Annotated in this window: 55 protein-coding genes, 2 tRNA genes and 1 pseudogene (1 of these 58 only partly in view); 19 read left to right on the plus strand and 39 right to left on the minus strand. The window is 71.6% G+C overall.

Annotation, left to right across the window (positions count from 1 at the left end; genetic code table 11):
• Positions 1–275: 275 nt before the first annotated feature.
• Positions 276–1,562, minus strand: a complete 1,287-nt coding sequence (gene tyrS / locus KSO98_RS13310) for a tyrosine--tRNA ligase (protein ID WP_225286114.1) — start codon at positions 1,560–1,562, stop codon at positions 276–278.
• Positions 1,563–1,658: 96 nt separating this feature from the next.
• On the opposite strand from tyrS, the gene KSO98_RS13315 reads away from it, so the two are divergent.
• A complete protein-coding gene (locus KSO98_RS13315; RefSeq protein WP_225286115.1) occupies positions 1,659–3,017 on the plus strand; it encodes a serine/threonine-protein kinase in 1,359 nt (452 codons plus the stop codon).
• A 4-nt stretch (positions 3,018–3,021) separates the two neighbouring features.
• Here KSO98_RS13315 and KSO98_RS13320 read toward each other — a convergent pair.
• Positions 3,022–3,095: transfer RNA gene (locus KSO98_RS13320), tRNA-Ile, on the minus strand.
• Between the two features lie 303 nt (positions 3,096–3,398).
• Between KSO98_RS13320 and KSO98_RS19070 the strand changes: the two are divergent.
• Positions 3,399–3,599: pseudogene (locus KSO98_RS19070) on the plus strand (FtsX-like permease family protein); the annotation flags it as partial.
• A 185-nt stretch (positions 3,600–3,784) separates the two neighbouring features.
• Here KSO98_RS19070 and KSO98_RS13330 read toward each other — a convergent pair.
• A tRNA-Asn gene (locus tag KSO98_RS13330) sits at positions 3,785–3,857 on the minus strand.
• Positions 3,858–3,947: 90 nt separating this feature from the next.
• Complete coding sequence (locus KSO98_RS13335) at positions 3,948–4,100, minus strand: hypothetical protein (RefSeq protein ID WP_225286117.1); 153 nt, start codon at positions 4,098–4,100, stop codon at positions 3,948–3,950.
• Between KSO98_RS13335 and KSO98_RS13340 the strand changes: the two genes are divergently transcribed.
• The gene (locus KSO98_RS13340) at positions 4,087–4,257 is read left to right on the plus strand and encodes an Ig-like domain-containing protein (protein WP_225286119.1); all 171 of its coding nucleotides are present in this window, start codon (positions 4,087–4,089) and stop codon (positions 4,255–4,257) included. The genes KSO98_RS13335 and KSO98_RS13340 overlap by 14 nt on opposite strands.
• 75 nt (positions 4,258–4,332) lie before the next feature.
• Here KSO98_RS13340 and KSO98_RS13345 read toward each other — a convergent pair whose 3' ends face one another.
• The 6 genes from KSO98_RS13345 to KSO98_RS13370 form a co-directional block, all read right to left on the minus strand.
• Positions 4,333–5,223, minus strand: coding sequence for a collagen-like protein (locus KSO98_RS13345; protein WP_225286120.1), 891 nt, complete (start codon positions 5,221–5,223; stop codon positions 4,333–4,335).
• A gap of 49 nt (positions 5,224–5,272) precedes the next feature.
• Positions 5,273–7,168 carry a DNA primase gene (dnaG, locus tag KSO98_RS13350; protein WP_225286121.1) on the minus strand — a complete coding sequence of 632 codons (1,896 nt, stop codon included), beginning with the start codon at positions 7,166–7,168 and terminating at the stop codon, positions 5,273–5,275.
• Positions 7,169–7,259: 91 nt separating this feature from the next.
• Positions 7,260–8,063, minus strand: a complete 804-nt coding sequence (locus KSO98_RS13355; protein WP_225286122.1) for a carbon-nitrogen hydrolase family protein — start codon at positions 8,061–8,063, stop codon at positions 7,260–7,262.
• Entirely contained in the window at positions 8,063–8,983 is a 921-nt protein-coding gene (locus KSO98_RS13360) for a 2-hydroxyacid dehydrogenase (protein WP_225286123.1), read from the minus strand. The genes KSO98_RS13355 and KSO98_RS13360 overlap by 1 nt, the downstream gene beginning before the upstream one ends.
• Positions 8,980–10,233 carry a deoxyguanosinetriphosphate triphosphohydrolase gene (locus KSO98_RS13365; protein WP_225286124.1) on the minus strand — a complete coding sequence of 418 codons (1,254 nt, stop codon included), beginning with the start codon at positions 10,231–10,233 and terminating at the stop codon, positions 8,980–8,982. The genes KSO98_RS13360 and KSO98_RS13365 overlap by 4 nt, the downstream gene beginning before the upstream one ends.
• Before the next feature lie 183 nt (positions 10,234–10,416).
• Positions 10,417–11,037: a phosphatase PAP2 family protein gene (locus tag KSO98_RS13370; protein WP_225286125.1), complete on the minus strand. Its 621-nt coding sequence runs from the start codon at positions 11,035–11,037 to the stop codon at positions 10,417–10,419.
• 66 nt (positions 11,038–11,103) lie between these two features.
• Here KSO98_RS13370 and KSO98_RS13375 point away from each other — a divergent pair, with 66 nt between their 5' ends.
• On the plus strand, positions 11,104–11,601 hold the full coding sequence (locus KSO98_RS13375; protein ID WP_225286126.1) for a hypothetical protein: 498 nt from the start codon (positions 11,104–11,106) through the stop codon (positions 11,599–11,601).
• A 122-nt stretch (positions 11,602–11,723) separates the two neighbouring features.
• On the opposite strand, the gene KSO98_RS13380 is transcribed toward KSO98_RS13375, so the two are convergent.
• From KSO98_RS13380 to KSO98_RS13395, 4 genes are all read right to left on the minus strand, one after another.
• Complete coding sequence (locus tag KSO98_RS13380) at positions 11,724–12,617, minus strand: VldE C-terminal domain-containing protein (protein WP_225286127.1); 894 nt, start codon at positions 12,615–12,617, stop codon at positions 11,724–11,726.
• 92 nt (positions 12,618–12,709) lie between these two features.
• A complete protein-coding gene (gene dusB, locus KSO98_RS13385) occupies positions 12,710–13,849 on the minus strand; it encodes a tRNA dihydrouridine synthase DusB (protein ID WP_225286128.1) in 1,140 nt (379 codons plus the stop codon).
• Positions 13,827–14,576, minus strand: coding sequence for a hypothetical protein (locus KSO98_RS13390; RefSeq protein WP_225286130.1), 750 nt, complete (start codon positions 14,574–14,576; stop codon positions 13,827–13,829). Before KSO98_RS13390 ends, dusB begins: the two co-directional genes overlap by 23 nt.
• A gap of 2 nt (positions 14,577–14,578) precedes the next feature.
• The gene (locus tag KSO98_RS13395; RefSeq protein ID WP_225286131.1) at positions 14,579–15,985 is read right to left on the minus strand and encodes a glycine--tRNA ligase; all 1,407 of its coding nucleotides are present in this window, start codon (positions 15,983–15,985) and stop codon (positions 14,579–14,581) included.
• Positions 15,986–16,130: 145 nt separating this feature from the next.
• Here KSO98_RS13395 and KSO98_RS13400 point away from each other — a divergent pair, with 145 nt between their 5' ends.
• Genes KSO98_RS13400 through KSO98_RS13415 form a run of 4 tightly spaced genes read left to right on the plus strand, consistent with a single transcriptional unit; the run spans position 16,131 to position 19,279 of the window.
• A complete protein-coding gene (locus tag KSO98_RS13400) occupies positions 16,131–17,069 on the plus strand; it encodes a metal ABC transporter substrate-binding protein (protein ID WP_225286132.1) in 939 nt (312 codons plus the stop codon).
• Entirely contained in the window at positions 17,060–17,866 is an 807-nt protein-coding gene (locus KSO98_RS13405) for a metal ABC transporter ATP-binding protein (RefSeq protein ID WP_225286133.1), read from the plus strand. Before KSO98_RS13400 ends, KSO98_RS13405 begins: the two co-directional genes overlap by 10 nt.
• Complete coding sequence (locus KSO98_RS13410) at positions 17,863–18,891, plus strand: metal ABC transporter permease (RefSeq protein WP_225286134.1); 1,029 nt, start codon at positions 17,863–17,865, stop codon at positions 18,889–18,891. Before KSO98_RS13405 ends, KSO98_RS13410 begins: the two co-directional genes overlap by 4 nt.
• Positions 18,878–19,279 (plus strand): Fur family transcriptional regulator, encoded by a 402-nt coding sequence (locus KSO98_RS13415; RefSeq protein WP_225286135.1) that lies wholly within the window; start codon positions 18,878–18,880, stop codon positions 19,277–19,279. The genes KSO98_RS13410 and KSO98_RS13415 overlap by 14 nt, the downstream gene beginning before the upstream one ends.
• 13 nt (positions 19,280–19,292) lie before the next feature.
• Here KSO98_RS13415 and KSO98_RS13420 read toward each other — a convergent pair whose 3' ends face one another.
• The 5 genes from KSO98_RS13420 to recO are packed head-to-tail and all read right to left on the minus strand — an operon-like array spanning position 19,293 to position 23,117.
• Positions 19,293–19,937 carry an SAM-dependent methyltransferase gene (locus KSO98_RS13420; protein ID WP_225286136.1) on the minus strand — a complete coding sequence of 215 codons (645 nt, stop codon included), beginning with the start codon at positions 19,935–19,937 and terminating at the stop codon, positions 19,293–19,295.
• Positions 19,823–20,302 (minus strand): hypothetical protein, encoded by a 480-nt coding sequence (locus KSO98_RS13425; protein ID WP_225286137.1) that lies wholly within the window; start codon positions 20,300–20,302, stop codon positions 19,823–19,825. Before KSO98_RS13425 ends, KSO98_RS13420 begins: the two co-directional genes overlap by 115 nt.
• A gap of 60 nt (positions 20,303–20,362) precedes the next feature.
• Entirely contained in the window at positions 20,363–21,139 is a 777-nt protein-coding gene (locus KSO98_RS13430; protein ID WP_225286138.1) for an isoprenyl transferase, read from the minus strand.
• Between the two features lie 11 nt (positions 21,140–21,150).
• A complete protein-coding gene (locus KSO98_RS13435; protein WP_225286139.1) occupies positions 21,151–22,389 on the minus strand; it encodes a YibE/F family protein in 1,239 nt (412 codons plus the stop codon).
• A complete protein-coding gene (gene recO / locus KSO98_RS13440; protein WP_225286141.1) occupies positions 22,386–23,117 on the minus strand; it encodes a DNA repair protein RecO in 732 nt (243 codons plus the stop codon). Before recO ends, KSO98_RS13435 begins: the two co-directional genes overlap by 4 nt.
• Positions 23,118–23,134: 17 nt before the next feature.
• On the opposite strand from recO, the gene KSO98_RS13445 reads away from it, so the two are divergent.
• Together KSO98_RS13445 and KSO98_RS13450 are read left to right on the plus strand one after the other, a co-directional pair.
• A complete protein-coding gene (locus tag KSO98_RS13445) occupies positions 23,135–24,046 on the plus strand; it encodes an ion transporter (RefSeq protein ID WP_225286142.1) in 912 nt (303 codons plus the stop codon).
• A gap of 58 nt (positions 24,047–24,104) precedes the next feature.
• A complete protein-coding gene (locus KSO98_RS13450) occupies positions 24,105–24,947 on the plus strand; it encodes an endonuclease/exonuclease/phosphatase family protein (RefSeq protein WP_225286144.1) in 843 nt (280 codons plus the stop codon).
• Positions 24,948–24,992: 45 nt separating this feature from the next.
• On the opposite strand, the gene leuA is transcribed toward KSO98_RS13450, so the two are convergent.
• Complete coding sequence (leuA, locus tag KSO98_RS13455; protein ID WP_225286145.1) at positions 24,993–26,729, minus strand: 2-isopropylmalate synthase; 1,737 nt, start codon at positions 26,727–26,729, stop codon at positions 24,993–24,995.
• A gap of 244 nt (positions 26,730–26,973) precedes the next feature.
• On the opposite strand from leuA, the gene KSO98_RS13460 reads away from it, so the two are divergent.
• From KSO98_RS13460 to KSO98_RS13485, 6 genes are all read left to right on the plus strand, one after another.
• Positions 26,974–28,014, plus strand: a complete 1,041-nt coding sequence (locus tag KSO98_RS13460) for a GNAT family N-acetyltransferase (RefSeq protein ID WP_225286146.1) — start codon at positions 26,974–26,976, stop codon at positions 28,012–28,014.
• Positions 28,015–28,031: 17 nt separating this feature from the next.
• Positions 28,032–28,427: a pyridoxamine 5'-phosphate oxidase family protein gene (locus KSO98_RS13465; RefSeq protein ID WP_225286147.1), complete on the plus strand. Its 396-nt coding sequence runs from the start codon at positions 28,032–28,034 to the stop codon at positions 28,425–28,427.
• A gap of 16 nt (positions 28,428–28,443) precedes the next feature.
• Positions 28,444–28,929 carry a flavodoxin family protein gene (locus KSO98_RS13470; protein WP_225286148.1) on the plus strand — a complete coding sequence of 162 codons (486 nt, stop codon included), beginning with the start codon at positions 28,444–28,446 and terminating at the stop codon, positions 28,927–28,929.
• A 62-nt stretch (positions 28,930–28,991) separates the two neighbouring features.
• On the plus strand, positions 28,992–29,849 hold the full coding sequence (locus tag KSO98_RS13475) for a sigma-70 family RNA polymerase sigma factor (protein WP_225286149.1): 858 nt from the start codon (positions 28,992–28,994) through the stop codon (positions 29,847–29,849).
• Between the two features lie 55 nt (positions 29,850–29,904).
• Positions 29,905–30,681, plus strand: coding sequence for a septum formation family protein (locus tag KSO98_RS13480; RefSeq protein WP_225286150.1), 777 nt, complete (start codon positions 29,905–29,907; stop codon positions 30,679–30,681).
• Positions 30,678–31,496, plus strand: a complete 819-nt coding sequence (locus KSO98_RS13485; protein WP_225286151.1) for a septum formation family protein — start codon at positions 30,678–30,680, stop codon at positions 31,494–31,496. The genes KSO98_RS13480 and KSO98_RS13485 overlap by 4 nt, the downstream gene beginning before the upstream one ends.
• 119 nt (positions 31,497–31,615) lie before the next feature.
• On the opposite strand, the gene era is transcribed toward KSO98_RS13485, so the two are convergent.
• From era to KSO98_RS13525, 8 genes are read right to left on the minus strand one after another with little or no spacing between them, the layout of a single operon-like run.
• Positions 31,616–32,620: a GTPase Era gene (gene era, locus KSO98_RS13490; protein ID WP_225286152.1), complete on the minus strand. Its 1,005-nt coding sequence runs from the start codon at positions 32,618–32,620 to the stop codon at positions 31,616–31,618.
• Positions 32,617–33,447, minus strand: coding sequence for a siderophore-interacting protein (locus KSO98_RS13495; protein WP_225286153.1), 831 nt, complete (start codon positions 33,445–33,447; stop codon positions 32,617–32,619). Before KSO98_RS13495 ends, era begins: the two co-directional genes overlap by 4 nt.
• Before the next feature lie 13 nt (positions 33,448–33,460).
• Entirely contained in the window at positions 33,461–34,765 is a 1,305-nt protein-coding gene (locus KSO98_RS13500; RefSeq protein ID WP_225286155.1) for a class I SAM-dependent methyltransferase, read from the minus strand.
• Complete coding sequence (locus KSO98_RS13505; protein WP_225286156.1) at positions 34,762–36,117, minus strand: FAD-binding oxidoreductase; 1,356 nt, start codon at positions 36,115–36,117, stop codon at positions 34,762–34,764. Before KSO98_RS13505 ends, KSO98_RS13500 begins: the two co-directional genes overlap by 4 nt.
• Positions 36,118–36,176: 59 nt before the next feature.
• Positions 36,177–36,536 (minus strand): cytidine deaminase-like protein, encoded by a 360-nt coding sequence (locus KSO98_RS13510; RefSeq protein WP_225286157.1) that lies wholly within the window; start codon positions 36,534–36,536, stop codon positions 36,177–36,179.
• Positions 36,533–37,804: a hemolysin family protein gene (locus KSO98_RS13515; protein ID WP_225286158.1), complete on the minus strand. Its 1,272-nt coding sequence runs from the start codon at positions 37,802–37,804 to the stop codon at positions 36,533–36,535. The genes KSO98_RS13510 and KSO98_RS13515 overlap by 4 nt, the downstream gene beginning before the upstream one ends.
• Positions 37,805–37,818: 14 nt before the next feature.
• The gene (gene ybeY, locus KSO98_RS13520) at positions 37,819–38,313 is read right to left on the minus strand and encodes an rRNA maturation RNase YbeY (RefSeq protein ID WP_225286159.1); all 495 of its coding nucleotides are present in this window, start codon (positions 38,311–38,313) and stop codon (positions 37,819–37,821) included.
• Positions 38,310–39,365, minus strand: a complete 1,056-nt coding sequence (locus KSO98_RS13525) for a PhoH family protein (RefSeq protein WP_225286160.1) — start codon at positions 39,363–39,365, stop codon at positions 38,310–38,312. Before KSO98_RS13525 ends, ybeY begins: the two co-directional genes overlap by 4 nt.
• A gap of 129 nt (positions 39,366–39,494) precedes the next feature.
• Between KSO98_RS13525 and KSO98_RS13530 the strand changes: the two genes are divergently transcribed.
• On the plus strand, positions 39,495–40,034 hold the full coding sequence (locus tag KSO98_RS13530; RefSeq protein ID WP_225286161.1) for a Gmad2 immunoglobulin-like domain-containing protein: 540 nt from the start codon (positions 39,495–39,497) through the stop codon (positions 40,032–40,034).
• Here the strand turns inward: KSO98_RS13530 and KSO98_RS13535 are convergent.
• The 6 genes from KSO98_RS13535 to hrcA all read right to left on the minus strand — a co-directional run bounded on the left by KSO98_RS13535 (position 40,024) and on the right by hrcA (position 45,744).
• Positions 40,024–41,430, minus strand: a complete 1,407-nt coding sequence (locus KSO98_RS13535; protein ID WP_225286162.1) for an MFS transporter — start codon at positions 41,428–41,430, stop codon at positions 40,024–40,026. The genes KSO98_RS13530 and KSO98_RS13535 overlap by 11 nt on opposite strands.
• Entirely contained in the window at positions 41,427–41,855 is a 429-nt protein-coding gene (locus KSO98_RS13540; RefSeq protein WP_225286163.1) for a MarR family winged helix-turn-helix transcriptional regulator, read from the minus strand. Before KSO98_RS13540 ends, KSO98_RS13535 begins: the two co-directional genes overlap by 4 nt.
• A 36-nt stretch (positions 41,856–41,891) precedes the next feature.
• Entirely contained in the window at positions 41,892–42,527 is a 636-nt protein-coding gene (locus tag KSO98_RS13545; protein ID WP_225286164.1) for a LysE family translocator, read from the minus strand.
• Between the two features lie 155 nt (positions 42,528–42,682).
• Positions 42,683–43,432, minus strand: a complete 750-nt coding sequence (locus tag KSO98_RS13550) for a 16S rRNA (uracil(1498)-N(3))-methyltransferase (protein WP_225286165.1) — start codon at positions 43,430–43,432, stop codon at positions 42,683–42,685.
• A gap of 117 nt (positions 43,433–43,549) precedes the next feature.
• Complete coding sequence (gene dnaJ, locus KSO98_RS13555) at positions 43,550–44,725, minus strand: molecular chaperone DnaJ (protein WP_225286166.1); 1,176 nt, start codon at positions 44,723–44,725, stop codon at positions 43,550–43,552.
• A complete protein-coding gene (hrcA, locus tag KSO98_RS13560) occupies positions 44,722–45,744 on the minus strand; it encodes a heat-inducible transcriptional repressor HrcA (protein WP_225286167.1) in 1,023 nt (340 codons plus the stop codon). Before hrcA ends, dnaJ begins: the two co-directional genes overlap by 4 nt.
• A gap of 192 nt (positions 45,745–45,936) precedes the next feature.
• Here hrcA and KSO98_RS13565 point away from each other — a divergent pair, with 192 nt between their 5' ends.
• Complete coding sequence (locus KSO98_RS13565; RefSeq protein ID WP_225286168.1) at positions 45,937–47,472, plus strand: metallophosphoesterase family protein; 1,536 nt, start codon at positions 45,937–45,939, stop codon at positions 47,470–47,472.
• Between the two features lie 68 nt (positions 47,473–47,540).
• Complete coding sequence (locus KSO98_RS13570) at positions 47,541–48,389, plus strand: DUF3097 domain-containing protein (RefSeq protein ID WP_225286169.1); 849 nt, start codon at positions 47,541–47,543, stop codon at positions 48,387–48,389.
• Positions 48,390–48,417: 28 nt separating this feature from the next.
• On the opposite strand, the gene hemW is transcribed toward KSO98_RS13570, so the two are convergent.
• The 5 genes from hemW to imuA' form a co-directional block, all read right to left on the minus strand.
• The gene (hemW, locus tag KSO98_RS13575; RefSeq protein ID WP_225286170.1) at positions 48,418–49,644 is read right to left on the minus strand and encodes a radical SAM family heme chaperone HemW; all 1,227 of its coding nucleotides are present in this window, start codon (positions 49,642–49,644) and stop codon (positions 48,418–48,420) included.
• Between the two features lie 33 nt (positions 49,645–49,677).
• The gene (locus tag KSO98_RS13580) at positions 49,678–49,866 is read right to left on the minus strand and encodes a PspC domain-containing protein (protein ID WP_225286171.1); all 189 of its coding nucleotides are present in this window, start codon (positions 49,864–49,866) and stop codon (positions 49,678–49,680) included.
• Between the two features lie 140 nt (positions 49,867–50,006).
• On the minus strand, positions 50,007–53,393 hold the full coding sequence (locus tag KSO98_RS13585; protein WP_225286172.1) for an error-prone DNA polymerase: 3,387 nt from the start codon (positions 53,391–53,393) through the stop codon (positions 50,007–50,009).
• Between the two features lie 18 nt (positions 53,394–53,411).
• Positions 53,412–54,938, minus strand: a complete 1,527-nt coding sequence (locus tag KSO98_RS13590; RefSeq protein ID WP_225286173.1) for a DNA polymerase Y family protein — start codon at positions 54,936–54,938, stop codon at positions 53,412–53,414.
• Positions 54,938–55,524, minus strand: the 3' portion of a protein-coding gene (gene imuA', locus KSO98_RS13595; RefSeq protein ID WP_225286174.1) for a DnaE2-dependent mutagenesis accessory factor ImuA'. Its footprint extends 115 nt past the window's final position; the window shows 587 of its 702 coding nt (coding positions 116–702); the start codon falls outside the window, past its right edge; its stop codon occupies positions 54,938–54,940. The genes KSO98_RS13590 and imuA' overlap by 1 nt, the downstream gene beginning before the upstream one ends.

Consider the following 55,524-nt stretch of genomic DNA (forward strand, 5'->3'; position numbering starts at 1 on the left):
CAAAATTAATTCGTCGACTATTTGACACACTGTTGAGTTCTCAAGAATCACACGCGCACCGTGGCTCGAACCGCTATTTGCTGCTCTCCCCTGCGGGGCTTTTCCGTACTTTATCGGAGACTTTCGCTTTCCACCAACTCGGCGGATTCGCTTCAGTTTCCTCATCACACACGACTGCCGGTCGGCGCCTTGCGGCTCCGTCCCCCGTTCGTGGCGACCCGGAGAACACTACGCCTCCGGGCCGGTTGCGCCAAATCGGGCGCGATGCGCCTGGCTCAGCGGACCTCGACGCCGGCGAAGCGCTTCTTTCCGCGCCGCAGCACCAGCCAGCTGCCGCCGATGAGGTCGGCCTCGGGCACGATCGCGTCCGGGTCCTCGACGCGCTCGTTGTTCACGTACGCGCCACCCTCGGAGATGGTCCGGCGCGCGTCTCCGTTGCTGGTCGCGAGACCCGCCGCGACCAGGAGGCTCACCACGCCGAGGCCGTCGGCGCGGTCCACGGTGACGGTGCCGGCCTCGCGCAGCGCCGCGGCCAGCGTCGAGGGGTCGAGCACCGTCAGGTCGCCACCGCCGAACAGCGCGGCCGCAGCCGCCTTCGCCTGCTCGGTCTCGCGGGCGCCGTGCACCAGGGTCGTCATGTGGTCGGCGAGGGCCTTCTGGCCGGCGCGGAGGAAGGGCTTCTCGGCCATCTCCGCATCCAGGGCCTCGATCTCCTCACGGGTGAGGAAGGTGAAGAACCGCAGCATCTCCCCCACCTTGACGTCCTCGACGTTGAGCCAGAACTGGTGGAACGCGTACGGAGACATCATCTCGGGGTCGAGCCACAGGGCGCCGCCTTCGGTCTTGCCGTACTTGGTGCCGTCCGCCTTGGTGACCAGCGGCGTGGTGAAGGCGTGCGCGTGGCCACCCTCGGCGCGGCGGATCAGCTCGACGCCGCCGGTGATGTTGCCCCACTGGTCGGAGCCACCGTGCTGCAGCGTGACGCCGAAGTCGCGGTAGAGGTTGAGGAAGTCCATCGACTGGAGCAGGACGTAGGAGAACTCCGTGTAGGAGATGCCGCTCTCGAGGCGGTTGCGCACGGTGTCGCGGGCGAGCATCCGGTTGACCGGGAAGTGCTTGCCGACCTCACGCAGGAAGTCGATCGTGGAGAGCGAGGCGGTCCAGTCGTAGTTGTTGACCAGGGTGGCGCCGTTCGTGCCGGTGAAGCCCTCGTCGCCCTCGAAGTCGAAGAACGGCGCGAGCTGACGGCGTAGGTTCTCCACCCACTCCTTGACGGTGTCGAGGGAGTTGAGGGTGCGCTCGCCGGAGTCCTTCGGGTCACCGATCATGCCGGTGGCGCCGCCGACCAGGGCGAACGGCGTGTGGCCGGCGCGCTGCAGGCGCATCGCGGTCACGATCTGCAGCAGGTTGCCCATGTGCAGGCTGGGCGCGCTCGGGTCGAAGCCGATGTAGAACCGTACGCTCCCGCCGGCCAGCGCGTCGCGGAGCGCGTCGCGGTCCGTCGAGTCGGCGATGAGACCGCGCCACTCGAGGTCGTCGAGGAGGGTGGGATCGATGGTCACGATGGGCCTTTCTGCACACGGAACGTCGCCCCAAGGGTGCCGTATCGGAGGCACTCACCGCGATTCGGTTCTCGCGCCGCGGATACTGTCAAGAGGGTGATCGCAGGGAGATACGCGCTCGGGCGTGAGCTCGGACGGGGAGGGATGGGCGCCGTCTGGCTGGGGACCGACGAGGTCCTGGGCCGGCCCGTGGCCCTGAAGAAGATTGCGCTGGTGCACGACCCGGCCCATGCCCGGGCCGAGCGGGAGGCACGGCTCGCGGCGCGCGTCAGCCACCCCCACGTGGTGGGCGTCTACGACCTGGTCACCGACGGCGCGGATCAGTGGCTGGTGATGGAGTACGTCGCCGGCACCACCCTGAGTGCGCGGATCGCCGCCCAGGGGCCGCTCTCCCCCGATGAGCTGGCACCGATCCTGAAGCAGATCGCCGACGCGCTCGCGGCGGCCCACGACGCCGGCGTCGTGCACCGCGACGTGAAGCCCTCCAACATCCTCATCGACGAGATCGGCACCGCGAAGCTGTCCGACTTCGGCATCGCGCGCAGCGACGACGCGGACGCCACCATGACCCAGTCGGGCTTCCTGACCGGATCGCCGTCGTACATCGCGCCGGAGGTGGCCCACGGCAAGCCGACCACGCCGGCCAGCGACGTCTGGTCGCTCGGGGCGACCGCCTACAGCGCGCTCGCCGGCCGCCCTCCCTACGAGGTCGGGGAGAACGTGGTGAGCACCCTCTTCCAGATCGTGCACGAGGACCCGCCGCGTACGGAGCGCGCCGGTCGGCTGGCGCCGCTGATCGCCGGGATGATGACCAAGGATCCCGAGCAGCGCTGGACGCTCGATCAGGTGCGGCGGTTCCTCGACGGACGGCCGGTCATCGCCTGGGAGCAGACGCGCACCATGCCGCGCATCGTGGCGCCGGCGCCCGCCCGTCCGCCAGAACGGCGCCCGCGCTGGCTCTGGGCCGCCGGAGCGCTGGCCGCCGCCGCCGCGGTGCTGGGCGGGATCCTGCTGCACGGCGGTGGCGATGACGGTGATGCGAACGCCGCGAGCGGTCGGGCCAGCACCTCGACGGGCGCCTCCACCGGCGCAACTCCCGCCGGCGCCACGACGCCGTCGCCGACCGCCTCCGCCTCCGCGAGCGACGCCGCGATGCAGGAGCGCATCCGCGCGTTCGTCACGACGTACCTCCAGACGGCGAGCAGCGACCCGCCCCGAGGGTTCGCGATGCTCACCCCGGACTACCAGCGGCGCAGCGGTGGGCTCGCCGGCTACCTGCGGTTCTGGGGGAAGGTGCGCAAGATCCACGACGTCACCGACGTGCAGCCCTCGCTCGATCCGTTGGGCGTCTCGTACCGCTATTCGTACACGCTGCGCGGAGACGGGAAGCGGACCGAGAACGTCCAGCTGCGGCTCGTGGACGACGGCGGGCGGCTGAGGATCGCCGCGAGCTGATGAGTAGGCCGTGCGGGGCTCGAACCCGCGACCCAAGGATTATGAGTCCTCTGCTCTAACCGACTGAGCTAACGGCCCGCCGGGACCCTATCGGTCCGTGGAGACACCGGGGTGCACCAGGTCGCTCTCGTAGGCGAGCACGACCGTCTGGGCGCGGCTGGCCAGCCCCTGGCCCAAGCGGACACCGCCCTGGGGCGCAGCACGCCGGGAGCCGCGGGCCAGGTGCGGAGGGCCTTGGACGCCAGCGGGCTGGTCTCGCTCGACAGGGCCCGGTACGTCGCCCCGGCGACGACATCGGCCGCCGGCGAGCAGCGCCTCTCGCTCGTCCTGCTGCTCGCCCTGCTGGCGTTCATCGCGCTCGGCGCGGCCAACACACTCGCCATGACGACGGCCTCGCGCCGCACCGAGATCGCGCTGCTCCGCCGCACCGGGGCGACCCGGCGCCAGCTGCTCGCGATGGGGACCTGGGAGGCCGGGATCGCCGCCGTGACGGCGTGGGTGATCGCCACGCTGGCCAGCATCCCCGCCGTCATCGGCGTCGACCTCGGCCTGCTCGGTCCGCGCCTGCCGTTCGTCGACCTCCGGACCTACGCAGCGCTCAGTGTCGTGGTCGGTGCCATCGCGGTCCTGGCCACGGTCCGCCGCTGGCATGGCAGCTCCGCCGGCCGGTCGCCCGACCCGGGTCCTGAGCGGCTCGCGACCCCGCTCCCGCACGACAAAAAAGGCCTGTGGCCTGCGATGTCCGCAGGCCACAGGCCTCTTGCTCGCTCCCCGAGTTGGACTCGAACCAACAACCGTCCGATTAACAGTCGGAAGCTCTGCCAATTGAGCTATCGGGGATCAGCCACTCGTTGCCGAGCGACGGGCGAAACCATAGCAACGCCACGCCCGACACCTCCAAATCGGGGTGCGCTCGAGCCGTCGCCTGCCTCAGCCGATGAGGCGCTCGCGCAACGAGCGGCGCTGCTGCTCGAGCGTGGCCGGCTCACCGAAGCGCGCCTGGTAGCCCGCCGGGTCCTTTGCCGGCACGGAGGCACCGGTCACCGGCACCACCCAGCCCAGGACCACCGTGCACGTCGCCATCACCGGCGACAGCGGAGCGATCGTCGCCCAGGGCAACGCCACCGTCGCGACCACCGGCGACTGGTCCTTCGGCCCGAGCACACTCTCGGACGGCGCGTACACGCTCTCGGCCGCCGGTACCGACCCGGTCGGGGCATCGCGGGCGCGCTGGCCCTGATCGCCGGACCGGCCCTGGCCCGACGGCCGGTGCGACGCCGGTACGAGTGGCTGGCCCCAGCGCTCCCGATCGGCGTCAGTGCCTCTTCAGGAGGCGCCGCACCGAGGCCATCTGTGCGGACAGCTTCTTCACCGAGGCGCTCAGCTTGACGTTCTGCGACGTGAGGCTGGCGACCTGAGCCTCCAGCGCAGCAACGTCCGCGGAGGAGCCTGCCGCTCCGGCGGGGCCCTGCTCACCCGCCGGACCCTGCGCACCCGCCGGACCCTGCGCACCGGTGGCACCGGTGGCACCCTGGGGTCCGCTGCCCGGGGCCGGGAGCGCGTCGACCTTGTCGTTCAGCGCCTTCACCGCGGCGAGGGCGACACCTGCGACGTCCTGCGGCGCGAGGAACTTGTCGTCCGAGCCGATCCCGAACGCGGCGTAGAACGCCGGCGGGTTCGGCGCGATGTGCGTTGCTCCGGCGTAGGTGTAGGTGTTGATCGCCACTGAGGAGAGCGTGTCGAGGAGGGATGCCCCGTCGGCCTCGGTCGCCGAGGCCATGTTGTCGCCGTTCTGCTCCACGAGGCCCCCATTGAGGACGTTGCCGTCGGCGCGGATGTCCACCGAGCTCGTCGGCGCGCCCGGGCGGATCCGGAACGGCAGCCGGCTGCCTCCGGTGACATCGCGGACGAAGAAGTTGGCCTCGTTGCCCGCGACGTCCCAGGTCTGCGGCGTGAACCCCCCTGCGTTCGTCTGGGCCAGGCGCAGGCCGGGGGTGTCGGATCCCTTGATCAGCAGGTACAGGTTGGTGCCGGTCAGCGCGTCGCCGTCGACGCACGCGCCGAGGCACTGGGAGCCCTGGATGTCCTGGTTGCCGGGGACGACGGTGTCCGCCGCCGCGGGGGCGCTGAAGGCGGCGGCGAGCGCGGCAGCGGGAAGGACGACGGACAGGGTACGGAGGCGCCGGCGCCGGCGCGACGAGATCATGGTGCCGAAGATAGTGGCGCATCGCGCCCCCTGTGGGAGAACTGTGAGATCAGCCGATGAGGCGCTCGCGCAACGAGCGGCGCTGCTGCTCGAGCGTGGCCAGCTCGCCGAAGAGCGCCTGGTAGCCCGCCGGGTCCTCCGCCGGACTGGTGCGCTGCAGGCGGCTGTGGACGTCGGAGATCCGGCGCTGCAGTGAGGCCTCCCGCAGCCGGATCACGTGCTCGGTGACGTAGCCGGCGTCGGGCTCGCGGTGGGAGGTCAACGGCTCGACGGCGAGCGCGCTGACGAGTGAGGTGAGCTGCGGCGTGGTGGCCGCACCGGCGAGCTTGGTCGCCCAGGCCTTGTCGCCGGCCCCTGCGCCCGGCCCGCCCGCGGCGGCGATGAGGCCCCAGACCGCCTGGTAGGCGGGGTGCTGGAAGTCTGCCGCGGTGATGTCGGCGGTGAGGCGACCGACCGCCACCGGGTGCTGGATCAGGACGCGCAGCGTGGCGCGCTCGATCGCGAAACGCGGGTCGCGCAGATCCGGTACGGGCGGGCGCGGCGGGGCGGCCTGCTCGGCGACGGCCACCGGGGCGTCACGGCGCTGACCCGCCGGGGCGGTGCTCGCGACGACGCGGTTGTCGCGGGCGCCGGCGCGGCGTACCTCCGCTCGGGCCTGGTCCGGCTCCACGCCGACCATCGCCGCGAGCTCGTGCGCGAACGCGTCGACCTTGGACTTGTCGCGGACGCTGGAGACCAGCCGGGCGCCCTCACGCAGGGCGTCGACACGTCCGTCGGCGCGGTCGAGGTCGTGCTTGGCGAGCACGTTGCCCAGGACGAACCGGTACAGCGGCTGGCGGCCGGCGATGAGCTCGCGTACGGCCTCGTCGCCCTGCTGCATCCGCAGGTCGCACGGGTCGAGGCCGTCGGGCGCGACCGCGACGTAGGTCTGCGAGGTGAACTCGGAGTCGCCGTTGAAGACCTTCATCGCCGCCGCCTGGCCGGCCGCGTCGCCGTCGAAGGTGAAGATCACCTCGCCCGAGGACTGGGTGTGGTCGGCCATGAAGCGGCGGACCACCTTGGCGTGATCGGGGGTGAACGCGGTGCCGCAGGTGGCGACGGCGGTGGTGATGCCGGCCAGGTGGCAGGCCATCACGTCGGTGTAGCCCTCGACGACGACGGCCTGGCCGGTCTTGCGCATGCCCTCGCGGGCCAGGTCGATGCCGTACAGGACGGTGTTCTTCTTGTAGATCGGCGTCTCTGAGGTGTTGATGTACTTGCCGTTGATCCGGTCATCGTCGAAGAGCTTGCGCGCGCCGAAGCCGATCACGTCACCGCTCGACTCCCGGATGGGCCAGAGCACTCGGCCCTGGAAGACATCCCAGCCGTTCTGCCGGGTGAGACCGCCGACGACCAGCTCCTCGTCCGAGAACCCGCGGCCTCGCAGGTGCTGGTGGAGCGAGCGCCCGTCGGTGGGCGCGAAGCCGATGCCGAACTGCAGGGCGGCGGCCTGGTCGAAGCTGCGCTCGGCGAGGAACTGGCGGCCCTTGACCGCGCCGGGCGTCATCAGCTGCTCGGCGAAGAACTCCTGGGCGATCTTGTGCGCCTCGATCAGCTTGCCGCGCTGCGGACCCCGGGGACGATCCTGCTGGCCGTCGCCCTCCTCGCGCTCGAGGGGCACCCCGTACTTCTCCGCGAGCCGCTCGACGGTCTCGCCGAACCCCAGCCCGTCGATCTTCATCACGAAGCTGATCACGTCGCCGCCGGTCTGGCAGCCGAAGCAGTAGAACATCTGGCGGGCGGGCGTGACCTGGAAGCTGGGCGACTTCTCGTCGTGGAACGGGCACAGGCCCTTCATCGAGCCGCCGCCGGCGTTGCGCAGCGTGACGTACTGGCTGATGACGTCGTCGATCCGGGCCCGCTCGCGCACCTCCTGGATGCTCTTGTCGAGAATGCGGCCGGCCACGGGCAGATACTAGGCGACCAAGCGAGCGACAGCGCGAGCGAGGAACGAGCTCGGGTGCTGGCCGCGAGCGCGGGAGCCAGGCGCGCAGCGCCTACGGTCGCGCCGGGGAGATCCGCCGTCGCTCCCCCAAGCTCGGGCGCCGGTCGGCCCACATCCGCTGGGCGGCGCGTACCTCCGCGACCCGCCAGGGATCGATGTCAGCGACGGCGAGGCCCTCGACGCCCGGCTCCACCTGGTCGAGGATGCGGCCCTCGGGGTCGACGATCGCGGAGCCGCCGATGAAGTCGTACGGCCTCCCGATCAGCCCGGCGAAGACGACATAGACGCCGTTGTCGAGAGCCCGTGCCCGGTAGTGCAGGTCCCGGCGGTGCCCACCGCCGGGGAAGTACGCGCCGCTGTTGGCATAGATGTCGATGCCCGCCGCGGCCGCATCGGCGGCGTGCTCGGGGAAGTTGGCGTCGTAGCAGACCGAGAGGGCGACATCGTGGCCCTCGACCGCGATCGTCGTGCCGTGCTCCCCGGCGGTGAAGTGCGTGCGCTCGGCGTCGTACAGGTGCTGCTTGGCATAGGCCGCGGTCGGCGCGCTGCCCGGCCGCAGGACGACGGTGCTCAGCGTGCGCCGGGTCCCATGGTCGAGCGGTGTGTTCAGCAGGACGGTCGCTCCGGCGGCGTCGACGGCGGCTTGGACCGGGGCGCACCAGACGAGGTCGGAGCTCGGCAGCGGCCCGTCGAAGACCGCCTCGTCGTACCCGGTGGTGAAGGCCTCGGGGAAGACGACGAGGCGCGCTCCGTGCGCGGCGGCGCGCTCGGTCCAGTGCACGGCGACGGCGAGGTTGCCGGCGACGTCGCCGGGGACGGCCTCGGCCTGGACGGCGGCGACGCGGAGCAGGCTCATCAATAGTCGCCGCTCATCACGTTGGCGAGCGGCTCGCCGGTCGCGTAGCGCTCGAGCTGGGCTCGGACGAGGCGGTACGCGCGCGGCCACATCGCGCTGCTCGCTCCCCCGGTGTGCGGGCTGATCAGCAGGCCGGGCGCACTCCACAGCGGGTGGCCGGCGGGCGGCGGCTCGGGATCGGTGACGTCGACGGCGGCGGTGATGCGGCCCGCATGCAGCGCCTCGACGAGCGCCTCGGTCTCGACCACCTGGCCGCGGGCCATATTGACCAGGAGCGCGCCCGGCCTCATCCGGGCCAGGAAGTCGGCGTCGACCAGGCCGCGGGTCTCGGTGGTCAGCGGCACGATCAGCACGACGACGTCGGCCTCCGGCAGCAGGGTCGGCAGCTCACCGATGGCCTGAACGCCTGCGCGCGCCGTACGGGCCACCCGGACGACCTCACACTCGAACGGAAGCAGCCGTGCCTCGATCGCGGCACCGATCGCGCCGTACCCGACGATCAGCACGCGCTTGTCGGCCAGCGACTGCGTGAAGCCATCACGGATCCACTCGCCGCGTTCCTGCTGGCGTACGAAACGGGGCAGCTCGCGCAGCGAGGCGAGGATCAGTGCCACCGTCAGCTCCGCGGTCGAGGTGTCGTGGATGCCGCGGCCGTTGCACAGCGTCACCCCGTCCGGGACGCGCCCACGGATGTTGTCGACGCCGGCACTCAGGGTCTGCACCACGTCGAGCGAGGTCATCCGCGGCAGGACCTCGGCGACGGCGGGGCCCATGTTGTAGGGCGTGACGTAGAACTGCACCTCGGCGACCGAGTCGGGCACGCGCACCATCGGGTCGACCACCTCGTACCGGAGGGCGGTGGGCGGCTCGCCGAGCTCGCTCGGGTCGAACGGCAGCCAGACCAGTGGCTTCTTCTTCATCCTCGTGCTCCTGTGACGAGTCGCCGGTGCCAGGCGACGGCAGTGGGGTCGGTCAGCGAGGCGACCTGGTCGAGCACGACGCGCACACGCGCCGCGTCGTCGCCCGCACCAACCCAGTCGTCGGCGAACGGCCGGTCGAGGGCGTCGGGGCCGCGATCGAGCAGGACGGCGACGAGCTCGGCGAGCAGCTCGCGCTGGCGCGCCATCAGCGCGACCCGGTCGTCGCTCTGCATGACGTAGTGCGCCGCGATCCCCTTGAGCACCGCCATCTCGCGCAGCGTCTGCTCGGGCACGACGAGATCTGCGTTGTAGCGGGTGAAGGGGGTCCCGGGTCCGGCCGCGTCGAAGCTGGCCTGCTGGACCGCGCCGCAGAAACGACCGATCAGGTCGCTGGTGAGGTTCTTGAGCGCGGCCAGGCCGCGCCGCGTGCCGTCGTACGGACGCGCGGGCCAGGAGCCGATGGTGGCGAGCCCGGCGAGGGTCTGGGTGACGTCGTCGTCGCTCAGGTCGGCCCGGTAGCCGGAGCGTACGGCCGCGCCGATGGCGGCGGCGTCGAGCGTGGTGAGGCTCAACCGGCCGGCGACGACGCCGTCCTCGACATCGTGCACCGAGTACGCGACGTCGTCGGCCAGGTCCATGATCTGGGCCTCGACGCACTTGCGCTGGGCCGGGGCACCGTCGCGCAGCCAGGTGAAGACGGGCAGGTCGTCGCCGTAGACGCCGAACTTGGGTCCGGGACGGTCGCCACGCTGCCAGGGGTACTTGGTGCAGGCGTCGAGGGTGGCGCGGGTGAGGTTGAGCCCGACCGACTCCCCCGCCCCGTCGAACGTCTTCGCCTCGAGGCGGGTCAGGATCCGCAGCGTCTGGGCGTTGCCCTCGAACCCGCCGGCGTCCGCGGCGATCCCTGCCAGGACGTCCTCGCCGTTGTGCCCGAACGGCGGGTGCCCGAGGTCGTGGGCGAGCGCCGCGGTCTCCGCCAGATCGGCCACCGACGGCTGAGCCGGGTTGAGCGCGCGGGAGACGTCGCGGGCGACCTGTGCGACCTCGAGGCTGTGGGTGAGGCGGTTGCGGACGAAGTCGTCGGCCTGGGGCCCGACGACCTGCGTCTTGGCGGCCAGGCGGCGCGAGGACGCGGCATGCACCACCCGGGCGCGGTCACGCTCGAACGGGGTGCGCTCGGGCGCCACCACCCGCTTGGGCGGCTCGGCGACCACCCGCTCACGGGCGTGCGCGTCATAGAGGGCATCCACGGTGGGCACCCTAGACGAAGCGAGCGAGGCCGCCGAGCTTGCTCGTGCGTGCCGAGCGAGCGAGTACGGCGCGCGCAGCGCGCTTAGACGAAGCGACCGAGGTCGCCGAGCGTGCTCGTGGGTGCCGAGCGAGGGAGCACGGTGCGCGCAGCGCGCCGGGGAGCAGCGGCGCGGTGCTGTCCGTCAGGCGGCGGTGGTGAACAGCGGCCGCAGCTGCGTGCGCTCGAGCCGGCGGACCAGCGGCCGGCTGAGGGCGCCCATCGCAAGCACCACCGGGACGGCGACGAGTGCGCCGAGAGCGAGCCCTGCGACGACGTCGAGCGGGAAGTGCACGCCGACGTAGACCCGCACGAAGGCCATCAGCACGGCCAGCACGGCCGTGACGATCCCGAGGGTCCGTGCGCCGCGTCCCCGCTCACCGTGCCAGGTGCTGAGCAGCACTGCGGCGAGCACCGCTCCGGCCATGGTCGCGTGGTCACTGGGGAAGGCGCCGTCCGTCGAGCGGTGTACCAGCACGAGGGCGGCCGGGAAGACGGTGAACGGGCGCGCCTCACCGATCCGGTGGACAAGCGGCTGGTTGAGCCCGACCGCGATCAGGACGGCGACCGGGGACCAGAGGGCGCGGGTGACGGCGCGCTCGCCCAGCCCGCGGGCACGCCACCAGGACACGAGCAGCAGGAGCGCGAAGAGGACCACGCCGTAGTCCGCGTAGAGCCGCGCCGGCTCGTGCAGCCATCCGGTGTGCCGCGCGAACGCGTTCACGTGCAAGTACAGCGAGCGATCGAAGCCGGGGGTCGTGTCCATGGTGTGATCACGCTAGGCGGGCGAGCATGAAGTCTTCATGAAAGTGCGCCGTTAGGCTTGGGCACCATGTCGGAGAATGTGGACCACGAGCTCGCCCGACGGCTGAAGGACGTGGCGGCCAGCGTGGCCGGGCTGAGCGAGGACGAGGCCGTCGAGATGCTCGAGACCCAGCTCAAGCAGGTGCGGGCCAACGGTCTGGCGCGGCACCGGCTCAGTCTCGCCCGCGCCCGCGGCACCCTCGCCAACGCGCTGTGCGGGGACACCGACCCCGACATGCTCGCCTCGCTCGAGGACATGGTCGACACGATCGAGAGGTCCGGTCCCGCCGACGTGGTGCCTCTCCCCTCACCGGCGAGCGCGGCCGACCCGGCCTCGACCGACTACGACCCCGAGCTCGCCGGCAACCTCGCCGAGCTGCTCGCGTGCCACCACCAGAACACGGTCAGCATCCTGGGCCTGATCGCGAAGACGTCCGTGGCCGGCGACGACCCTGAGCTCCTCGCCACGCTGGATGAGCTCCTGAACTACGACCTCGCAGCGATCACGGAGCTCGAAGGCAGTTAAGCGGCTCCAGGCTGAGCGTCGTCCGGTGCGTGCGATGGCAAGGCGCGGCCGCGAAGCCGACCTGGGGAGCGGAGCGGTCGGCGAGCGGCCGCAACGCGGCCAGCGTGCGTGCCGGGCGGCGCTCAGTTGGTGCCGATGTGGACATGGTCCATATGGTTCGCGGTCGGCGAGCCGTGGTCGCCGTAGGCGCGCCAGCCCTCCGAGGCACGTACGGGCGTCCAGATCCGGTCCCACCAGATGACGTCGTAGAGGTCGAAGTCGGCGGCGTGGGCCTGGGCCCAGGCGGCGATCTTGTCGCCGAGCTCCTTGTCCCCGGTCATCACGTCGATCGCGTTGCCGGTGTTGTGCTCGGAGCGGTTGGCCCACCCCCCGTACGAGGTGATCTGGGGAAACGCGTGGCAGACGGCACGGTAGACGCGGATCGTCTGCGGCTTGAGACCGTTCTCGACGCTGCTGTCGGGGCACGGCTGGTCGGAGAGCGGGCCGTCGGCGGGATCCAGCTCGGGCTTGTCGGCGGAGAGGTGGCCGGAGGTGACCCAGCGGATCGCGCCGTCGACGAGGACCTGCTGGCGACCGCTGCGGCTCAGGCCGGTGACCACGGCGGTGTCACCGGCGGCGAGCTCGCCGTCGAGGGTGGCACTGTCGCCGGGCGCGGTCCAGAGATTGAGGTCGGCGTCGGCATACATCGTGGTGCGGCTCAGCGATCGCGAGGCGATCGGCGCGCGCTTGATGACGCCGGTCGGCGTGACCACCGCGGCCGGCGAGCTCGAGGCGGGTCCGGCGGTGGCGCTGGTGGGGGCGCTGGCCGTGACGCTCGCCGAGACGCTGGGCGCGACCTTGCCGAGGTCCTGGGCCATGTCGACGGTCCCGACACCGGCACCGCCCTGCGTCGCGACGCCGACGGCAACGGCGCCACCGGTCACGACGAGAGCCGTCGAGGCGGCGAAGAGGGGAAGGCTGAGCCTTCGCACGAACGACGGGCGGGCATCGGTGTCCCGCTTGTGGCTACCGGCCACGGCGCTGATCCTTTGCTGTTGCTGACAGGGCCGAACGAGTAGAACACATACGGGGGCGGGTACCGAATCCCTTAACCCCGTGTCGCTCCGGCTCAGCCGCCGGAGACGGTGTCCTCGGGGATGGCGCAGCCGACGCCGTCGGTGTCGTCGAGCCAGCCGTCGGGCATGACGACCTTCGAGCGCGGGGCGCCCTGGCGCCCACGCGGAGCACCCAGCTCGGAGGCCGGGAAGGGCTCACTCGGGTCGAGCTCGGCGAGCAGCCGGTCGAGGTCGGCGAGGGCCTTGACCAGGCCGAGGTCGCGGCGCATGTCGCCACCGGCGCGGAAGCCCTTGAGGTACCAGGTGACGTGCTTGCGGATCTCCTTGCAGCCGCGCTCCTCGCCCATGTGACTGCACAGCAGCTCGGCGTGGCGGCGCATCATCGCGGCGACCTCGCCCAGGGTCGGGAGGGTCGCGACCTGGTCGCCCCGGAACGCGGCGGCGAGATCGCGGAAGAGCCAGGGCCGGCCGAGACAGCCGCGGCCGACGACGACGCCGTCGACCCCGGTCTCCGTGACCATCCGCAGCGCGTCGGCGGCCTCCCAGATGTCGCCGTTGCCGAGCACCGGGATGGAGCCGACGGCGGCCTTGAGCTCGGCGATGGCCTCCCAGTCGGCCACGCCGGAGTAGGCCTGGGACACCGTACGTCCGTGGAGCGCGATCGCCGCGACACCGCTGTCGGCCGCGATCCGCCCGGCGTCGAGGTACGTCAGGTGGTCGTCGTCGATGCCCTTGCGGGTCTTCATCGTCACGGGCACGCCGTACGGCTCGGCGGCCGTGACCGCGGCCTTGAGGATCTCGCCGAGCAGGGTGCGCTTCCACGGCAGCACGCCGCCGCCGCCCTTGCGGGTGACCTTGGGGACCGGGCAGCCGAAGTTGAGGTCGACGTGCGCGACGCCGTACTCGGCGCAGAGGATCTCGGTCGCCTTGCCGACATAGACCGGGTCGGTGCCGTAGAGCTGGACGCTGCGACGGGTCTCGATCTCGTCGAAGACCAGCATGTCCTTGGTGTGCTCGTCGCCCTCGACCAGGCCGCGGGAGGTGATCATCTCGCAGACGAAGAGGCCGTCGGCCCCCTCGGCGCGCATCATCTCCAGGCAGAGCCGGCGGTACGCGGCATTGGTGATGCCCGCCATCGGCGCGAGCACGACGGGCGTCGAGATCTCGAGGTCACCGAGGCGTAGCGGGTTCATGCCCCCGATTGTCCGGCGAGGGGGTGCCGGATCCCAAAGTGGCGGATGCCGAGGGCTTGGGCGCCGGCGAGATCGGCGTGAGCGACCCGCTCCACGAGATCGGGTTGAACTCCTGCGTCGGCCGGAACATGACGCCGTCGAGCGACCCGCCGCCGGGCACCAGGTAGACCAGGCAGACGTCCACGCTGGCCCCGGCAGGGAACGGCGTCGGCAGCGTGCCGGGCTCGCACGGCTTGAACGAGCTGGCGAAGCTCGTCGCCTCGACCAGCGCGCCGGAGCTGGCCGCGCCGTAGAGCGGCACCTGCTGGCCGCTCAGGTCGGAGGTGCCGGCGTTCTTCACCGTCGCCTCGACGAAGAACGGCGTGTTCGCCTTGGTCTTCGCGTCGAGCTGCCAGCCCTTGAAGGAGTCGGCGAAGGTCGTCCGGTGCAGTGCTCCGACGGTGATGTCGAGGACGCCGACGGTCTGCTGGCTGGGCGCCCACGCGACGGTGGCGCGCTCCCCCAGCCCGAGCTCGGTGCCCGGGGCGGTGAGGGCGGTCCCCTTCGGCGCCTCCGAGGCGGCCCCGCTCGGGTAGCCCGACGGCACGGCACCCGGACTCGGGCTGCCGGTCGTGGCCACCCCAGAGGGGCCGGCCTTAGGCGAGTCCGCACCACACCCCGCCAGCGCTGCGCCGGCCACCAGGCCGGCGAGCGCGAGCGCCAGAGAGGATGCGGTGCGGGTCGTCACGATCAGTCCAGGAACTTCTCCGCGAAGTAGGCGCTGATGCGGTCGAGCGAGACCCGCTCCTGCGCCATCGTGTCGCGCTCGCGGACCGTGACGGCCTGGTCCTCGAGGGTGTCGAAGTCGACGGTGACGCAGAACGGCGTGCCGATCTCGTCCTGGCGGCGGTAGCGGCGGCCGATGGCGCCGGCGTCGTCGAAGTCGACGTTCCAGTTGCGGCGCAGCTCGGCGGCCAGGTCCTTCGCCTTCGGCGACAGGTCCGCGTTGCGCGACAGCGGCAGGACGGCGATCTTGACCGGCGCGAGGCGCTTGTCGAGCTTGAGCACGACGCGCTTGTCGACGCCGCCCTTGGTGTTGGGCGCCTCGTCCTCGGTGTACGCGTCGACCAGGAAGGTCATCAGGGAGCGGGACAGGCCGGCTGCCGGCTCGATCACGTACGGGACGTAGCGCTCGTTGTTCGCCTGGTCGAAGTACGACAGGTCCGCGCCCGAGTGCTTGGCGTGGGTGGAGAGGTCGAAGTCCGTACGGTTCGCGACACCCTCGAGCTCGCCCCACTCCGAACCGGCGAAGTTGAAGCGGTACTCCACGTCGACGGTGCGCTTGGAGTAGTGCGACAGCTTCTCCTTGGCGTGCTCGTACAGGCGAAGGTTGTCGGGGTTGATGCCGAGGTCGACGTACCACTGGAGACGGGTGTCGATCCAGTACTGGTGCCACTCCTCGTCCTCACCCGGCTTGACGAAGAACTCCATCTCCATCTGCTCGAACTCGCGGGTGCGGAAGATGAAGTTGCCCGGGGTGATCTCGTTGCGGAACGACTTGCCCATCTGGGCGATGCCGAACGGGGGCTTCATCCGCTGGGAGGTCACCACGTTGGCGAAGTTGAGGAAGATGCCCTGCGCGGTCTCGGGGCGCAGGTAGTGCAGCCCGGACTCGTCGTCGACGACACCGAGGTAGGTCTTGAGCAGGCCGGAGAACTGCTTCGGCTCGGTCCAGGCGCCGCGGGTGCCGCAGTCGGGGCAGACGACGTCCGACATCGGGACGTCATCGGGGTTGATCGGGTTGCCCTTCTTGGCCGCCTTCTCCGCGTACGACTCCTGGAGGTGGTCCTGACGGTGGCGCTTGTGGCAGGACTGGCACTCGATCAGCGGGTCCGAGAACGTCGCGACGTGACCCGAGGCCTCCCAGGTCTGGCGCGGCAGGATGATCGAGGAGTCGAGGCCGACGACGTCCTCACGCGTCTGCACCATGGACTTCCACCACTGGCGCTTGATGTTCTCCTTGAGCTCGACGCCCAGCGGGCCGTAGTCCCACGCGCTCTTCGTACCGCCGTAGATCTCGCCACAGGGGTAGACGAAGCCTCGACGCTTGGCGAGCGAGACGACGTGATCGACGGTGGAGGCAGGGGCCTTGGCCACGGGAGATTCCTTCTGATCGGTGAGCGCGCCACCGGCTGTGGTGCGTGGGACCACCCTATCCAGGGCGGTCGGGTGGCCGGCAGGGAGCCGGGCACGTGCTCAACACTTTTGACAATGGTTCTCATGCTGAGTGAGAATGATTGTCATGTTCAGAAGGAGCGCTCTCGCCGCAGGAGGACTCGCGGCCGTCGTCGCCCTGAGCGGTTGCGCGGCCTTCTCCGACGCACCCTCGCGGCCGCACGACGGCTCGATCGACGTGGTCGCGGCGTTCTACCCGCTGCAATACGTCGCCGAACGGGTGGGCGGGGACCTCATCACAGTCACCGACGTCACCCGGCCCGGCCAGGAACCGCACGACCTCGAGCTCTCGCCCAAGCAGACCGCGCAGGTGGCACTCGCCGACCTGGTCGTCTACGAGAAGGGGCTGCAGGCATCCGTCGACGCGGCGACGACCCAGTCCGGCGCCGAGCTCGTCGACGCGGGCCGGGTCGCCGGCCTGGAGCCGATGTCGCACGACGGGCATGACGACGTCGGGCACGACCACGGCGAGGAGGAGGGTGCGGGCGACCTCGACCCGCACTTCTGGCAGGACCCGCTGAAGCTCGCCGCCGTCGGCGACGCGGTCGCCGCGAGGCTCGGCGACCTCGACCCGACGCATCGCTCGACGTACCTGGAGAACGCCGCCGCCCTGCGCACCGACCTGACCGCCCTGGACCACGCGTACGCGACCGGCCTCGCCGACTGCGCGCGCCACACGATCGTGGTCTCGCACAACGCGTTCGGCTATCTCAGCCGCTACGGTCTCGACATCGAGCCGATCGCGGGCCTGTCCCCCGACGCCGAGCCGACCCCGGCCGACCTCGGCCGGCTGCACGCGCTGATCGCCTCCGACCACATCACCACGGTCTTCGGCGAGCGGCTCGCCCCCGCGGAGCTCTCCGCGACCCTGGCGTCCGACGCCGGGGTGCGGACCGCGGTCCTCGACCCGATCGAGGGACTCACCGACGAGACCTCCACCGACGACTACCTGTCCCTGATGCGCGCCAACCTGACGGCGCTGGAGAAGGCGAACTCATGCCCGTGACCGCGATCGAGCCCCACCCCATCGAGCTGACGAACGGCGCCGTCGCGATCGAGGGCCGCCCCGTCCTGCGCGACATCAACCTCACGGTGTGCACCGGCGAGTTCGTCGCCCTCATGGGCGCCAACGGCTCCGGCAAGTCGACCCTCGTCCGCGCCCTGACGGGCCTGCGCCCGCTCGCCGGCGGCGAGCTCTCGCTCTTCGGCACGGCCTTCGACGACTTCGACGACTGGCAGCGGGTGGGGTTCGTGCCGCAGCGTGCCAGCGCCGCCTCCGGCGTACCGGCGAGCGTCTGGGAGATCGTGGCCTCCGGGCGCCTCACCCACCGCCGGCTCTTCCGGCCGCTGAGCCGCGCCGACCGGGCCGCCATCGACGACGCCATCGAGATCGTCGGGCTGGGCGAGAAGGCACGTGACGGGGTCAGCACCCTGTCCGGCGGACAGCAGCAGCGCGCCCTCATCGCCCGGGCCCTGGCAGGCGCGCCGGAGCTCTTCTTCCTCGACGAGCCGACCGCCGGCGTGGACCTGCCCAACCAGCTGGCCCTCGCCGAGGCGCTCGGCCGGCTCAAGGCGCGCGGCGCCACCATCGTGCTGGTCGCCCATGAGCTCGGCCCGCTGGAGCCGCTCGTCGACCGGGCCGTCGTGATGCGCGATGGCCGGCTCGTCTACGACGGGCCGCCGCTCAACCATGCCGACGTCCACGGGCCCCACCACGTCCACGACGAGCGACACGTCGACCACGCCCCACGGGTCGCCTCGCCCCTGGAATCCATCACCCACCCGAAGGACGGCATGCGATGACCCCCGCGGACCTCTTCGCCCTGCCTGCGATGCAGCGCGCGCTGATCGCGGCCGTCGTCACCGGCCTCGCTGCGCCGGTCGTCGGCACGTACCTCGTGCAGCGCCGGCTCGCCCTGATGGGCGACGGCCTCGGCCACGTCGCGGTCACCGGTGTCGCCCTCGGCCTGCTCACCGGCGCCTCCCCGACCTGGACCGCGGTGATCGTCGCCGTCCTCGGCGCGGCGATCATCGAGCTGATCCGCGAGCGCGGCTCGGCCAACGGCGACGTCGCCCTGGCACTGCTCTTCTACGGCGGCCTCGCCGGCGGCGTCCTGCTCACCGGCATCAGCGGGCAGTCGGCGGCCTTCCTCGGGCAGTACCTGTTCGGCTCGCTGCTGACCATCGGGATCAGCGACCTGATCGTCACGATGGCGCTCTCCGCGGTCGTCATCGTCCTCGGTATCGGGCTCGCGCCCCAGCTCTTCGCCGTCGCCCAGGACCAGGAGTTCGCCAAGGTCTCCGGGCTGCGGGTGCGCTTCTACAACCTGCTCGTCGCGGTGCTCGCCGCAGTGAGCGTCACCGTCGCGATGCGCACCGTCGGCCTCCTGCTGGTCAGCGCGCTGATGGTCGTGCCGGTCGCCGCGAGCCAGCAGCTGACCCGCTCGTTCCGCGCCACCCTCCTCGGTGCGATGGTCATCGGCACGATCGCCTCCCTCGGCGGCCTGGTGATCTCGGCCTTCGCCTCGTTCAAGGCGACGGTGGCACCCGGGCCCACCATCGTGCTGCTCGCCCTGGCCTGCTTCACCGTCGCCTGGCCGATCGGGTCGCTGCTTCGCCGGCGACGCCGGCTGGTCGAGCCCTTCCCGGTCGATCCGGAGGTCGAGGCGCTGTACGGGGCCTGCCCGGGCGAGCACGACCACCAGCACGGCCCGGCCTGCGGTCACCTCGCGATCGAGCACGGTGACCACGTCGACTATGTCCACGACGGCCACCGCCACGCGGTGCACGTCGAAGCGAGCGGAGAGCGCCACTATGACGAGCACTGAGCCCCAGGCCCAGCAGAGCGGCGTTCGGCCCACCAAGCAGCGCCTCGCGGTCGCGGCAGCGCTGGAGGCGACCGCCGGCTTCCACTCCGCCCAGGAGATCCACGAGCAGCTCGGTGGCAGCGTCGGGCTCGCGACGGTCTACCGCACCCTCACCATGCTGGCCGACGCCGGCGACGTCGACATGATGCGCAACGAGGACGGCGAGGCGATCTACCGCCGCTGCTCGGGCACGCACCATCACCACCTCGTCTGCCGCAGCTGCGGACACACCGTCGAGGTGGAGGGGCCGGCGGTCGAGCGCTGGACCAACGCGATCGCCGCCGAGCACGGCTACGCCGACGTCTCCCACACCCTGGAGATCTTCGGCACCTGCCGCGACTGCCGCTGACGGACCGCCCGGATCAGGGGCGCCGGGCGATCACCCGCGGCACGTCGGCCGCCGGGCGGATCAGCGCGACGTCCACGAAGCCGCCCGCGGTGAGTTCCGCCGCGAGATCCTCGTACCGCGCCTCCGGGACGCCCCAGGACGCGAGCACCACCCGCATCAACCGGTAGTCGCGGGTGGCCCCGGAGGTGGGACGCGCGTCGTACTCCTCGAGGTCCCACGGCAGCGGGAGGTAGGCCAGCCCGCCGGGCCGCAGGGCGCCGAACATCGCCCGTACGGCACCCGCACGGGTGGGGGCCGGGAAGAAGAACTGGCTCCAGTGCGCCACGTCGAACGGCTCGGGATCGACGAAGTCCGCCGCGTCGCCGCGCACGACCCGCAGGCGATCGCCGACGCCGAGTGCGGCGGCGCGCTGCTCGGCGATGTCGGCCAGGTCGTCGCTGAGCTCGACGCCCACCGCGGTCATCGCCGGGAAGGCCTGCAGGCAGGTCACCAGCTGCCCCGCCACCCCGCAGCCGAGCTCCAGCACGCGGGCGCCGTCGCGCATCAGCGCCCGCACCGGGTGCTGCTCGGCGCTCGCCCGGAAGCCCGCGACGCGCTCCGGTGACGCCGGGTCGGGCGAGACGGAGAGGGCGAAGGCGATCCGGTCCTGCGACGGCATGGTCCAGTAGGTGTCGCCGGCCCCGACCGCCGCAGCTGGCGGGCCTGCACGGCGTCGCCCGCGAGCACCACGTCCAGAGGCGCGTACGCGGTCGGCGCGGTCAACGCCCGCCACGGCGGCGTGAGGCGCGCCAGGCCGTCCTGCGCGGTCACCACCTCGCCGGCGACGAGCGCCGCCAGGACGGCGGTGGCGACCTCATCGGACATGCCTGCTCCGGCCGCGGCGTCCTGCCAGCGCACGGGCTCGCGCAGTGCTCCCAGGAGGCCGGAGCCGGCCAGGCCGTCGACCAGCCCGATCAGTCCACACGCGGCGCTGAGCGGCCCGAGGGTGGTCTCGACGGCCTCGAAGAATGACGGCTCGGTCATGGGCCCATCCTCGCGCCGAGGAGCCGTGACGCCCAGACCCCTTGCCGAACCGGAGAGGCGTCAGACCACCGAGTTGGGGATCGCGCCGCCGTAGCGGCGGTCACGGCGCGCGTACGTCTCGCATGCCGCCCACAGGTGGCGCCGGTCGACGTCGGGCCACAGCACGTCGGTGAAGACCATCTCGGAGTAGGCGGCCTGCCAGAGCATGAAGTTGGACAGCCGCTGCTCCCCCGACGTCCGCCAGACCAGGTCGGCGTCCGGGAGGTCGGGCAGGTAGAGGTAGCGGGCGAAGGTCTTCTCGTCGACCTTGCTGGGCTTGAGCCGCCCCGCGGCGACGTCCTCGGCGATCCGGCGCGACGCGTCGGCGATCTCGGCGCGCCCGCCGTAGTTGACGCACATCGTCAGGGTGCAGACGGTGTTGTCCTTCGTCAGCTCCTCCGCCACCTGCAGCTCACGGATCACCGACTTCCACAGCCGCGGAGTGCGACCCGCCCAGCGCACCCGGACGCCGAGCTCGTGCATCTCGTCGCGGCGGCGACGGATGACGTCGCGGTTGAACCCCATCAGGAAGGCGACCTCCTCGGGGCTGCGTGACCAGTTCTCGGTGGAGAACGCGTACGCGCTGATCGCCTTCACACCCAGCTCGATGGCGCCCTCCACCACATCGAAGAGGGACGACTCGCCGGCCTCGTGGCCCCGGGTGCGCGGCAACCCGCGCTCCTTGGCCCAGCGGCCGTTGCCGTCCATGATCACCGCGACGTGCTGCGGGACCAGCTCGGCCGGGATCGGCGGCGGGGTCGCGCCGGAGGGGTGTGGCGTGGGCTTGCGGTGCGTCACAACGGGCAAGGCTAGTGGCCGTGCCCGTTGCTGTGCCCATGGCTGTGCCCGTGTGGGTCGCCCGCGGTGTCGGCGACGAGCGCCGCGATCGCGGTGGTCAGCGGGACGGCTGCGATGAGCCCGATCGAGCTCACCAGCGTCCGCACCACCTCCTCGGCGAGGTCCTCGGTGCCGGCCAGCAGCGACAGCGGCTGCGCGTAGAGCCGGATCACCAGCAAGGTGAGCAGCGCGGTGCCGGCGTAGGCGAAGACGATCGTGTAGACGGTGGAGGCGATGTGGTCGCGACCGATCCGCATCGCGGCGCGCAGCACCTGCAGCCGGCTCGCGTCGGGCGACGCGGCCCGCAGCTCGTAGACCGCGCTGGCCTGGGTGATGGTGACGTCGTTGAGCACGCCGAGACCGGCGATGACGACTCCGGCGACCAGCAGCCCCGGGAAGTCGACCGCGGGCGCGTACGACATCAGGGCACCGCCGGCGTCGCCGGTGACGCCGTTGAGCCGGCTGGCGTGCACCGCCCAGGTGGCCAGCGCGACCGTGATCGCGACCCCACCCAGGGTCCCGGCGAGCGCGGCGCTCGTCGTGGGCCGCAGCCCGTGGGTCGTGTAGAGCACCACGAAGAGGATGACGCTCGCTCCCGACAGCGCGACCAGCCCCGGATGATGACCGGTCAGCATCGCCGGGATGACGAACCACCAGAGCACGGCACCGGCGACCGCGAGCCCCACCAGCGCCATCACGCCACGCCAGCGCGCGACGGCGACCAGGACCACGACGAAGAGCGCGGTGAGGAGCCACAGCGAGGTGCCGCGCTGGACGGCGAAGAAGCCGTACGTGGCGCCTCCGGCCGCCGGTGTGCGGGCGAGGACCAGCGTGTCCCCGGCCCGCAGAGCCGAGCGCTGGTCGGGACGCGGGAGCTGGATGGTGCGCTCGTGACCCTTGTCCGGGCCGTCGGTGAGGACCACCACGGCGGCCTCGTTGCCCGAGTCGTCGGCACGGGTGCGGTCGGTGAGCCGCGCGTGCACGTACGTCGTGCCGTTCGGGGCGAACGCGGCCTTGTCCTGCAGGGCCTGCAGCCCACTGCGGTCCGGCCACAGCAGCGCCACCGCGACGAGCGCCAGCACGCCGAGCAGAGCGAGCACGGTCAGCAGCGCGCGGGCCGGCGCCGTCTCGTGACGGCCGATGCCGAGACCCGCGCGGGACAGGCGCGACGTGCGCGCCGCCCGGCGGCGGCCACCGTGGTGATTGCTCATCGCTCGACATACTCCAGCGAGCGCAGGCCGCGCTCCAGGTGCCAGGCGAGATAGGCCGCGACCAGGCCGCTGGCCTCACGGCGCTGGCGCTCGTCGCTGAGAGCCACGGTCTCCCAGTCGCCGGTCAGCAGCGCGGCGAGCAGCGCCAGCGTCGCCTCGGCCGGCGAGGCCGAGCCGGGGACGCGGCAGGTGCTGCAGACCGCGCCGCCGAGCGAGGGGTTGAACCAGCGGTGCGGGCCCTCGACACCGCAGCGGGCACAGTGCTCGAAGCTGGGCGCGTAGCCGGCCACCGCCAGCGAGCGGAGCAGGTACGAGTCCAGCACCTGGCCCGGTCGCCGCGCATCGCCGGCGGCAAGGGCGCGCAGGGCGCCGACCAGCAGGAGGTACTGCTGCACGGCGGGCTCCCGCTCCTCGGTGACCAGCCGCTCCGCGGTCTCCAGCATCACGGTGCCGGCGGTGTAGCGGTCGTAGTCGAGCCCGATGCCGGCGTGGAAGAGGTCGAGGGTCTCGGCCTGGGTGATGGTGTCGAGGTTGCGACCCTCCGCGATCTGCAGATCGACGTGGGTGAACGGCTCGAGCCGGGAGCCGAACTTCGAGGTGGTCCGGCGTACGCCCTTGGCGACGGCGCGCACCCGCCCGTGCTGACGCGTCAGCAGGGTGATGATGCGATCGGCCTCACCCAGCTTGTGGGTGCGCAGCACGATCGCCTCGTCGCGGTAGAGGGGCACTCCCCTATTCTGCCTGCGTGAGCGCGACGAGGAGAGACGGCGCACCGGCTGCACCGACCGGGCCGATCAGCGGAGCGGCCGCCGGCGTGACGGGCGCGGCGCGCAATCTGGCCGATCGGGCCGGTGTGGCGGCGTACAACGCCGTCGACGTCGTGGCCGACCGGGTCGATCTGGCCTCGATCCAGGCCGACGATCTCTACCTGCGCATCGCCGGCAAGCAGCGCAGCTTCGCATCGTGGTTCCTGGTCCTGCTGACCTGGCTGCTGCTGGCCACCAACCTCTGGCTGCTGTTCTGGGATCCGGCCTCGACGCGCTGGCACGACGGCGTCCGCTACACCGACTGGGGACTGTCGGGCCTGCTGGCGCTGACCATCTGCTGGCGCTGGTTGCGCTTCCGGATCGGGCGGCGGTACCTCAGGTCGCGGCTGTGGGAGATCCCGGCCCTGGTCCCGCTGGCCGTGCCCGGGCTGACCGAGGCGCACTGGGTGCTGTCACTCGTGCTGGTCTGCCGCGTCGTGCGCGTCATCGACCGTACGGACAACTACCTCGGCGACCAGATCACCGCCGTCCTGGTCACGCACTTCTCCAACCCGATCGTGGAGGCGATCAAGAAGCCGATCACGGTCGCGGTCCTCGACGAGGTGATCGACGTGATCAAGACCGGCACGTACGCCGCGAACGTCAAGGCCGCTCTGGACGAGAACCGCGCCGAGCTCGAGTCGATGGTGCTCGACCTGGTCCGCAACGACCCGACGACGGGCAAGCTGCGCTACGTGCCGTTCCACGACGAGATCGTGCAGATGACCGCGAACACGGTGCTGCGGATCGTTGACGGCGCGCTGGACGACCCGCGCACCACCGAGCTGATCAGCGACGTGATCCGCAACTCCGCCGCGCAGCTGCGTCAGGCCGTGCGTGCGAAGGATTAACCTCTCCTTCCCCGCGCGGTTTACGCCGGTCGTCCTCAGGTCACCGGGCGCTGGTTGGATGGGAATCATCATGGACCTGCGCCGTACGACGACGATGCGATTCGCCGCCCTGTCGGCTCTCCTCGTGGCCCTCCCCTGGGCCACCCCGGCCGCGGCCGACGCGGCGGAGACGACCGTGCTCCCCGTCGCCTCCCATCAGGCTCCCCAGCAGCCCCACGTGGTCCGCTCGATGTTCTGGATGAACGCGATGCGCTCCAACCTCGACCGGCGGGCGCGGGCGACCGCGTCGAGCCGGATGCGCACCGACGTCGCTCACATGCGCGCCAGCGGCACCGATCTGGCCGTGCTCGCCGAGGTCGCCGCCGACCAGCGCACGGCCTTCCGCAGGCTCACCGGGCCGCGCTGGGCCATGGTCACGGGCGGCAACGCGATCGACAACGTCGTCGTCTACCGCCGGACGGCTTTCACCCAGGTGGCCCACGCGTCGATGACGACGCGCTACAACCGCGGCCAGCGCATCCACGTCACCATCCCGGTGCTGCGCGACAACGTCACGGGCACGCAGGTCGCGGTCATCCCGGTCCACAACCCGCAGTGGAACGTCGGGCCGTGGCGCGCGATGTCGATCCGCCTCGAGATCGCCAAGATCAAGCAGCTGCGCCGCACCCACCCGCAGTGGCGGATCGTGATCGCCGGGGACTTCAACGCCGCCGGTCCCTCCGCGTGCGCGTTCGCGCACATCGGCATGGCGAGCGCGTTCCTCTCCCGCGCGCACTGCGGCCGGATCAAGGCGATCGACCAGATGTACGCCAGCCCCGCCTTGAAGCCCCACGCCTACCGCTCGGTGCACACCGGCGCCACCGACCACGGGCGCGAGTACCACGCCAAGCTCGTGCTCTGAGGGGTCTCGGTACGCCCGCTCGCGGGCGTACCGAGACCCGAGACCTCAGCCGGCGCGGTTGACCGCGGAGACGACCGCCTTGAGCGACGCGGTCACGATGTTGGCGTCGATGCCGACGCCCCAGTAGATGACCCCGGCGACCGAGCACTCGACGTACGCGGCGGCGACGGCGTCACCGCCGGCCGACAGGGCGTGCTCGGCGTAGTCGAGGACGCGGATGTCCCAGTCCTCACGGACGGTGTTGAGCGCGTCGACGAACGCCGCGATCGGGCCGTTGCCGGTGCCCTCGAGGGTCTGCTCCTGGCCGTCGACGCGGATGGTGACGCTGAGCGCGTCCTTCTCGCCGGCCGCGCTCGAGGTGTGCACGGAGTTGAGCTCCAGCGGGGCCGTCTTCTCCAGGTACTCGGTGCGGAAGATGTCCCAGATCTTGTCCGGGCCGACCTCGCCGCCCTCGGCGTCGGTGTGCTGCTGGATGACACGGCTGAACTCGATCTGCGCGCGACGCGGCAGGTCCAGCTTGTGCTCCGACTTCAGCACGTAGGCGACGCCGCCCTTGCCGGACTGGCTGTTGACCCGGATGACCGCCTCGTACGTCCGGCCGACGTCCTTGGGGTCGATCGGCAGGTAGGGGGCCTCCCACGGGATCTCGCCGACCGGCACACCGCGCTCGGCGGCGATCCGCTCGAGGTCCTCCAGGCCCTTCTTGATGGCGTCCTGGTGGGAGCCGGAGAAGGCGGTGTAGACCAGGTCGCCCGCGTAGGGATGGCGCGGGTGGACCGGCAGCTGGGTGGCGTACTCGACCGTGCGACGGATCTCGTCGATGTCGGAGAAGTCGATCTGCGGGTCGATGCCCTGGCTGAACAGGTTCATGCCGAGGGTGACCAGGTCGACGTTGCCGGTGCGCTCGCCGTGGCCGAACAGGCAGCCCTCGACGCGGTCGGCACCGGCCATCAGGCCCAGCTCGGTGGCGGCGACGGCGGTGCCGCGGTCGTTGTGCGGATGCAGGGAGATCGCGCTGTGCTCGCGGCGGGTCAGGCCGCGGCCGAAGTACTCGATCTGGTCGGCGTAGGTGTTCGGCGTCGACATCTCGACGGTGGCCGGCAGGTTGAGGATGATCTCGCGGCCGGCCTCGGGCTGCCAGACGTCGGAGACGGCCTCGCAGACCGCCAGCGCGAAGTCGGTGTCGGTCTGGGTGAAGATCTCCGGGCTGTACTGGTAGCCGAAGTCCTGGGTGCCGACGAGGTCGCCGACGTACTTCTCGGCGTACTTCATCACCAGCTCGGTGCCGCGGGTGGCGATGCCGATGCACTCCTCGGGCGTGACGCCGAAGACGACGCGACGGAAGAGCTCGGCGGTCGCGTTGTACATGTGGATCGTGGCGCGGGGCGCGCCGGCCAGGGACTCGGCGGTGCGCTCGATCAGGTCCTCGCGGGCCTGGGTCAGGACCGAGATCTGGACGTCATCGGGGATGCGGTCCTCCTCGATCAGCTTGCGCACGAAGTCGAAGTCGGTCTGGCTCGCCGACGGGAAGCCGACCTCGATCTCCTTGTAGCCCATCTTCACCAGCAGCTCGAACATGGTGAGCTTGCGGGCCGGGGTCATCGGGTCGATCAGCGCCTGGTTGCCGTCGCGCAGGTCGGTGGACAGCCAGCGCGGTGCCTTGGCGATCTTCTTCGACGGCCACGTCCGGTCGGGGACGTCGACGGGTACGAAGGCGGTGTAGCGGCCGATCGGCATCGGCGACGGCTGCTGGGAGTTGCGGGCGTTGCTCAGGTTGGTCATGGTCTCTCGCTCAGCTGAGGGTGTCGGGTGCCGGCGCACACACGGACTCCGCGGCGAGGGGTCCGGCTTTCTCAGACCTCGCCGCGGCAGCTAAGAAGCAGCAGCGCGCACATCATGACTCGGCCACCATACCCCACGGCACTCGCGATGAGGGACCCCGATCCCCACCGCCCATGCTCGTCACAGGTACCCCTCAGCAACGGCGGTCCCCCGCCGAAGTCCGGGTGTGAGGTTCTTTGCGCGCTTGGCTCAGCGGGGCCCCCTCGACGAGGTCGCCGTCCCCGAGCCGCGCGCCGGCGACGAGTCGTCCGCGGAGCCTGACGTCGAGGCGGCGTCCGCGACCGACGACGCCGCGGATCCCGAGGCGAAGCCCGAGCCAGAGGCGGAGGCTGAGTCAGAGGCGGAGGCGGAGGAGCCCGAGGAGGTCCCGCCCGGGGAGCAGATCGTCGTCACGGCGGTGGACCCCGCCGAGGTCACCCAGGACCTCGCCAACCGGCTCGCCGCGCTCGACCGCTCCGAGATGGTCGCCTCCGGGCGCAACCTCGCGGTCGTCAACGCCCGCGCGCTGCTCACCAAGCTGCAGACCCTGTCCGGAGCGCTCTGGGTCGCCGGGCCGCCGAAGAGCCCCGTCGGCTGGGCGACCCTGACCACGCCGGCGGAGGGCGCGGTGCTGCACGGCACCGTGAGCACCCGCAACCGTCGCAAGGGCGTCGCGAGCCGCCTGATGAAGGAGGTGCTCGCCTACGCCGGCGAGCAGGATTACGCCGCGATCACCTGCTCGACCTGGACCGACTCCCCCAGCGAGACCTTCCTGCGCCAGCAGGGGTTCGAGGCCCGGCCCCAGCCCCACGCCGTCCGGTGCCAGGACCTGTACGCCACGGCCGAGCGCCGCCGGCGGATCGGCGAGGACACGGCCGGCTACGGCGCCTCGTACGAGCTGAGCACCAGCGAGGAGGAGCTCGAGCAGGGCGCGACGGTCTACCGCGTCCTCGCCACCCACCTCATCACCGGTGCCGTGGTCGGCTCCGCGGAGCTGAGCGTCGCCGAGGGCGCCCCAGAGTTCGCCGTCAACGGCACGGTGCAGGTCGACCCCCGTCACCGCGGCACCCGCCTCGGCACCCTGATGGCCCTCGAGCTGATCGCGTTCGTGCAGGCCAAGTCGAAGAAGGTGCGGACGATCCAGGTCAGCAGCCCGGCCGCCGACCCGTACATCACGACCATCCTGGACCGGATCGGATTCCGGGTCATCGGCACCCAGTCGGACCACCGCCTGCGACTGCGCTGATCTGCCAGACTGGTGGCATGGCACACCTCACGGACCTGACCGACGCCGAGATCTGGACCCAGCTCGAGAGCGGCGCCCTCGCTCGGATCGCCTGGACCGCCAGCAGCGGCCCGCAGATCCTGCCGGTCAACTTCGTGACCCATGACGGCGCGGTGTGGCTGCGGACCACCGCCCACTCCTCGATGGCCGATCAGATCGACGAGAGCCCGGTCGCGATCGAGATCGACGACATCGACCCCGCCACCCACGTCGGCTGGAGCATCGTGGTCCACGGGCGCGCCGAGGCGATCTACCACGAGAGCGACGTGCCCGAGGAGGTCACCTCGCTGCGCGCCTGGGCCGGCGACCACCGCCCGTTGTGGATCCGGGTGAGCGCGGACACCGTCACCGGCAAGCGCCTCACCTCGCAGTGAGCTGAGGCACGCCACGATGGCGCGTCTCCTCGTCGTGCACCACTCCCCGACGCCGACCACCCAGGCCCTCGCCGAGGCGGTCGTCGCCGGGTCCCGCGACGACGCCATCACCGGCGTCGAGGTCGTCGTGCGCCCGGCGCTCGAGGCGAGCGCCGAGGACGTGCTCGCCGCCGACGGCTACCTGCTCGGCACCTCGGCGAACTTCGGCTACATGTCGGGAGCGCTCAAGCACTTCTTCGACACGATCTTCCTCCAGGCCGGCGGGGCCCTGTCGGACGACGGCAGCGCTCGCGAGGCCTCCGGCGGTCGCAAGCCGTACGGGCTGTGGGTGCACGGCCGCTACGACACGACCGGCGCGGTGCGCTCGGTGCAGAGCATCGTCCAGGCACTCGCCTGGCAGCAGTCGGCACCCGTTCTCGAGGTGCTCGGAGACGTCGGCGAAGCCGAGCGCGAGCGGGCGTACGACCTCGGCGGCACGCTCGCCAGCCTGTTGATGGTCTAGACAACCAGGGCTAGGGTCGAGTCACCTGCACAACCACCACCAACTCGGGATGGAGGCTGGACATGGCAGCACCGATGACCCCTGCCCTGACGCCGGAGACCGCACGGCCGACATGTCAACCGTCGCCGGTACGCGACGGCGACCGCGGCCTGACCCGCGCAGAGCGGGCGAGCGCGACCGAGGACCTGCTCGATCGCGCACATCGCACCGCCGACGAGGACGAGCGCCACCGCCTGCTGGACCAGGTGGTCCTGATCAATCGAGGCGTCGCCGAGGCGGTCGCGTCTCGCTACCGGCGCCGCGGGGTGCCGATGGAGGACCTCCAGCAGGCCGCGTACGAGGGACTGGTGAAGGCGGTCTTCCGCTTCGACGCCAGCCTCGGCAAGGACCTGCTCACCTACGCGGTGCCGACCATCCGCGGCGAGCTGCAGCGTCACTTCCGTGACCACAGCTGGACCGTGCGCCCGCCCCGGCGGGTGCAGGAGCTGCAGTGGCGGGTCAACCGCTGCATCGAGGACCTGACCCAGGAGCTGGGTCATGAGCCGAGCGACGACCAGGTCCGCAGCACGATGGAGATCACCCCGGCGGAGTACGACGAGGCGATCGTGGCCTTCGGCTGCTTCACGCCCGCCTCGCTCGACCAGCCGATCTCCCACGACGGGGCGGCCACCGTCGGTGACCTGCTGCCCGACGAGACCGGTGTCGTCCGGGATCTGGACGCGGCCGAGGCTCGGACCGCGCTGGCGCCGGTGATCAAGGAGCTGCCGGAGCGGGACAAGCAGATCATCTTCCTGCGCTTCTTCCAGGACCGCACGCAGGAGGAGATCGGCGCCGAGCTCGGCGTGACGCAGATGCAGGTCTCGCGGCTGCTGAGCCGGATCCTGCGCGACCTGCGCAGCGCCCTGGGGGTCGCCGCCTGAGCGCCGAGCCCGGTGATCGCAGGAACCCACCACCCCGCGATTAACCTTGGGCCCCGTGCCCCGTGTGATCGCGCTCGTCCTGACCGTCCTGATGACGGCCACCGCGTGTGGCGCGCATGCGGAGGCCGACGCGGCCTCCACCAAGCCGCCGTCCGCCGGCATCTGCCGCATGCTCACCGCGGGCGACGTGACGCGCCCCAGCAACGCCGACGCCGCGGTCTCCTGCAGCGAGCCGCACGACAGCGAGACGTACGCCGTCGGCGACCTCGACGAGAAGTTCGCCGACGCCGCGTACGACGACCCCGCCATCGACACCTGGGCCTACCAGACGTGTGCCGCCGCGTTCCCGACCTTCCTCGGCTCCGATCAGAGCACGGCGATGCGCTCGCTGCTCACCTGGATCTGGTTCCGTCCCTCCAAGGCCGCCTGGGAGGCCGGCGCCCGCTGGTACCGGTGCGATGTGCTCGGCGGATCGGCGACCCAGCACTCGTACGTCGACCTGCCGACCACCACCGAGGGCCTGCTGAGCGGTCGGCCCGCCGACCCGTGGATGGCCTGCGCCAGGGGCAAGACAGTCGCCTCCGGCACCACGGTGCCCTGCTCGATGCCGCACGACTGGCGCGCCGCGACCACGATCAAGCTCGGCGAGGCCGGCGACGCCTACCCCGGTGACGTGAGCGTGAAGGCCAAGACGAGGTCCTACTGCTCGGAGTCGGTCGACGCCTGGCTGGGCTACCCCGCGAGCTACGGCTACGGCTACACCTGGTTCGGGGCCCGGGAGTGGGCGGCCGGCAACCGGCGCTCGGTCTGCTGGGCGAGGACCTCGGAATGACCCGGTCGCTGGCCGGCGCGGTGGCCGGTCTCGCCGCCCTGGCCGCGCTGTCCGGCTGCGGCGGCTCGGACGAGCCGACGGCTCCGGCCACCACGCCTCCTCCGCCGGTCGCCAGCGCCGTGCCGCGCCCGGCGGCGTCGGGATGCCACACCCTGACCCACGATCAGGCGCTCGCGTCGACCCTGCCTCCGCAGGACGTCAGCGTGCCGTGCGGCGCCAGCCACACGGCCCAGACGTACGCCGTCGGCGCGCTCGACACGCTCGCCTCCGGGCACCTGCTCGCGGTCGACTCCGACCGGGTACGGGCCCAGCTCGCCGCACGCTGTCCCGCGGCTCTCGGCGACTTCGTCGGCGGCGATGCGGAGGCGCGACGCCTGAGCATGCTGCACGCGACCTGGTTCCGACCGACGCTCGAGCAGGCGGCCGCAGGGGCCGACTGGTACCGCTGCGACGTGGTCGTCCCGACCGGGGACGCCGACCTCGAGACGCTGACCGGGACCCTCAAGGGCGTGCTCGACTCCGACCGGGCCGGCGACTGGGCCATGTGCGGCACCGCGCAGCCCGGCGCGGCGGGCTTCCGCCGCGTGCCGTGCCGCGATCACCACTCCTGGAAGGCGCTGTCCACCGTCGCGCTGCCCCCAGGTGCCTACCCCGGCGAGGCCACGGTCAAGGAGGCCGGGCAGAAGCCCTGCCAGCAGGCCGGCCGGGACGTCGCCAAGGACGCCCTCGACTACCAGTGGGGCTACGAGTGGCCCACGGCCGACCAGTGGGCGACCGGCCAGACGTACGGCATCTGCTGGGCCCCGACGACCTGACCCGCCCGAGAGGTCACTTCTCGCGGCTCGAGAGGTCAGTTCCTGCGGGTCGAGGAGTCAGTTCCTGTGGGTCGGGTGCACCGAGTGGACACTCGACCCACAACAAGTGACCTCTCGACCTAGAAGCCGAGCTTTCTCAACTGGCGGGGATCGCGCTGCCAGTCCTTGGCGATCTTCACGTGCAGGTCGAGGAAGACCGGGACGCCCAGCAGCTCGGCGATCTGGAGCCGGGCGCGCTGACCGACCGACTTGAGGCGCGAGCCCTTGTGGCCGATGACGATGCCCTTCTGGGAGTCGCGCTCGACGTACAGGTTGGCGTGGATGTCCATCAGCGGGCGGTCCTCGTCGCGGCCCTCGCGCAGACCCATCTCCTCCACCACCACCGCGATGGAGTGCGGGAGCTCGTCACGGACGCCGTCCAGCGCCGCCTCACGGATCAGCTCGGCGACCAGGATCTGGTCGGGGGCATCGGTGAGCTCGCCCTCCGGGTAGAGCGGCGGCCCCTCCGGCAGGAGACCGAGGAGCAGGTCGGAGAGCAGCTCGATCTGCGCCTTGTCCTTCTCGGACTCGCCGACGCTGGAGACCGGGATGATCTCGGCCCACTCGATGCCGAGCTCCGTGCCGAGGCGGGTGATGTCGAGCAGGTGCTCGGCGATCCGCTCCGGGTCGGCCAGGTCGGTCTTCGTCGCGATCGCGACCCGCTTGATCGACTTCTTCAGCTTGTTCGCGTTCTCCGCGATCCGCTTGTCACCGGGACCGATCTTCTCGTTGGCCGGGAAGCAGATCGCGACCACGTCGACCTCGGTCCAGGTGGCCTCGACGAGGTCGTTCAGCCGCTCGCCGAGCAGCGTGCGTGGGCGGTGGATGCCGGGGGTGTCGACCAGGATCAGCTGGCCGTCGGGCCGGTGCACGATGCCCCGTACCACGGTCCGGGTGGTCTGGGGCTTGTCGGAGGTGATGACGATCTTGCGTCCCACCAGCGCGTTGGTCAGGGTCGACTTGCCGGCGTTGGGACGTCCGACGAAGGAGGCGAAGCCACTGCGATAGCCCTCGGTGCGCTCCCCGTAGAGCGGCCCTGCGGGCGCGACCCCCTGGACGTCGAAGTCGCGATCGTGCTCGCTCATTGCTGTGCTCCTTCGTCACCGGCTGCGCCGGTGTGCTCCTGAGCCGCCCGCTGCTGCGCAGCGTCGTAGTCGGCCCAGATCTGTTGGTCAGTCTTGCCTGCCGCCTTGCCCGCGCGATAGATCGGGCCCGGGTCCACCGCGCGCGGCTGCCGGACGGCACCGCCCCGCCAGTAGCCCATCACGTCGTACGCGGTCGAGGGCAGCTTCACCTCGCGCATCAGGTGCTTGCGGATGGCGCGCATCTGGGAGGACTCGCCGGCCATCCAGAAGTAGCCCTCGCCCTCGGGCCACTCGATGCCCTCGACGATCGCCGCGAGCACGGACGCGTCGTCGCCCGGCGGGGTCGACCACTGCACCTCCGCGTCGGCGGGCAGGTACCCCTCGACGACGTCGGGCGCCTCCACCCACATCCGGACCGGAGGGCCACCGGACGCGGTGATCTCCTCGTGGATCCGGGCCATCGCGGGCAGCCCGGTCAGGTCGCCGACCAGCAGCAGCCAGCCCGCCGAGTCGGGCAGCGCGAAGGAGCCCTTCGGCTCGGTGATCGTCACGGTCTGGCCGACGACGTCCGTACGGGCCCACTCGGTGACCAGACCGACGTCGTGCACCACGATGTCGAGGACGAGCTCGCTGCCGTCCCAGGAGCGCACCGTGTAGTAGCGGCTCTGGAACTGCCCCGGCACGATCAGGCCGACCCATTCGTCCGGGATGCCCGTGGACTCGAAGCCCACCAGGCCCGCTCCGCCCAGGACGACCCGGACGAAGTGGGCGCTCAACTGCTCGCGGCGCAGGACCTGCGCTTCGTACTGCCGGGCCTTGGTGCTCATCCCTCCTAGGTTCTCAGAAGGTGTGGCGCAGCGGGTAACCCGAGCGACCGCCGACCGTCTTGGTGAAGAGGGTGTGGTGCAGCTGGATCTCGTTGTGCTCGAAGCCGACCCGGGACCCCGCGATGTAGAGGCCCCAGACCTTGGCGGTGCCGAGGTCGGTCTCCGCGACGCACGCGTCCCAGTTGTCCACGAGGTTCTTGTTCCACCCGGCGAGCGTCTTCGCGTAGTGGAGGCGGAAGTTCTCGTGGTGCTGCAGCTCGAAGCCGGCGTCCTCGCCCGTGGCGACGACGGTGCCCGACCCGGCGAGCTCCCCGTCGGGGAACACGTAGCGGTCGATGAAGGCGCCGGCGGGGCCGTTGTTGGTGTTGTCGTTGCGGGTGATGGTGTGGTTCAGCAGCCGGCCCTCGTCCTTGAGCAGCCCGTGCAGGAAGCCGAAGTACGCCGGGTAGTTCTTCACGCCGATGTGCTCGGTCATGCCGATCGAGCTGATCGCGTCGAAGTCGCGCTCGACCACGTCGCGGTAGTCGGAGAAGCGCACCTCGGCGAGGTCGTCGAGACCGTCGCGCTTGATCGCCTCCGCGGCCCAGTTGGCCTGCTCGCGGGAGAGCGTGACGCCGAGCGCCTTGACCCCGTAGTGCTTGGCGGCGTGCCGGACCATCGAGCCCCAGCCGCAGCCCACATCGAGCAGACGCATCCCCGGCTTGAGGTCGAGCTTGCGGCAGATCAGGTCGAACTTCTCGGCCTGCGCCTCCTCGAGGGTGGCGTCCTCGGTCGGGAAGACCGCACATGTGTACGCCATCGACGGACCCAGCACGTGCTCGTAGAACGTGTTGGAGACGTCGTAGTGGTGGTGGATCGCGTCGGCATCGCGCTCGGGGGTGTGCCGCTTGAGGGTCTTGAGACCGGCGGCGCGCAGCCCCTCGACCGCGGTGCGCCACACGGGCAGGTGCTCGTGCGGCGGCGGCTTGGGCGGCACGAAGTTGCCGATGCCGAGGGTCCGCACGATGGTCGCGAGCTCGGCGACGCTCGGACGGGCGAAGTCGGTGTTGCCGACGATGAGCTTCAGCAGCGGGTACGGGTCGCCCGGATGCGTGCCCTCGAGCTCGAGGTCACCGCTGACGTAGGCGCGCGCGAGCCCGAGGTCGCCCGACGCGGTCAGGATGTAGGAGAGTCCACGCCGGTTCAGGATCCGCATGCCGTACGGAGAGCTCGCGTCGCCCGCGACGGAACCGTCGTAGGCCGAGAGCCTGATCGGGAGGCCGCCATCGAAGAAACCATTGATGATCTCCGCGATCCCCTGCTTGTTGGGCCCACTCATCGCCGCTTCACCACCTTGTCGTAGAGACTCGTCAGTCGGTCGTCCGGGTCGTAGCGCTGCTTCACCGCAGCCAGGTTCGCGCCGTTGTAGAGCGCGTCGAACGTCTCCTGGTCGTAGAAAGCCTCGGAGTAGAGGCTTTTATGCCCGCCGAGCTCGTGCACCCTGGTCTCGATGGCCCGGTTGATGGGCGCGTTCGGGGCGTCGGGACCCACGTGGACGGTGCCCCAGAAGCCCGCGTTGACGTAGATCTCCCCCGGCTCCAGGGGGTAGGACGCCCAGGGACGCTGCGCGACCAGCGGGCACAACCACACCGGTCGCATCCCGACGTGCTCGTCGAACCACGCGAGGAAGGCCGGCACGTTCTCGAGAGGCACCTCGATGTCCTGGACCACCCGCTCGCGCAGCGGCCGGCCGGCGCGGCGGTCGAGCCGGTCGGCGATGTCGAAGCGACGGTCGAGGCCGAGGAGCTTCATGTACACGTCGCTGCGGCGCCAGCGCTTCGGCCAGAGCCGGCGGATCCTCGGGTTCTGGGCACCGAAGGCGCCCGAGCACCAGAACCAGTCGGTGTCCCAGCGCCACAGGTAGTCGTACGTGGTGAGGCGGTCGGTCTCCCGCTGCTGGATCGAGCGGTAGAAGATGTCCTGGCCCGAGTGGTAGTCCGACGTCGGACCCTGCTCGTCGGTGAAGCGGGCCAGGGTCAGGTAGTACTCCCCCGGCGCGAACGCGACGCCGTCGAGCCCGTCGACCTGCTGGTCGTCGTAGGTGCGGCTCTCGACGATCGCGCTGATGGTCTTGGCCATGACGCCGGCATCGTCGAAGCGGACGTGGCGCAGCGCGACGTACGCGGGCACCTTCTCCAGCTTGATCCGCAGGCGGGTGGCGTAGCCGAGCGAGCCGTAGGAGTTCGGGAAGGCGTCGAACAGGTCGTCGCCGGGCCGGGTGGTGACGACCTCACCGGCGCCGGTGAAGACGTCCATCTCGACGACCGACTCGTGCGGCAGGCCGTTGCGGAAGCTGGTCGACTCGATGCCCAGCCCGGTGACCGCGCCGCCGAGGGTGATGGTGCGCAGCTGCGGCACGACGTACGGGATGAGGCCGTACGGGAGGGTCGCGTCGACCAGGTCCTCGTAGGTGCACATGCCCTGGACGTCGGCGGTCTGCGCCTCGGCGTCGACCGAGATCACGCCGTTGAGGCCGCTGACGTCCAGGCCCGGGGCGGTGCTCGCCGCGCGGGCGCGGAACAGGTTGGTCGTCCGCTTCGCCAGTCGCACCGGCGCTCCTGCCGGGATGGCCTGGTACGACGCCTGTAGCCGTCGCACAGCCTCCTCGTGCTGCTCACTCGAACCAGTCACACGGTAAACGTACTCCTTGTCCGGTTCGTCCTGGCAAGGGGTTCTGGACTGTGCGGCGCCTAGGAGATCGCGGCGCTGTCGAGCACGCCGCGGGCATCGCCGTGGAGCACCGGCACACCGGCGCCGGCGAAGTCGCGGACCGCGGCGAGATCGCTCTCATCCACCTGGGTGGCCTCCCCGAGGACGACGACGGCCTCGAGACCGCGCGAGCCGGACGCGACCGCCATCGCGACACAGACGCCGATCGCGGAGACCTGCAGCGAGGGCAGCGCGACGGTGGCGGCGGCGTAGGTGCGGCCGTCGGAGTCGCGGACCGCGGCGCCCTCGGCGGCGCCGACCCGGGCGCGGGTGGCGCGGGCGAGCGTGACGAGCTTCTTGTCCTCGGCGGACAGGTTCGCGAGGTCGGGCAGGGCGCTCATGGGGTTTCCTCCAGCGGGGTGATCAGCACGGTGCCGAGCTTGTTGCGCCGCCCGGCCGTGGCTTCGGCGATGAACCGCAGGCCGTACGCGTCGACCTGCGATCCGGGGATGGGCACGACGCCCAGGTGCTTGGCGAGCAGGCCGCCGACCGAGTCGACGTCCTCCTCCTCGACCTCGAAGCCGAACAGGTCCTTGAGGTCGTCGACGAGGAACCGCGCCGGCACCCGCCAGGCGCCGTCCTCGAGCTGCACCGGCTCGCGCAGGTCCGTGTCGTACTCGTCGGTGATCTCGCCGACGATCTCCTCGAGGATGTCCTCGATCGTGACCAGGCCGGCGGTGCCGCCGTACTCGTCGACGACGACCGCGACGTGCTGGCGCAGCTGCTGCATCTCGGCGAGCAGATCGTCGACCGGCTTGGACTCCGGCACCCACATCACCGCGCGCATGAGCTCGTCGACGCGCTGGGTGAACTCCACCTCGGGCGCCTCGAAGTCCCGCCGCACCAGGTCCTTGAGGTAGACCATGCCGACGACGTTGTCGAGGCTCTCGTCGATCACCGGCATCCGGGAGAAGCCGCTGCGCAGGAAGAGCGAGAGCGCCTGCCGGATGTTCTTGTGCCGCTCGACGAAGAGCACCTCGCCGCGTGGCACCATCACCTCGCGGGCGACGGTGTCGCCGAGCTCGAGCACCGAGTGGATCATCGAGCGCTCGTCGTCCTCGATGACGTTGGAGGCCTCGGCCAGGTCGACCAGCTCACGCAGCTCGGTCTCGGTCGAGAACGGGCCCTCGCGGAAGCCCTTGCCGGGGGTGAGCGCGTTGCCGAGCAGGATCAGCAGCTGCGGGATCGGGCCCAGGACGCGGGTGACCAGCACGATCGGAGCGGCCGCGACCAGCGCCACCCGCTCGTTGTGCTGGCGCCCGACGGTGCGCGGGGCGACCCCGATCGCGACGAAGGAGATCACCAGCATCACCGCGATGGCGGTGGCGTACGTGGCGAGGCCCGCGCTGTCGTACCAGTGCTCGATCAACAGCGCGACGATGACGATCGCGGAGATCTCGCAGAGCAGGCGCAGCAGCAGGATGGTGTTGACGTAGCGGGAGGGGTCGGCGAGCAGCATCACCAGCCGCTTGGCTCCCGGGCGTCGCTCCTCGGCGAGCTCCTCGGCGCGGGCGTGGGAGAACGGCCCGAGGGCCGCGTCGGCACAGGAGAACAGCCCGGCCAGGACCACCAGCAGGGTGGCCGCGACGACGAGCGTCGCATCGGTCATGGGGGCGTCCCGGGTCAGTGACCGGGGTTGCCGACGGCGAAGTCCGCCGACGGCGCGGTCGCCTGCGAGCCGAACGCCTTGAGCAGCTCGGCCTGGAGGGTGAACATCTCGCGGTGCTCCTCCGGCTCGGCGTGGTCGTAGCCCAGCAGGTGCAGGATGCCGTGGGTGGTCAGCAGCTCCAGCTCGGCGACCAGACCGTGCCCGGTCTCCGCTCCCTGGCGCTCCGCGACGCTCGGGGCGAGCATCAGATCGCCGAGGACGCCCTCCTCGGGGTCCTCGTCGATCAGGCCGGGGCGCAGCTCGTCCATCGGGAAGGCGAGCACGTCGGTCGGGCCCTCCTTGTCCATCCACTGCTCGTTGAGCTGGGCGATGGTGTCCTCGTCGACGGCCTTGATGCAGAGCTCGGCCTGCGGGTGGACCCGCATCTGGTCCATCACGAAGCGCGCGACCTGGGCGAGGTGGTCGAGGTCGAGGTCGTACCCGGACTCGTTGAGGACCTCGATGCTCACCTGGTCTCCTCGTTCTTCTCGGCGTTGCGGGCGGCGATGCGCGCCTGGATGGCCGCATCGTAGTCGTCGTACGCGGCGACGATCCGCCCGACGAGCGCATGCCGTACGACGTCGTGGCTGGTCAGCTTGTTGAAGCTGATGTCGCGCACCTCGCCGAGGATCCCCTCGACCACGCTCAGGCCGGACTTCTGCGAGGTCGGCAGGTCGTTCTGCGACGCGTCGCCGGTGACGACGACCTTGGAGCCGAAGCCGAGCCGGGTGAGGAACATCTTCATCTGCTCGGGGGTGGTGTTCTGCGCCTCGTCGAGCACGATGAAGGCGTCGTTGAGCGTCCGGCCACGCATGTAGGCCAGCGGTGCGATCTCGATCGTGCCGGCGGTCATCAGCTTGGGGATGAGCTCGGGGTCGAGCATGTCGTGCAGTGCGTCGTAGAGCGGGCGCATGTACGGGTCGATCTTCTCGGTGAGCGTGCCCGGGAGGAACCCGAGCTTCTCGCCGGACTCGACTGCGGGGCGGGTCAGGATGATCCGGTTGACCTGCTTGCTCTGCAGGGCCTGGACCGCCTTGGCCATCGCCAGGTAGGTCTTGCCGGTGCCGGCGGGGCCGATGCCGAAGGTGATGGTGTGCTTGTCGATCGCATCGACGTAGCGCTTCTGGTTGAGCGTCTTGGGGCGGATCGAGCGACCGCGGTTGCTCAGGATGTTGAGCGAGAGGACGTCGGCGGGCTTGGCCGCCTCCTCGTCCTTGAGCATCGAGATGACGCGCTGCACGGTGTCGGCGGAGACGCCCTGACCCGTACGGATGATCTGCACGATCTCCTCCAGGATGCGCTCGATGAGCGCGACCTCGGCGGCGTCGCCGTGCAACGTGATGCGGTTGCCGCGCACGTGCAGGTCGGTGTCGAAGTGACTCTCGATGATGCCGAGGTACTCATCGGCAGGGCCGAGCACGCTGACCAGGTCGACGCTGTTGGGCACCACGACGGTGTGCTTGGTGGTGGGACGACGCTGGCCCTGATCGTGGGGCTCCGGCTGGATCTGCTGGTCTGTCATGGACGCCCTGGACGGGCCCTCTCCTCGGTGGTCGACGCTTCAGTGTGCGCCTTGATGCAACGACACGGCACACCTGCCATGTTCCCGCATCCCCGCCTTGCGAACCCAGTCCACGCCATACTCGTGACCATGACCGTGCTGTCGCGCCGCTGTCGCGCCTCCATGGGGCTCGCTGCGGGCGCCCTCCTGCTCGCCGGTACGACCGCGTGCGGCTCCACCAACACCGCGAGCGATCCCGACCCGACGCCCGCGGCAGCCTCCTCACCGGACACGACCGCCTCCCCCGCCGCGTCCGACCCGGCCGCTCCGCCGACTCCCGGCGCGACGGCGAGCGACACCGACCCCGGCGATGGCGCCGCGCCGGCCTCGATCACGATCGACTCACCCGAGAGCGGCAAGCAGGTCAGCTCCACCCTGAGCGTCTCAGGCACGGCCAACTCCCCCGAGGCCAACGTGCCCTGGCAGATCGACTCACCGACCGACGGCGTGCTGGTCTCGGGCTTCGCGACCGCGGACGGCTGGCTCGACAAGGCCTACCCCTGGTCGACCTCGATCGACGTCGGCGCACTCCAGCCCGGCACGTACACCTTCACCGCGCGCGTCGACGACGACTCGAAGAAGGAAGGCACCCCGCCGCCGAGCGCGACGATCACCTTCATCAAGAAGTGATCGCCGCGGCGGCCCGCTCGCTCGTCCGCCGGGCGTGGGCGGTCGTCGTCCACAGCGCAAGCAGGCCCAGGCACAGGCCGGCCGCGATCATCAGCCACCAGCCGACCCGGCTGGCGTCCGGCAGCCCCGTGCTGATCGGACCGACGAGGCGCGCCGACACCACGGCGCCGTAGACCGCCACCCCGAGCGAGGCGCCGACCTGACGGCTCATCGAGGCCACCGCGGCGGCGACGCCGGCCTGGGCGCGCGGCAGGCCCGACACGGCCGTGTTGGTGATCGGCGGGTTGAGCATCCCGAAGCCGGCCCCGAAGGCCAGGTAGGCGACCACCAGCAGCCCGTACGGCGTGTCCTTGGCGATGCCGAGCAGGACGATGCCCGAGACCGTGATCCCGAGCGCGGCGAGCAGCAGGGAAGGTCGCGCTCCGTGCTTGCCGACCAGCCGGCCGCTGATCGGCGAGAGCACCGCGGTCGCGCCCGCCATCGGGAGCGTCAGGAGGCCGGCGTCCAGCGGTGAGAGCCCGCGGACGTCCTGGAGGTAGAGGGTGTTGAGGAACAGGAAGCCGGCGAAGGCGGCGTACCCGACGACGGCGCTGAGCACGGCGCCGGTGAACGGCACGCTGGCGAACAGCCGCGGATCGAGCAACGGCTCCGCGCGGCGCCGCTCGTAGCGCGCGAGGACGACGCCTGCCGCGGCCGCGAGCAGGAAGCAGCCCAGGACGACAGCCGAGGTCCAGCCGCGGCCGTCGCCCTCGATGATCCCGAACGTCAGCGCCGTGAGCAGCACCATCACGCTGACCTGGCCGACCGGATCGAACCGCCGGGGGTGGGGCGCCCGGGACTCGGGCACGAAGAGCGCGGTGAGGACGAGGGCGATCACCACTACCGGGATGTTGAGCCAGAAGATCGCGCGCCAGCCGCTCGCGTCGACGAGCGCTCCGCCCACGACCGGGCCCAGGGCCATCGAGAGCCCGACGGTCGCACCCCAGATCCCGATCGCCTGGGCTCGTTCGCGGGCCTCGTGGAAGGTGTTGGTGAGGATCGACATCGCGACCGGATTCAGCATGGATCCGCCCACCGCCTGGACGGCGCGGGCGGCGATCAACACCTCGATCGTCGGCGCCAGCGAGCACAACAGGGAGCCGACGCCGAAGAGGAGCAGGCCGGTCTGGAAGACGCGACGCCGGCCCCACCGGTCGCCGCTCGAGCCGGCCAGCATGAGCAGGCCGGCGAGCACCACGCTGTAGGCGTCGACGACCCACTGCAGCTGCGCGTAGCTGGCGTCGAGGTCACGCTGGATGCTGGGCAGCGCCAGGTTGAGACCGGTGACGTCGATGCCGACGATGAACAGGCTCAGGCAGCAGATCGCCAGCACCAGCCAACGGTTGGTGACCCTCACGAGGCGGCCGCCTGACGGAGCTTGTCGAGCAGTCCGATGAGCTGCTGGCGCTCCGTAGCGCTCAACACCTCGAACATCGGCGGCGGGGTCGGCAGCTGCCGCACCTCCGCGACCCACGCCCGGCCCAGATCCGTCGCCTCGATCACCTTGCGGCGGCCGTCCTCGGGATCGGGCGAGCGGGTGACCCAGCCACGCTCGGACAGGTCCGTGACCAGTACCGATGCCGCCGGTGCGTCGATGTGCAGCTGCTCGGCCAGGTCGCGCTGGCTCCACGGCCGCACGACGATCCGGCGCATCGCCCGGTAGCGGCTGAAGGGCACGTCGAGGTGAGCGGCGAACGCCGCGGCCCAGTGGCTCTTGTGGTCCATGACCAGGTCCGACATGGCGAGCCAGACCTCGACGGGCGTCACTTCAGTTGTTGCCATACAACTATTGTACAACAACAATCATTCGGCGGACGCTCAGGCACTGAGCCGTGCCGTTCCGAGGTGGATGCCGAAGAAGGCCAGCAGGCTGCCGGACGCCCAGCGCACGACCCGCTCGCAGCGGCGGCTGCGCCGGATGAGCAGAGCCAGATGGGCCGCCAGCACGACCCAGGCGGCATTCATGATCGTGGCGACGACGATCTGCACACCGCCGATCTCGACCAGCTGCAGTGCGGTCGATCCGGCATGCGGGTCGACGAACTGCGGGAGCAGCGCGCCGTACAGCAGGGCCAGCTTCGGGTTGAGCAGGCAAGTCGTCATGCCCATCAGGTAGAGCCGCCGGGGCGAGTGCCGCGGCAGATCGGCGCCGGGCGCGAACGGCAGGCGACCTCCGCGGACCATCCCCCAGGCGAGCCAGAGCAGGTAGGCGGCGCCGAGGAGCTTGACCGTGATGAAGAGCTCGGGCACCGCCGCGAACAACAGCGAGAGGCCGGCCGCCGTCGCGACGAGGTAGACGACGAACCCGGTGACGACGCCCGCCAGCGAGAGCAGTCCCGCCATCCGGCCCTGCGTCAGCGAGCGGGTGACGAGGTACATCATGTTCGGTCCGGGCGTGATCACCATGCCGAACGCGATCGCCGCGACACCCAGGGCCGCCGTCAACGAGATCATGAGCCGATCGTCGCCGAACCGCTGCGGTCAGCCACCGAATTGACGCATGCCGGACATCCGACCTCGGTCCGTCGAGGAGTCCGTCGAGCCGACGCCACCGGCGGAGCGCGCCACGGGAGGTGCGGGCACGGCGCATGCCGGGACGAGCAGCCTCCTCAGGACCAGCGCGGCGTACGGGAGAGCAGGGCGCTGACTGCGGCGACACCGGCGGTGGAGGTGCGGAGCACCTCGGCGCCGAGCCGCACGGTGATCGCGCCCGCCTGCTCGAAGGTGGCGATCTCGTCGGGGGCCAGACCGCCCTCGGGGCCGACGACGACGATGATCTCCTGGGTCGTCGCGGGCAGCGCGACGTCGCCGAGGCGCTGGGCGCCCTCCTCGTGCAGGACGACCGTGACGGATCCGGCGGCGCCGGCGACGAGCGCGGCCACCTCCGCCGTGGAGGCCATCGGGGATACCTCCGGGAAATGCGCGCGGCGGGCCTGCTTGGCCGCCTCGCGGGCGGTCGATCGCCACTTCGCCAGGGACTTCTCGGCGCGCTCGCCCTTCCAGATCGCCACCGAGCGGGACGCGGCCCACGGGACGATCCGGGCCGCGCCGATCTCGGTGAGCACCTCGACCGCCAGCTCGCCGCGCTCGCCCTTGGGCAGCGCCTGCACGACCGTGACGCGCGGCGCCGGCTCGGGGTCGTCCGTACGGACGGTGACGGTGACGGTGAAGACCCGCTTGCCGGTCCCGGCCACCTCGCCGGTCACTGCGGCGCCGGCGCCGTCGGTGAGGGTGACCGACTCCCCCACCCGCAGGCGGCGCACGGCCACCGCGTGGTGGGCCTCGTCGCCCTCGACCGTGACGGAGTCGCCCAGGGCGACGCCGTCCAGCGACGGGACGAGATGGACCGGAAGGCTCATCGACGCACTCCCTGCTTCGAACGAGGCCGCGCTCCGGGCGCCGACGAGGCGCGCAGCGCGCGGTGCCGGATGATCCGCCCGTTCCACTCGCTCATGCGCTCGTCCTCACAGACCGGATCACTTGAAGGCGTCGCGGAAGCGACCGAACACGCCCTTGGTGGAGGCCCGCATGTGGCCCTCCGGCTGCTCCTCGCCGCGCAGGGTGGCGATCTGGCGCAGCAGCTCCTCCTGGGCGGCGTCGAGCTTGGTCGGGGTCTCGACCTGGATGGTGACGACGAGGTTGCCACGACCGCCGCGCAGGCCCGGGACGCCGCGCTCGCGCAGCACCTGCTCGGCACCGGACTGGGTGCCGGGCTTGATCTCGAGCTCGAAGCTGCGAGCCGCGGGATCCGCGGTGTCCTCCTCCGGCAGGTCCGCCTCGAGCGTCGGCAGCGTCATCGTGGTCCCGAGCGCGGCCGCGGTCATCGGGATCGTGACCGTGCAGTGCAGGTCGTTGCCGTGCCGGGTGAAGGTCTCGTGCCGCGCGACCTCGATCTCGACGTAGAGGTCACCGGCGGGGCCGCCCCCGGGGCCGACCTCGCCCTGCTCGGTGAGCTGGACGCGGGTGCCGGTGTCGACGCCCGCCGGGATCTTCACGGTCAGGGTGCGGCGCGAGCGCACGCGGCCGTCGCCACCGCAGTCGCGGCACGGGTCGGCGATGATCGACCCGAAGCCGCGACAGGCGGCACACGGGCGCAGAGTGCGGATCTCGCCGAGGAACGAGCGCTGCACGTGCGCGACCTCGCCTGCGCCGCGGCATGTCTCACAGACCTTCGGCTGGGTGCCGGCGGCGGCGCCGGCGCCGTGGCAGGTGTCGCACAGGACCGCGGTGTCGACCTTGAGCTCGCGGGTGACGCCGAACGCCGCCTCGGCCAGGTCGATGTCGAGCCGGATCAGGGCGTCCTGGCCGCGACGCGTGCGCGGACGCGGGCCGCGACCGCTGGCCGTGCCGCTCTGGCCACCACCGCCGAAGAAGGCGTCCATGATGTCGGTGAAGGAGAAGCCCTGACCGGCCGCACCGAAGCCGCCGCCGAACGGGTCGCCGCCGCGGTCGAACGCCGCGCGCTTCTGCGGGTCGGAGAGGATCTCGTAGGCGTGCGAGACCTCCTTGAACCGGTCCTGGGCGGCGGGGTCCGGATTGACGTCCGGGTGGTACTGCCGGGCCAGCTTGCGGTAGGCCTTCTTGATGGTGGCGTCATCCGCATCGCGGTCGACGCCAAGGAGCTCGTAGGGGTCCAACTCTCCTGCTTTCATGCCTCGTCAAGGATGTTGCTGAGGTAGCGGGCGACGGCACGTACGGCGGCCATCGTCCCGGGGTAGTCCATGCGGGTCGGGCCCACGATGCCCAACGAGGCCAAGGCCTCGTCGCTCGGCCCGTAGCCCGTGGCGACGACGCTGGTCTGGGCGAGCTGCTCGTACGGGCCCTCGGCGCCGATCCGGACGGTGACCAGGCCGCCGGTGGTCGCCTCGCCCATCAGCTTGAGCAGCACGACGTGCTCCTCGAGCGCCTCCAGGAGCGGACGCACCGCGGTGTCGAAGCTGTCGCCGTAGCGGGCCAGGTTGCTGGCGCCGCCGACGGCGACGCGCTGGTCGGAGCGGTGGTCGCTCATCGCCTCGACCAGGGTGGTGACGACGGCGCCGGTGATGGCGGAGGTGGTCTCGGGGGCGCGCTCGGCGACCTCGCGCAGCCGCGTGGTGGCCTGGGCGATCAGCTCGCCGGCGGCGGCGCCGTTGACGCTGGCCCGCAGGTTGGCGAGGGTGTCGTCGTCGATGGCGGCGGGCAGGTCGACGACCCGCTGCTCCACCCGGCCGGTGGAGAGGATGAGCACGGCGAGCAGCCGCATCGGCGCGAGCGCGACGAGCTCGACGTGGCGCACCGTGCTGCGGCTGAGCGTGGGGTACTGCACGACCGCGACCTGGCGGGTCAGCTGGCTGAGCAGGCGCACGCTGCGGCCGACGACGTCGTCGAGATCGACCGCACCGGCCATGAAGCTGGTGATGGCGCGCTTCTCGGCGCTGCTCATCGCCTTGACCGTGGTGAGCCGGTCGACGAAGAGCCGGTAGCCCTTGTCGGTCGGCACGCGGCCGGCGCTGGTGTGGGGCTGGGTGATGTACCCCTCCTCCTCCAGCGCGGCCATGTCGTTGCGTACGGTCGCGGGGCTCACGCCCAGGCCGTGTCGCTCGACGAGCGACTTGGAGCCGACCGGCTCCTCGGTGGCGACGTAGTCCTCGACGATCGCGCGCAGGACGGCCAGCCGTCGCTCGTTCTGCATCTCGCCTCCTCGTCGTCGATCCACCGACTCTGGCACTCAGATCCGGTGAGTGCCAATCCTACTAGTGATCCCTGAGCGTGCGCCTTCCGGTCGCGCCCGCGTCGCGTCGACGTCGCCGAGGTTTCACCCGCTCCCGGTTGGCTTGCCTGCGCCGCCTGACGACGCGCGGCCGACCCCACAGGAGGAGCACCCGTGCACCGCACCAGCCGCATCACCCTCGCCGCGATCGGTGTCACGGCCCTCGCCGGCGTGCTCATCCCCCTCGGCGCGTTCGCCTCCGGCAACTCGACGGCCACGGCGTGCGCCACTCAGCTCCGGGCAGCCGCAGGCGCTCAGGAGAAGGTCGGCAGCGACCACGCCGCCCTGGTCGAGGCCGCCAAGAAGAAGGCCAGGACGGCGAAGGCCCGGGCGCTGAAGGCCGCCGCCATCGACCAGGCGACCGCCGCGCTGATCGCCGATCAGCGCGGTCTCGCCGCAGCCCAGTCCGCGGTGATCTCGTGTCAGGGCTCCCTCCCGACGCCGACCGCCACCGTGACGGCGACCGTGACCGCGACGGCCACCGCGACCGTCACCCAGACCGTGGTCGCCCCGCCGCCGGCACTCCCCTCGTCGGTGATCGCGGTCGTCGGCGACACCGCGTGCGAGCCCGACACGGCCGACAACGACGGCAACCCGCAGGCGATCAAGTGCGACGGGGCCAGCATCGGCGAGAACCCCGCGACGGGTCCGACCAGCCAGACCCTCGGCGTGGCCGGCGCGTATGCGACCGTCGACGAGATCGAGGGCTGGCACCCGGTCGCGGTGCCGATGGTCGGCGACGAGCAGTACCAGGTCGGCAAGCTCTCGGACTTCCAGCAGTCCTTCGACAAGACGTACGGCGCCATCAAGTACCTGCTCAAGCCCGCACCCGGGAACCACGAGTTCTACGGCTACTCCAAGAAGGGCGACGCCGAGCTGCCGCAGAACGGCGCCGGCTACTTCGGCTACTTCAACGGCGTCGACGCCGACGGCGACGTCCGCGCGGAGGGACAGGCCGGCGGCGACAGCCCGCAGGACCAGGGCTGGTACTCCTACGACATCGGCCAGTGGCACTTCATCTCGCTCAACGCCGAGTGCGGCGCGCCCGCGTTCGGAGGCAACGGCAGCGCCGCCACGACGGCCAACTGCGACCCGACCCAGGGGCTGGCGAAGGCCGAGACGGACTGGCTCAAGACCGATCTCGCCGCCGACCAGGGACGCTGCACGGTGGCGTACTGGCATCAGCCGACCTTCACCGCCAGTGCCGGCGGCTCGCTCGAGGGCAGCGAGCTCGGGAAGGCGTGGTGGCGGCTGCTCTACGCCCACGGCCACGCGATCGTCCTCAACGGCCACGAGCACCTGTACGCCCGCTTCGCGCCGCAGGACCCCGACGGCAACGCCGACCCGGTGAAGGGAATCCGGCAGTTCACCGTCGGCACCGGCGGCGAGGCGCTCGACGCGCTGAAGACGGGAGCCGCCGACGTCAACCAGTTCACGCCCGATCCGGCGACCGGGACGTACGCGCCCGGGCATGTCGACGGGACGAACCTCGAGGTCGGGGAGGCGAGCGCCTTCGGCGCCATGAGGATGACCCTGAGCCAGGACGGCACCGGGCACTACTCGTGGGACTTCGAGCCCTCGGCCATGCCGTCGGGCGCTGACGCCTCCACGATGTCGTCGTACGCGGACATGGGCTCCGCGACCTGCTGAGCCCGCTTCCTCACCACGCACCGGCGTGTGACGCCTGTGCGTGGTGAGGCTGCTGGGATGATGTCCGCATGGTCGACCGCTACACCACCGACGTCCTCACCACCGACTGGCGCGCCCCCAAGAACGGCCGCGCCGTCCCGGCGCCCGCCGAGATCGGCGCCGTGGTCGAGGAGGTGCAGACCGACTTCGTCGGCGAGATCGTCGCCGTCGACCGCCAGCTCAACACCGTCACCCTCGAGGACCGCCGGATGAAGCGGCGCACCTTCGAGCTCGGCCCCGGCTTCCTGCTCGAGGGCAAGCCGGTCATCCTCACCGCGCCCGTCCCGAAGGCGGCGGCGCCGACCGGTCCGAAGCGCACCGCCTCGGGCTCCATCGCGGTCGAGGGCGCCAAGGCGCGGGTGGCGCGCCAGAGCCGGATCTTCGTGGAGGGCCGGCACGACGCCGAGCTCGTCGAGCGGGTCTGGGGCGACGACCTGCGCATCGAGGGTGTCGTGGTCGAGTTCCTCGGCGGCGTCGACGACCTCGCCGACCACCTCAAGGACTTCAAGCCGTCGGCCGAGCGCCGCGTCGGCGTCCTGGTCGACCACCTCGTACGGGGCTCCAAGGAGTCGCGCATCGCCGAGGCGATCATGCGCGGGCCGCACGGCAAGAGCGTCAAGATCGTCGGGCACCCGTTCATCGACGTGTGGCAGGCGGTCAAGCCCGACCGGCTCGGGCTGCAGGCCTGGCCGACGATCCCCCGCTCGATCGAGTGGAAGAAGGGCGTGTGCCAGCACCTCGGCTGGCCGCACCGCGACCAGGCCGACATCGCCCGCGCCTGGCAGCACATCCTGTCCAAGGTGAAGTCGTACGACGACCTCGAGCCGGCGCTGCTCGGCCGGGTCGAGGAGCTCATCGACTTCGTCACGGTCGGCTGACCGCGCCGCCCGACGTGTCGCGGCGGTCTCAGACCAGCAGGTCGCGCACCACGCCGTCGGCGAGCAGCCGGCCGGCATCGGTGAGCACGATCCGGTCGTCCGAGACCGTGACCAGCCCGCGCTCGACCTGCTCGGGGACGGCCGCGCGACCGTCCTCGTCGAGGGCGTCGAGGCGCATCCCCTCCTGCAGGCGCAGCTCGAGCATGACCCGCTCGACGCGGCGGTCCTCGTCGCTCAGGGTCTCGCGGCCGTGGGCCGGGCTGACGCCGGCGTGGATCCGGTCGGCGTACGCGGCGGGGTGCTTGACGTTCCACCAGCGCACGCCGCCGACGTGGCTGTGCGCGCCGGGCCCGACGCCCCACCAGTCGCCGCCGCGCCAGTAGAGCAGGTTGTGCCGGCACTGGTGCTCGGGAGCGGTCGCCCAGTTGGAGACCTCGTACCAGCCCAGGCCGCGCGTGCGCAGGCGCTCGTCGGCGACGACGTACTTGTCGGCGAAGTCGTCCTCCTCGGGCATCGGAAGCTCGCCCCGGCGCACCCGTCGGGCCAGGGCGGTGCCGTCCTCGACGATGAGGCTGTAGGCGGAGATGTGGTCCGGGCCGCACGCCAGGGCGTCGTCGAGCGAGCGCTCCCAGTCGGCCATCGACTCGCCGGGAGTGCCGTAGATCAGGTCGAGGCTCACGCCTCCGCTGTCGGCGGAGGTGAAGCCGGCGGCGCGAGCCCACTCCACGACGGCGGGGACGCGCAGCGGGTCGTGGGTGCGGTCGAGGACGGCGAGCACGTGCGGCACCGAGCTCTGCATGCCCAGCGAGAGCCGGGTGAAGCCGCCGGCGCGCAGCTCGTCGAAGTAGCGCAGGTCGACGCTGTCGGGATTGGCCTCGGTGGTGATCTCGACGTCGGCGGCGAGCCCGAACTCGTCGCGGATCGCGGTCACGATCCGGGTCAGGTCCCGCGCCGGGAGAAGGGTGGGGGTGCCGCCGCCGAAGAAGATCGTCTCGATGGGACGGTCGGTGTCGCCGAGGACCGTACGGGCCTGGCGGATCTCGGCGATCGCCTGGTCTGCGTACGTCTGGCGCGAGACGCCCGGGCCGAGCTCGGTGGCGGTGTAGGTGTTGAAGTCGCAGTAGCCGCAGCGCACCGTGCAGAACGGCACGTGCACGTAGAACCCGAGGCCCTGGTCGCCCAGCGTGCTCAACGCTGAGGGAGGCAGGCTGCCGTCGGCAGGTGCGGGGTCACCGACGGGCAGGGCGGAGGGCATGTGCCCATTGTCGCCGCTGAGGCGCGGAACCCCTCAGTCCTCGCTGGGCATCAGGATCCACAGGAGGATGTAGATCAGGAACTGCGGGCCGGGCAGCAGGCAGGAGATCACGAAGGCGATCCGGACCGCCTTCGGGTCGATGCCGAAGCGGCGCCCGAGGCCGGCGCAGACGCCCGCGATCCAGCGGTCGTCGGAGGGGCGGGTGAGCGAGTTCGTGGTCATGACACCACTGTGCCCGCCATCCGGTCATGACTCCATCGGGAACTCCCCTGATCCGCCCAGGGGTTTGGGCCGGGTCGGCGGTGCCGGAGGGCCGGGTCGGCGGTGCCGGAGGGCCGAGTCAGCAGTGCCGGAGGGCCGGGTCAGCGGAAGTCGCGCGATCGGTGCCGCTCCGCGAGCGCGCGGGCGGCCTCGGGGTAGATCTGCGCGAGGCCTCCGATCCGGATCGCGATCAGGTTGGTGGCGCCCGCGCTGCGCTCGAGGCGACCCTCGATCAGCAGCGCGTTGACCGAGGTCACCAGCGTGCGGTGCTTGGCCCAGACGGTCTCGTTGCAGACGACGTTGAGCATGCCGGTCTCGTCCTCGAGGTTGAGGAAGGTGACGCCGCCGGCGGTGCCGGGACGCTGGCGGTGGGTGACCAGCCCGGCGACGGTCAGGGTGCGTCCGGTGCCGTACGAGGGCAGCTCGTTGATCGCCGGGATGCCGAACTCCCCCAGCCGTGCCCGGACGTGCGCGAACGGGTGCCCGTCGGGGCTGACGCCGGTCGCCCACAGGTCGGCGAGGGTCTCCTCGACGGCGTCCATCGCCGGCAGCTCGGGGGCCTCGACCGCCAGCCCGACCCCCTCGAGCTGGTCCGGTCGCTCGGTCCAGCCCGCCGCCCACAGCGCCTGGCGGCGGTCCTGGCCGCCGAACGCCTCGGCGAAGACGCCGGCGGTCGCGAGCGCCTCCAGCTGGGCGCGCTCCAGGCCGGCGCGGCGCGACAGGTCCAGCTGGTCGCGGAAGGGGCGCTCACCCCGCGCTTCGACGATCCGCCGGGCGACGTCGGCGCCGATGCCGCGCACGGAGTCGAGCCCGAGCCGTACGGCGAACGCGGTGTCGCGGCGGTGCACCGGCGTCGGGTCGGGGGTGCCGGGGACCCAGGGGACGCCCTGCTGGGGGCCGTCGTGCAGGCACTCGGGCCGGAACGGGGTCTCGATGCGGGTACCGATCGGCTCGAGGTCGGCGACCGCCGCGGAGTGGATCAACGAGGGCCGCAGCACCTCCACCCCATGACGCTTCGCGTCCTGGGTGAGCGACTGCGGCGAGTAGAACCCCATCGGCTGGGCGCGCAGCAGCCCCGCGAGGAACGCCGCCGGGTAGTGCAGCTTGAACCACGACGAGGCGTAGACCAGCTTGGCGAAGGAGAGCGCGTGCGACTCCGCGAACCCGAAGCTCGCGAACGAGATGATCTGGGTGTAGATCGCCTCCTGCTGCACCGCGTCCAGCCCCTTGGCGGCCATCCCCTCGAAGAGCTTGGCCCGCAGCGACTCGATCCGCTCCACGCCCCGCTTGGAGCCCATCGCGCGCCGCAGCAGGTCGGCGTCGTCGGCGCTGAAGTCGCCCAGGATCCGGCCCATCTCGATGAGCTGCTCCTGGAAGATCGGCACCCCGCGCGTACGCCCGAGCACCTCCTTGTGGGCGAGCAGCGGGTGCGCGAAGGTGGTCGGCTCCTTGCCGGTCGCGCGCCGCACGTACGGGTGCACGGCGCCGCCCTGGATCGGGCCGGGCCGGATGAGGGCGATCTCGATCGCCAGGTCGTAGAAGCAGCGCGGCCGCAGCCGCGGCAGGGTGCCGATCTGCGCGCGCGACTCCACCTGGAAGACCCCGATCGAGTCGGCCCGGCAGAGCATGTCGAAGACGGCCGGCTCCTCCTTGGGGATGGTCGCCAGCTCCCAGTGATCCCCACAGTGCTCCCGGGCGAGGTTCATCATGTGGTCCAGCGCGGAGAGCATGCCGAGGCCGAGCAGGTCGAACTTCACCAGCCCCATGTACTCGCAGCCGTCCTTGTCCCACTGCAGGACGGTCCGCCTCTCCATCCGGGCGCGCTCGATCGGCACCACCTCGCCGATCGGGCGCTCGGTGAGGATCATCCCGCCGGAGTGGATCCCCAGGTGGCGCGGTGCGGCCAGGAACCCCTCGGCCAGCTGCCGCACCTGGGCCGGCAGGTCGGACTCCTCGTCGATGCCGCTCCAGCTCTGCAGCCCCTTGGACCAGGCGTCCTGCTGACCCGGTGAGTAGCCGAGCGCCTTGGCGGCGTCGCGTACGGCCGACTTCGGGCGGTAGGTGATGATGTTGGCGACTTGGGCGGCGTTGCGCCGGCCGTAGGTGTCGTAGACCCACTGGATCACCTCCTCGCGCCGGTCGGAGTCGAAGTCGACGTCGATGTCGGGCTCCTCGAGGCGGTGCTCGGAGATGAAGCGGGCGAACGGCAGGTGGTAGTAGACCGGGTCGATCGCGGTGATCCCCAGCGCGTAGCAGACCGCGCTCGCCGCCGCGCTCCCCCGGCCCTGGCACAAGATGTTCTCCGAGCGGGCGAACTGCACGATGTCGTGCACGATGACGAAGTAGCCCGGGAAGTCCTTGCGGATGATGGTCTCGAGCTCGTCCTCGACCCGCCGGCGGGCCTTGGCGACGAAGGCGGGGTCGTGGGCGTACGGCTTCTCGTACCGCTCCACGAAGCCCTTCTCGGTCAGCGCCCGCAGCCAGGAGGCCGCGTCGTGACCGGCCGGGATGCCCCGCTTGGGCAGCTCGGGCTTGGCCTTCTGCAGGTCGAAGGCGCAGGCGTCCGCGATCTCCACGCTGCGCGCCACCGCACCCGGGAAACGCCGATAGATCTGGGCCATCTCCGCCCCGGAGCGCAGGTACGCGGGCGACGAGGGCAGCCAGCCGTCCATCTCGGCCAGGCTGCGCCGGGCCCGGACGGCGGCCATGGCGGCGGCCAGCCGGGTGTGCTCGGGACGGGCGGCGTGGACGTTGCCGGTGGCCACGATCGGCAGGCGGAGGTCGGCCGCGAGCCCGGCCAGCGCGTCGTGGGTCGCGGAGTCGGCCGGCGAGCCGTGACCGCTCAGCTCGACGACGACGTTGTCGTGTCCGAAGCGATCCACCAGCGACGCCACCGCCGCGCGCGTACGGAAGCCCTTGCGGCACCCGGTGAGGATCAGCCACTCCCCCTGCGCGCGCTCGGTCAGCTCGTCGAGGTCGTAGATCGGGCGGCCCTTCTCGTCCCCGCGCAGTTGAGCGTCGGTGATCGCCGCCGAGAGCCGGTGATAGCCCTCGACGCCGCGCGCCAGGACGAGCAGGTGGGTGCCCTCGGGGTCCGGCACGCCGAGCTGGGGTGCGCTCAGACCGAGCGAGAGCTCGGCGCCGTAGACCGTGCGGAAACCGGCCGCCGCCTTGCCGGCCTCGGCGAACAGGGGTGCGCCGTAGAAGCCGTCGTGGTCGGTGAGCGCCATCCCGTGCAGCCCGAGCCGGACCGCCTCGGTGACCAGCGCGCGCGGGTCGCTGGCGCCGTCGAGGAAGCTGAAGGTCGAGTGCGCGTGCAGCTCGGCGTACGGCGTGACAGGACCCTCGGGACGCTGTACGTCGAGCGTCTCGATCCGCTTCTTGCGCCGCGAGATCGGGGCGTCGCCGAACGGGTCCTTCGGGGCGGGCTTGCCGGAGAGCCGGCGCTCCAGCTCCTTCCACGGGATCGGCGGGTTGTTCCAGCCCATCAATCGTCCCCGTCCCTGCTAGTCATAGGCGGCCTCCGTGACCCAGGCGGTGCCGTCGAAGGTGACCAGCCAGGCGCGGCCGTCGACGCCGACCATCTGGAAGCGCAGCATCGGCCGGCGGGCCTCGCCGGGCTCCCACCAGCGCTCGTCGACCGGCCAGGGGCCGGCCCAGGCGGCGACCGGCTGCCACTGCTCCCCGGCCCCGGGGCGGAAGCGGGCCGGCTCGCCGGTCATCGCACCGCGGTCGAGCACGGTCACCGAGCGGCCGGCGGAGTCGAGGACGCCGGCCTCCCACGGGGTCGGGAAGACCCGGGCCGGAGCCGGCGCCGGGATCGAGCCGGGCCAGGGCAGTCCGCGCGAGCGCAGACCCACGGAGCGCTCGCCCCAGGGCACCAGCGCCTGCCGGTCGGCGGGGCTGCGACCGCCCTGGAGCACGGGCGCCACCACAGCCTCCTGGCCGAGCATCCCCTGCACCCGGGCGACGCCGCGCTCGACGCGGGCGTCGGTCCCGCCCCACAGGCCGTCGGCGTGGTCGGCCTCGGAGACCACGGTCTCCGGGGTGAGCCGGACGCGGGTGATCGCGGCCCGGATGTCGCCGACCCGCAGCGACCCGACCAGCTGCCAGTGCAGCCGGTCGATCAGGTCGATGGCGGAGAACCAGCGCGGGTGCAGCCAGCGCCGCTCGGAGGCGAGCGCGCCGTCGGCCTCCACCGTGATCACCACCTCGGTGCAGACGAGCTGGCGTTGCCCGAGCTGGGCGACGAACCGCTCCGCGGTCTGGCGCGCCGAGAAGCAGACGGTCTCGGCGGAGTCGAGCGCCGGCTCGAAGTCGATCTCGCAGGTCAGCTCGGGTGGAGGCGTACGGGCCGCGAGCGGGCGCGCTCCTCCCCCGTGCACGACCCGGTGCACCCAGGCGGCCCGCTCCCCGAAGCGCGCGCGTACGGTCGCGGCCGGCAGTCCGGCCAGGTCGCCCAGCGACGTGAGCCCGAGTCGGCGCAGCAGGCTGACCGTCTCCGGCTCGTCGAGGACGTCGAGCGGCAGGGTCCGCAGGAAGGTCGCCGACCCACCCTCGGGGATCACCAGCGTCTCCTGCACCGCCGCGCGCCGGGCGGCCTGCTCGGCGGTGAAGAGCTCGTCGGCGACGCCGATGCGGACGTCGCGGATGCCGAGCCCGACCAGGCACTCGGCGATCACGGCACCGGCCTCGGGCTCACCGCCGTAGAACCTTCCCGGCGAGCGCAGCGCGGCCAAGCCAGGACGCAGCGGCGCCACCCCCGGGCGCAGCTCCTCGAGCGCGGCCAGCACCCGCTCGAAGGCGCGCACCTCCCGCTCGGGGACCTCGTCGAGCAGCACCAGCTCGGGGCAGCGGGACTGGGCGTCGCGGCGACGCATCCCGCGGCGGATGCCGAAGCCACGGGCCGCGCCGTTGCACGAGTGCACCGCGTTGGCGACGAAGACCGCAGCCGGCAGGTGGGTGGGCAGGTCGCGCTCCGCGAGCGCGGCGACGACCGGCCAGTCGGGACACCAGACGACGAGCGTGCGCATCAGACCGCCACCTCGCGCAGCACGACCGGACCGGAGGTGGTAGCGACCGGGGTGCCGTCGGGGCCCGGGAAGAGCAGGGTCGTACGCCGCGGCGGGGCCGCCCCGCGGCGTACCTCCACCACCACCTCGCGCGAGCGCAGGTGGCCCTCGCCGCGACCGAGCCCCGCCCAGCGCGGCGTCACCAGCCGGGCAGTCGCCTCCGCGCGCGGCCAGGGACCGAGCGAGACCAGGGCCGCTCCCCGCTTGCGCAGCCGGGCCGACATCTTGGCCGCAACCGCCTCCGCCACCCGGTCGCTGGGCCGGACCAGCACCAGCGAGGCGACGTCGACCAGCGCGGCGGTCGCCTCCAGCCAGGAGGGCCCGGGGTCGGGGACCAGGATGGTCCGCTCCAGCACCACGCCCAGCTCGGCGGCGGCCTCGGCACCGAAGTCGGGCACCCCGACGACCGCGCACCAGGCGCCCCCGCGTGAGGGTCCGGCCATCAGCGCGAGCGCGAGGCTGTGCCCCTCGACCTGGTAGCTCCCGCCGGCCCGCAGCCGCAGCACCTGGGCCAGGCCGGGCAGCGACTCCAGCTCGGGCCGGGCGA

Origin of the sequence: Nocardioides nematodiphilus, from assembly GCF_020216525.1 — a bacterium.
Classification (GTDB): domain Bacteria; phylum Actinomycetota; class Actinomycetes; order Propionibacteriales; family Nocardioidaceae; genus Nocardioides; species Nocardioides nematodiphilus.

What these genes read in the sequence shown, in the direction of transcription:
- KSO98_RS13375 (WP_225286126.1), top strand. Translation starts at nt 11,104, where the DNA reads ATGTCGGAGAATGTGGACCACGAGCTCGCCCGACGGCTGAAGGACGTG.
- leuA (WP_225286145.1), bottom strand. Translation starts at nt 26,729, where the DNA reads ATGACCAACCTGAGCAACGCCCGCAACTCCCAGCAGCCGTCGCCGATG.
- hrcA (WP_225286167.1), bottom strand. Translation starts at nt 45,744, where the DNA reads ATGCAGAACGAGCGACGGCTGGCCGTCCTGCGCGCGATCGTCGAGGAC.
- KSO98_RS13545 (WP_225286164.1), bottom strand. Translation starts at nt 42,527, where the DNA reads ATGATCTCGTTGACGGCGGCCCTGGGTGTCGCGGCGATCGCGTTCGGC.
- KSO98_RS13475 (WP_225286149.1), top strand. Translation starts at nt 28,992, where the DNA reads ATGGCAGCACCGATGACCCCTGCCCTGACGCCGGAGACCGCACGGCCG.
- KSO98_RS13495 (WP_225286153.1), bottom strand. Translation starts at nt 33,447, where the DNA reads ATGAGCACCAAGGCCCGGCAGTACGAAGCGCAGGTCCTGCGCCGCGAG.
- KSO98_RS13530 (WP_225286161.1), top strand. Translation starts at nt 39,495, where the DNA reads ATGACCGTGCTGTCGCGCCGCTGTCGCGCCTCCATGGGGCTCGCTGCG.
- KSO98_RS13450 (WP_225286144.1), top strand. Translation starts at nt 24,105, where the DNA reads ATGGGAATCATCATGGACCTGCGCCGTACGACGACGATGCGATTCGCC.
- KSO98_RS13590 (WP_225286173.1), bottom strand. Translation starts at nt 54,938, where the DNA reads ATGCGCACGCTCGTCGTCTGGTGTCCCGACTGGCCGGTCGTCGCCGCG.
- KSO98_RS13370 (WP_225286125.1), bottom strand. Translation starts at nt 11,037, where the DNA reads ATGGACACGACCCCCGGCTTCGATCGCTCGCTGTACTTGCACGTGAAC.
- KSO98_RS13360 (WP_225286123.1), bottom strand. Translation starts at nt 8,983, where the DNA reads ATGAAGAAGAAGCCACTGGTCTGGCTGCCGTTCGACCCGAGCGAGCTC.
- KSO98_RS13410 (WP_225286134.1), top strand. Translation starts at nt 17,863, where the DNA reads ATGACCCCCGCGGACCTCTTCGCCCTGCCTGCGATGCAGCGCGCGCTG.
- KSO98_RS13570 (WP_225286169.1), top strand. Translation starts at nt 47,541, where the DNA reads ATGGTCGACCGCTACACCACCGACGTCCTCACCACCGACTGGCGCGCC.
- KSO98_RS13425 (WP_225286137.1), bottom strand. Translation starts at nt 20,302, where the DNA reads ATGACCGAGCCGTCATTCTTCGAGGCCGTCGAGACCACCCTCGGGCCG.
- KSO98_RS13485 (WP_225286151.1), top strand. Translation starts at nt 30,678, where the DNA reads ATGACCCGGTCGCTGGCCGGCGCGGTGGCCGGTCTCGCCGCCCTGGCC.
- KSO98_RS13580 (WP_225286171.1), bottom strand. Translation starts at nt 49,866, where the DNA reads ATGACCACGAACTCGCTCACCCGCCCCTCCGACGACCGCTGGATCGCG.
- era (WP_225286152.1), bottom strand. Translation starts at nt 32,620, where the DNA reads ATGAGCGAGCACGATCGCGACTTCGACGTCCAGGGGGTCGCGCCCGCA.
- KSO98_RS13550 (WP_225286165.1), bottom strand. Translation starts at nt 43,432, where the DNA reads ATGAGCCTTCCGGTCCATCTCGTCCCGTCGCTGGACGGCGTCGCCCTG.
- KSO98_RS13355 (WP_225286122.1), bottom strand. Translation starts at nt 8,063, where the DNA reads ATGAGCCTGCTCCGCGTCGCCGCCGTCCAGGCCGAGGCCGTCCCCGGC.
- KSO98_RS13510 (WP_225286157.1), bottom strand. Translation starts at nt 36,536, where the DNA reads ATGAGCGCCCTGCCCGACCTCGCGAACCTGTCCGCCGAGGACAAGAAG.
- KSO98_RS13435 (WP_225286139.1), bottom strand. Translation starts at nt 22,389, where the DNA reads ATGAGCAATCACCACGGTGGCCGCCGCCGGGCGGCGCGCACGTCGCGC.
- KSO98_RS13515 (WP_225286158.1), bottom strand. Translation starts at nt 37,804, where the DNA reads ATGACCGATGCGACGCTCGTCGTCGCGGCCACCCTGCTGGTGGTCCTG.
- KSO98_RS13405 (WP_225286133.1), top strand. Translation starts at nt 17,060, where the DNA reads ATGCCCGTGACCGCGATCGAGCCCCACCCCATCGAGCTGACGAACGGC.
- KSO98_RS13415 (WP_225286135.1), top strand. Translation starts at nt 18,878, where the DNA reads ATGACGAGCACTGAGCCCCAGGCCCAGCAGAGCGGCGTTCGGCCCACC.
- KSO98_RS13525 (WP_225286160.1), bottom strand. Translation starts at nt 39,365, where the DNA reads ATGACAGACCAGCAGATCCAGCCGGAGCCCCACGATCAGGGCCAGCGT.
- KSO98_RS13465 (WP_225286147.1), top strand. Translation starts at nt 28,032, where the DNA reads ATGGCACACCTCACGGACCTGACCGACGCCGAGATCTGGACCCAGCTC.
- KSO98_RS13585 (WP_225286172.1), bottom strand. Translation starts at nt 53,393, where the DNA reads ATGGGCTGGAACAACCCGCCGATCCCGTGGAAGGAGCTGGAGCGCCGG.
- KSO98_RS13335 (WP_225286117.1), bottom strand. Translation starts at nt 4,100, where the DNA reads ATGGCGACGTGCACGGTGGTCCTGGGCTGGGTGGTGCCGGTGACCGGT.
- dusB (WP_225286128.1), bottom strand. Translation starts at nt 13,849, where the DNA reads ATGAACCCGCTACGCCTCGGTGACCTCGAGATCTCGACGCCCGTCGTG.
- KSO98_RS13420 (WP_225286136.1), bottom strand. Translation starts at nt 19,937, where the DNA reads ATGCCGTCGCAGGACCGGATCGCCTTCGCCCTCTCCGTCTCGCCCGAC.
- KSO98_RS13500 (WP_225286155.1), bottom strand. Translation starts at nt 34,765, where the DNA reads ATGAGTGGGCCCAACAAGCAGGGGATCGCGGAGATCATCAATGGTTTC.
- KSO98_RS13400 (WP_225286132.1), top strand. Translation starts at nt 16,131, where the DNA reads ATGTTCAGAAGGAGCGCTCTCGCCGCAGGAGGACTCGCGGCCGTCGTC.
- KSO98_RS13345 (WP_225286120.1), bottom strand. Translation starts at nt 5,223, where the DNA reads ATGATCTCGTCGCGCCGGCGCCGGCGCCTCCGTACCCTGTCCGTCGTC.
- KSO98_RS13540 (WP_225286163.1), bottom strand. Translation starts at nt 41,855, where the DNA reads ATGGCAACAACTGAAGTGACGCCCGTCGAGGTCTGGCTCGCCATGTCG.
- KSO98_RS13470 (WP_225286148.1), top strand. Translation starts at nt 28,444, where the DNA reads ATGGCGCGTCTCCTCGTCGTGCACCACTCCCCGACGCCGACCACCCAG.
- hemW (WP_225286170.1), bottom strand. Translation starts at nt 49,644, where the DNA reads ATGCCCTCCGCCCTGCCCGTCGGTGACCCCGCACCTGCCGACGGCAGC.
- dnaJ (WP_225286166.1), bottom strand. Translation starts at nt 44,725, where the DNA reads ATGAAAGCAGGAGAGTTGGACCCCTACGAGCTCCTTGGCGTCGACCGC.